The 57,671-nt window shown below is 42.6% G+C and carries 52 protein-coding genes and 1 tRNA gene (2 of these 53 cut by a window edge); 18 read left to right on the top strand and 35 right to left on the bottom strand.

Features of this window, described 5'->3' with window-relative positions; genetic code table 11:
• Positions 1–1,041, bottom strand: the 5' portion of a protein-coding gene (locus JSY38_RS01130; RefSeq protein WP_114413045.1) for a DUF2786 domain-containing protein. 588 nt of this gene lie to the left of the window's left edge; only the first 1,041 of its 1,629 coding nucleotides appear in the window; the start codon lies at positions 1,039–1,041; its stop codon lies beyond the left edge, outside the window.
• Positions 1,042–1,097: 56 nt separating this feature from the next.
• The gene (locus tag JSY38_RS01135) at positions 1,098–1,541 is read right to left on the bottom strand and encodes an HIT domain-containing protein (RefSeq protein WP_114413046.1); all 444 of its coding nucleotides are present in this window, start codon (positions 1,539–1,541) and stop codon (positions 1,098–1,100) included.
• Between the two features lie 85 nt (positions 1,542–1,626).
• Here JSY38_RS01135 and JSY38_RS01140 point away from each other — a divergent pair, with 85 nt between their 5' ends.
• The 4 genes from JSY38_RS01140 to wrbA all read left to right on the top strand — a co-directional run bounded on the left by JSY38_RS01140 (position 1,627) and on the right by wrbA (position 5,323).
• The gene (locus tag JSY38_RS01140; protein WP_205114825.1) at positions 1,627–2,496 is read left to right on the top strand and encodes an SMP-30/gluconolactonase/LRE family protein; all 870 of its coding nucleotides are present in this window, start codon (positions 1,627–1,629) and stop codon (positions 2,494–2,496) included.
• A 54-nt stretch (positions 2,497–2,550) separates the two neighbouring features.
• Positions 2,551–4,275 carry a proline--tRNA ligase gene (locus JSY38_RS01145; RefSeq protein WP_205114827.1) on the top strand — a complete coding sequence of 575 codons (1,725 nt, stop codon included), beginning with the start codon at positions 2,551–2,553 and terminating at the stop codon, positions 4,273–4,275.
• A gap of 72 nt (positions 4,276–4,347) precedes the next feature.
• Positions 4,348–4,692: an arsenate reductase (glutaredoxin) gene (gene arsC / locus JSY38_RS01150; RefSeq protein ID WP_205114829.1), complete on the top strand. Its 345-nt coding sequence runs from the start codon at positions 4,348–4,350 to the stop codon at positions 4,690–4,692.
• Positions 4,693–4,720: 28 nt separating this feature from the next.
• Positions 4,721–5,323, top strand: coding sequence for an NAD(P)H:quinone oxidoreductase (wrbA, locus tag JSY38_RS01155; protein WP_205114831.1), 603 nt, complete (start codon positions 4,721–4,723; stop codon positions 5,321–5,323).
• Between the two features lie 74 nt (positions 5,324–5,397).
• Here wrbA and cysB read toward each other — a convergent pair whose 3' ends face one another.
• Entirely contained in the window at positions 5,398–6,372 is a 975-nt protein-coding gene (gene cysB / locus JSY38_RS01160) for an HTH-type transcriptional regulator CysB (RefSeq protein ID WP_205116620.1), read from the bottom strand.
• Positions 6,373–6,480: 108 nt separating this feature from the next.
• On the opposite strand from cysB, the gene JSY38_RS01165 reads away from it, so the two are divergent.
• Entirely contained in the window at positions 6,481–7,242 is a 762-nt protein-coding gene (locus JSY38_RS01165) for a sulfite exporter TauE/SafE family protein (protein ID WP_205114833.1), read from the top strand.
• A 96-nt stretch (positions 7,243–7,338) separates the two neighbouring features.
• Positions 7,339–8,415: a 3-deoxy-7-phosphoheptulonate synthase gene (locus tag JSY38_RS01170; protein ID WP_205114835.1), complete on the top strand. Its 1,077-nt coding sequence runs from the start codon at positions 7,339–7,341 to the stop codon at positions 8,413–8,415.
• 84 nt (positions 8,416–8,499) lie between these two features.
• On the opposite strand, the gene nfuA is transcribed toward JSY38_RS01170, so the two are convergent.
• On the bottom strand, positions 8,500–9,081 hold the full coding sequence (gene nfuA, locus JSY38_RS01175; RefSeq protein ID WP_114413054.1) for a Fe-S biogenesis protein NfuA: 582 nt from the start codon (positions 9,079–9,081) through the stop codon (positions 8,500–8,502).
• Positions 9,082–9,341: 260 nt separating this feature from the next.
• On the opposite strand from nfuA, the gene JSY38_RS01180 reads away from it, so the two are divergent.
• The 5 genes from JSY38_RS01180 (at position 9,342) to fusA (ending at position 15,713) form a co-directional block, all read left to right on the top strand.
• Positions 9,342–11,003: a nitrite/sulfite reductase gene (locus JSY38_RS01180; RefSeq protein ID WP_205114837.1), complete on the top strand. Its 1,662-nt coding sequence runs from the start codon at positions 9,342–9,344 to the stop codon at positions 11,001–11,003.
• Complete coding sequence (locus JSY38_RS01185; RefSeq protein WP_205114839.1) at positions 10,987–11,463, top strand: DUF934 domain-containing protein; 477 nt, start codon at positions 10,987–10,989, stop codon at positions 11,461–11,463. Before JSY38_RS01180 ends, JSY38_RS01185 begins: the two co-directional genes overlap by 17 nt.
• Positions 11,464–11,586: 123 nt before the next feature.
• Entirely contained in the window at positions 11,587–12,252 is a 666-nt protein-coding gene (locus JSY38_RS01190) for a TIGR04211 family SH3 domain-containing protein (protein ID WP_205114841.1), read from the top strand.
• Positions 12,253–12,268: 16 nt separating this feature from the next.
• Positions 12,269–13,438 (top strand): cation:proton antiporter domain-containing protein, encoded by a 1,170-nt coding sequence (locus JSY38_RS01195; RefSeq protein WP_114413058.1) that lies wholly within the window; start codon positions 12,269–12,271, stop codon positions 13,436–13,438.
• A 184-nt stretch (positions 13,439–13,622) separates the two neighbouring features.
• Complete coding sequence (gene fusA, locus JSY38_RS01200; protein WP_205114842.1) at positions 13,623–15,713, top strand: elongation factor G; 2,091 nt, start codon at positions 13,623–13,625, stop codon at positions 15,711–15,713.
• A gap of 131 nt (positions 15,714–15,844) precedes the next feature.
• Here fusA and JSY38_RS01205 read toward each other — a convergent pair whose 3' ends face one another.
• From JSY38_RS01205 to JSY38_RS01240, 8 genes are all read right to left on the bottom strand, one after another.
• Entirely contained in the window at positions 15,845–16,897 is a 1,053-nt protein-coding gene (locus JSY38_RS01205) for an aldo/keto reductase (protein ID WP_114413060.1), read from the bottom strand.
• Between the two features lie 154 nt (positions 16,898–17,051).
• A complete protein-coding gene (locus tag JSY38_RS01210; RefSeq protein ID WP_205114844.1) occupies positions 17,052–18,233 on the bottom strand; it encodes a cytochrome-c peroxidase in 1,182 nt (393 codons plus the stop codon).
• Between the two features lie 192 nt (positions 18,234–18,425).
• Positions 18,426–18,683, bottom strand: coding sequence for a cell division topological specificity factor MinE (gene minE, locus JSY38_RS01215; protein ID WP_205114846.1), 258 nt, complete (start codon positions 18,681–18,683; stop codon positions 18,426–18,428).
• 1 nt (position 18,684) lies between these two features.
• A complete protein-coding gene (gene minD, locus JSY38_RS01220) occupies positions 18,685–19,494 on the bottom strand; it encodes a septum site-determining protein MinD (protein WP_114413086.1) in 810 nt (269 codons plus the stop codon).
• A gap of 59 nt (positions 19,495–19,553) precedes the next feature.
• Complete coding sequence (gene minC, locus JSY38_RS01225; protein ID WP_114413062.1) at positions 19,554–20,279, bottom strand: septum site-determining protein MinC; 726 nt, start codon at positions 20,277–20,279, stop codon at positions 19,554–19,556.
• A 304-nt stretch (positions 20,280–20,583) separates the two neighbouring features.
• Entirely contained in the window at positions 20,584–24,312 is a 3,729-nt protein-coding gene (locus JSY38_RS01230; RefSeq protein ID WP_205114848.1) for an AAA family ATPase, read from the bottom strand.
• The gene (gene sbcD / locus JSY38_RS01235) at positions 24,309–25,586 is read right to left on the bottom strand and encodes an exonuclease subunit SbcD (RefSeq protein ID WP_205114849.1); all 1,278 of its coding nucleotides are present in this window, start codon (positions 25,584–25,586) and stop codon (positions 24,309–24,311) included. Before sbcD ends, JSY38_RS01230 begins: the two co-directional genes overlap by 4 nt.
• A 49-nt stretch (positions 25,587–25,635) precedes the next feature.
• Complete coding sequence (locus JSY38_RS01240) at positions 25,636–26,493, bottom strand: 2Fe-2S iron-sulfur cluster-binding protein (RefSeq protein WP_205114851.1); 858 nt, start codon at positions 26,491–26,493, stop codon at positions 25,636–25,638.
• A 405-nt stretch (positions 26,494–26,898) separates the two neighbouring features.
• Here JSY38_RS01240 and JSY38_RS01245 point away from each other — a divergent pair, with 405 nt between their 5' ends.
• On the top strand, positions 26,899–27,075 hold the full coding sequence (locus tag JSY38_RS01245; protein ID WP_205114853.1) for a DUF1328 family protein: 177 nt from the start codon (positions 26,899–26,901) through the stop codon (positions 27,073–27,075).
• A 134-nt stretch (positions 27,076–27,209) separates the two neighbouring features.
• On the opposite strand, the gene JSY38_RS01250 is transcribed toward JSY38_RS01245, so the two are convergent.
• From JSY38_RS01250 to gorA, 9 genes are all read right to left on the bottom strand, one after another.
• Positions 27,210–27,785 (bottom strand): YdeI/OmpD-associated family protein, encoded by a 576-nt coding sequence (locus JSY38_RS01250; protein ID WP_205114855.1) that lies wholly within the window; start codon positions 27,783–27,785, stop codon positions 27,210–27,212.
• A 139-nt stretch (positions 27,786–27,924) separates the two neighbouring features.
• Positions 27,925–28,293, bottom strand: a complete 369-nt coding sequence (locus JSY38_RS01255; RefSeq protein ID WP_205114856.1) for a hypothetical protein — start codon at positions 28,291–28,293, stop codon at positions 27,925–27,927.
• Between the two features lie 106 nt (positions 28,294–28,399).
• The gene (locus JSY38_RS01260) at positions 28,400–28,786 is read right to left on the bottom strand and encodes a tautomerase family protein (protein ID WP_205114857.1); all 387 of its coding nucleotides are present in this window, start codon (positions 28,784–28,786) and stop codon (positions 28,400–28,402) included.
• A gap of 108 nt (positions 28,787–28,894) precedes the next feature.
• Complete coding sequence (locus tag JSY38_RS01265) at positions 28,895–29,341, bottom strand: hypothetical protein (protein WP_205114858.1); 447 nt, start codon at positions 29,339–29,341, stop codon at positions 28,895–28,897.
• A gap of 94 nt (positions 29,342–29,435) precedes the next feature.
• Complete coding sequence (locus JSY38_RS01270; protein ID WP_205114859.1) at positions 29,436–30,287, bottom strand: hypothetical protein; 852 nt, start codon at positions 30,285–30,287, stop codon at positions 29,436–29,438.
• Positions 30,288–30,666: 379 nt separating this feature from the next.
• The gene (locus JSY38_RS01275) at positions 30,667–30,945 is read right to left on the bottom strand and encodes a hypothetical protein (RefSeq protein ID WP_205114860.1); all 279 of its coding nucleotides are present in this window, start codon (positions 30,943–30,945) and stop codon (positions 30,667–30,669) included.
• Positions 30,946–31,617: 672 nt separating this feature from the next.
• The gene (locus JSY38_RS01280; RefSeq protein ID WP_205114861.1) at positions 31,618–31,938 is read right to left on the bottom strand and encodes a cupin domain-containing protein; all 321 of its coding nucleotides are present in this window, start codon (positions 31,936–31,938) and stop codon (positions 31,618–31,620) included.
• Positions 31,939–32,344: 406 nt separating this feature from the next.
• Positions 32,345–33,832 (bottom strand): aminoacyl-histidine dipeptidase, encoded by a 1,488-nt coding sequence (locus tag JSY38_RS01285; RefSeq protein ID WP_205114862.1) that lies wholly within the window; start codon positions 33,830–33,832, stop codon positions 32,345–32,347.
• A gap of 194 nt (positions 33,833–34,026) precedes the next feature.
• On the bottom strand, positions 34,027–35,400 hold the full coding sequence (gene gorA, locus JSY38_RS01290) for a glutathione-disulfide reductase (protein ID WP_205114864.1): 1,374 nt from the start codon (positions 35,398–35,400) through the stop codon (positions 34,027–34,029).
• A gap of 226 nt (positions 35,401–35,626) precedes the next feature.
• On the opposite strand from gorA, the gene JSY38_RS01295 reads away from it, so the two are divergent.
• The 3 genes from JSY38_RS01295 (at position 35,627) to JSY38_RS01305 (ending at position 37,722) form a co-directional block, all read left to right on the top strand.
• Positions 35,627–36,277 (top strand): hypothetical protein, encoded by a 651-nt coding sequence (locus JSY38_RS01295; RefSeq protein ID WP_205114866.1) that lies wholly within the window; start codon positions 35,627–35,629, stop codon positions 36,275–36,277.
• Positions 36,278–36,417: 140 nt separating this feature from the next.
• On the top strand, positions 36,418–37,233 hold the full coding sequence (gene xthA, locus JSY38_RS01300) for an exodeoxyribonuclease III (protein WP_114413087.1): 816 nt from the start codon (positions 36,418–36,420) through the stop codon (positions 37,231–37,233).
• A gap of 174 nt (positions 37,234–37,407) precedes the next feature.
• Positions 37,408–37,722 (top strand): ArsR/SmtB family transcription factor, encoded by a 315-nt coding sequence (locus tag JSY38_RS01305; protein WP_205114868.1) that lies wholly within the window; start codon positions 37,408–37,410, stop codon positions 37,720–37,722.
• 23 nt (positions 37,723–37,745) lie between these two features.
• Here JSY38_RS01305 and JSY38_RS01310 read toward each other — a convergent pair whose 3' ends face one another.
• From JSY38_RS01310 to JSY38_RS01330, 5 genes are all read right to left on the bottom strand, one after another.
• The gene (locus JSY38_RS01310; protein ID WP_239544087.1) at positions 37,746–38,435 is read right to left on the bottom strand and encodes an alpha/beta fold hydrolase; all 690 of its coding nucleotides are present in this window, start codon (positions 38,433–38,435) and stop codon (positions 37,746–37,748) included.
• 26 nt (positions 38,436–38,461) lie between these two features.
• Positions 38,462–39,301, bottom strand: coding sequence for a DNA ligase (locus JSY38_RS01315; RefSeq protein ID WP_205114870.1), 840 nt, complete (start codon positions 39,299–39,301; stop codon positions 38,462–38,464).
• A 155-nt stretch (positions 39,302–39,456) separates the two neighbouring features.
• Positions 39,457–41,385: a molecular chaperone HtpG gene (gene htpG / locus JSY38_RS01320; protein WP_114413076.1), complete on the bottom strand. Its 1,929-nt coding sequence runs from the start codon at positions 41,383–41,385 to the stop codon at positions 39,457–39,459.
• A gap of 213 nt (positions 41,386–41,598) precedes the next feature.
• Positions 41,599–42,303, bottom strand: coding sequence for an O-methyltransferase (locus JSY38_RS01325; protein WP_205114872.1), 705 nt, complete (start codon positions 42,301–42,303; stop codon positions 41,599–41,601).
• The gene (locus JSY38_RS01330; protein WP_114413078.1) at positions 42,293–43,024 is read right to left on the bottom strand and encodes a DUF599 domain-containing protein; all 732 of its coding nucleotides are present in this window, start codon (positions 43,022–43,024) and stop codon (positions 42,293–42,295) included. The genes JSY38_RS01325 and JSY38_RS01330 overlap by 11 nt, the downstream gene beginning before the upstream one ends.
• A 182-nt stretch (positions 43,025–43,206) precedes the next feature.
• Here JSY38_RS01330 and JSY38_RS01335 point away from each other — a divergent pair.
• A tRNA-Leu gene (locus JSY38_RS01335) sits at positions 43,207–43,291 on the top strand.
• A 146-nt stretch (positions 43,292–43,437) separates the two neighbouring features.
• Here the strand turns inward: JSY38_RS01335 and pyrC are convergent.
• From pyrC to sbcB, 5 genes are all read right to left on the bottom strand, one after another.
• The gene (pyrC, locus tag JSY38_RS01340; RefSeq protein WP_205114874.1) at positions 43,438–44,469 is read right to left on the bottom strand and encodes a dihydroorotase; all 1,032 of its coding nucleotides are present in this window, start codon (positions 44,467–44,469) and stop codon (positions 43,438–43,440) included.
• Positions 44,470–44,476: 7 nt separating this feature from the next.
• Entirely contained in the window at positions 44,477–46,147 is a 1,671-nt protein-coding gene (locus JSY38_RS01345) for an LTA synthase family protein (protein ID WP_205114876.1), read from the bottom strand.
• A gap of 382 nt (positions 46,148–46,529) precedes the next feature.
• Positions 46,530–48,389: a DEAD/DEAH box helicase gene (locus JSY38_RS01350; RefSeq protein ID WP_114413081.1), complete on the bottom strand. Its 1,860-nt coding sequence runs from the start codon at positions 48,387–48,389 to the stop codon at positions 46,530–46,532.
• A 163-nt stretch (positions 48,390–48,552) separates the two neighbouring features.
• Positions 48,553–49,587 carry an AI-2E family transporter gene (locus tag JSY38_RS01355; protein ID WP_114413082.1) on the bottom strand — a complete coding sequence of 345 codons (1,035 nt, stop codon included), beginning with the start codon at positions 49,585–49,587 and terminating at the stop codon, positions 48,553–48,555.
• 9 nt (positions 49,588–49,596) lie between these two features.
• A complete protein-coding gene (gene sbcB, locus JSY38_RS01360; protein WP_205114878.1) occupies positions 49,597–51,051 on the bottom strand; it encodes an exodeoxyribonuclease I in 1,455 nt (484 codons plus the stop codon).
• 79 nt (positions 51,052–51,130) lie between these two features.
• On the opposite strand from sbcB, the gene JSY38_RS01365 reads away from it, so the two are divergent.
• The gene (locus JSY38_RS01365; protein WP_205114880.1) at positions 51,131–51,640 is read left to right on the top strand and encodes a YchJ family protein; all 510 of its coding nucleotides are present in this window, start codon (positions 51,131–51,133) and stop codon (positions 51,638–51,640) included.
• 1 nt (position 51,641) lies between these two features.
• On the opposite strand, the gene JSY38_RS01370 is transcribed toward JSY38_RS01365, so the two are convergent.
• The 4 genes from JSY38_RS01370 to JSY38_RS01385 all read right to left on the bottom strand — a co-directional run bounded on the left by JSY38_RS01370 (position 51,642) and on the right by JSY38_RS01385 (position 56,771).
• Entirely contained in the window at positions 51,642–52,688 is a 1,047-nt protein-coding gene (locus tag JSY38_RS01370; protein WP_114413090.1) for an HD domain-containing phosphohydrolase, read from the bottom strand.
• 9 nt (positions 52,689–52,697) lie between these two features.
• Entirely contained in the window at positions 52,698–55,103 is a 2,406-nt protein-coding gene (locus tag JSY38_RS01375; RefSeq protein ID WP_205114881.1) for an ATP-binding protein, read from the bottom strand.
• 8 nt (positions 55,104–55,111) lie between these two features.
• A complete protein-coding gene (locus tag JSY38_RS01380) occupies positions 55,112–55,624 on the bottom strand; it encodes a putative pterin-binding protein (RefSeq protein ID WP_114412851.1) in 513 nt (170 codons plus the stop codon).
• A 247-nt stretch (positions 55,625–55,871) separates the two neighbouring features.
• A complete protein-coding gene (locus JSY38_RS01385) occupies positions 55,872–56,771 on the bottom strand; it encodes an aldo/keto reductase (protein ID WP_205114884.1) in 900 nt (299 codons plus the stop codon).
• A gap of 293 nt (positions 56,772–57,064) precedes the next feature.
• Here JSY38_RS01385 and aroA point away from each other — a divergent pair, with 293 nt between their 5' ends.
• Positions 57,065–57,671, top strand: the 5' portion of a protein-coding gene (aroA, locus tag JSY38_RS01390) for a 3-phosphoshikimate 1-carboxyvinyltransferase (RefSeq protein WP_114412854.1). The gene runs 671 nt beyond the window's last position; 607 of the gene's 1,278 nt are visible here — the first part of the coding sequence; its start codon is at positions 57,065–57,067; its stop codon lies off the right edge, out of view.

Below are 57,671 nucleotides of genomic sequence, written 5' to 3' on the forward strand. Positions count from 1 at the left end.
TCTATAATCTTCCTTACGCTGCAAGTGTTGTTTAAAAGACTCTTTATGCTTAATCAAAGTATCACTGATTGCATCATAGCCCTGCACCGCTTCTTGCTCATCTCGTAGTCGAGCCAATCGAACTTTAGTGCAACGCTCTTCCCATGACTCATAGGATCTTGCTCTCGCCTGAAACGCGCGTTCGATTGCCTCCTCAAAACTTTGCTCTATTCGAGCGCGTTCAGCACGTTCCTGTATTTCAGTTTGCTCTTGTTCATAGCGCTCTTTCTTTTTGATCTGCAAGCTTTCTTCTGCCAACAAAAGCTGCTTATCAAGCATCTCTATTTGAGCTTGAGTTTGCGCCTCATCGAAATCCGCTAATTTCTCATAGACTTTTGACCAGTATGCATCTTCTGCGAATGGCACAGCTGGATCACTGGTTGCGTATTGATTTTTAAGCGTTTCGGTAAATTCACTACTACTCGGGCGAAAAGCATTAGTTGCATTAATTACGTTATCTGTAGATGTATAGGCAAACGACTCTTCACTGCGAGCTACTTCGACATCATCCAAAACTTCATCTACAACCATATCGTTCTCATCAATCGAATTACAATCCAACTCATCATTATGTTCAGCAACACAATCGTCAAGGTCAGGCTCAGCCTCTGAAGGTTGCTGCCCACTAAAAGAAGAGTTTTCAGTTCCTTGAAAGGCGGTGAACTCTAAATCATCCAGAATAGTACGGGCGGATTCATAAGCCCTACTTGGATCATTAGTTTTTTCACTAAATCGACGCTGATAAACCGAACTTTCAGATGATGTTTTTGCAGTAGGCTCTTTAACGTATCTGGGAGCTGCACCACCCCAACTAACTCGGTAAAGCATAGAACGGTCACACAATTGCAAAATAGGTAGCTCTCGCTGAGCAATCTCGTATTGCCTAATTAAAGATTCTGCATGACGCAAAGCCACAGTAGATTCACTTGAATTAGTAGACGTCGCTAAATTAAGTAACTTAACAACCTTTTGTATGACCTTCTTCCTTTTTCGTATGCTCATAAAACACGCTTTCCAAAGTTAGCTTATCACTCAATAATTATGAATTTTTTGCTCGTTTAATAGTAAAGCTCGGCTCCATCACTCGGTAACGTCAATTCATCGCTCAGTAATGATTGAACCTTCTGCAAGATTTCAGCCAATTCTGCTTGAGCGTATGGCACAGCCTTGTTTTTCCCCCAAATAGGGTCAGGCCAACAAGGATCGGTCTTATAGCGGACAATGTGATGGACGTGCAATTGCGGCACCTGATTGCCAAGCGCGGCAACATTTAGCTTGGTTGCTGAGAAGGCATCGTGCAAAACCTCAGCCAACACACAGCTTTCCAATAGTAATTGCTGACGATCCTCTTCGACCAACTGATAAATTTCACTAATATCATTTCTCTGAGGAACAAGAATAAACCAAGGGAACTGAGCGTCATTAATAATACGAAGCTGACACAAGGAAAAGTGCCCTACAAGAATAGAATCACGACCTAACACGGGATTTAACTCAAACATCTTTACATCTCCCTATTTACAAAAATGGCTTTAATAAGCACTATAGCACCCTATTTTTTAAAACTCTCAGAGACTTGGAGCCCGCATGACTGATATGCAATGTGCCGTGGACGTACAAGCAAAATTAGCCGAATGTCCTCGTTGGGACGAACGCACTCAAACGCTCTATTTTGTCGATATAGATTCTTTCATACTATACGCTTACAACACAGAATCAAAGAGCCTTACACACCGTAAATTTAATGAAGAGATTGGCTGCTTTTCGCTATCCGACAGCGGCGGCTTCATCGCCGCATTTCGTTCTGGTGTATATACATTTGAAGATTTACACGCAGACTTAAAACCTTATTGGCTTGCTAATTACGACCAAAAAACAACTCGTTTTAATGATGGTCGCTGCGATGCAAAAGGCCGTTTCTTAGCTGGCACCATGTACTCTCCAAAAGATGCGTTTAACGGTGCACTACATCAATTTAGTAACGGTCAAGAAAAGCTTATCGATCAAGCGGCCTGGACCTCTAACGGCTTAGCATTTTCACCTGACAGTACCATCATGTATTATTCGGACACGCCTAACCATGTGGTCTATCAATTTGATTACGATTTAAAAACAGGCTCAGCCACCAATAAACGCGTATTCATTGAATTCCCCCATGGCAACGGCCGCCCAGATGGCGCCGCTGTAGACAGCGAAGGGAATTACTGGTCAGCCCTTTACCAAGGGCAGCGTATCGTCAAAATCAACCCTGCAGGTGAAATTTTAGAAGAGTACCCGGTTCCAGCAACCTACCCAACCATGGTAGCTTTTGGTGGACCAGAAATGAAAACTCTCTTTATAAGTACTTGCCGTGGCGCACAAACAGACGAAGAACTTATAAAATTTCCTCAAGCAGGAGGAATATTTTCAATTGAAACTAATGTAAAAGGCCAAACCGAACCCAGGTTCGCCGGATAAGGCTTTTTTTGTAATTTAACTTTAATCATTCAACTTTAAAGTACCCATATTATTATGCGCGCAAGCAACTATTTATTTTCTACCCTACGCGACACCCCGACTGACGCAGTAGTCACAAGCCATCAACTAATGGTCCGCGCTGGCATGATTCGCCAGATATCAAAGGGGCTATACACCTGGTTACCGACAGGTCTAAAGGTGTTCCGCAAAGTCGAGAACATTGTTCGCGATGAAATGGAAAAAGCAGGTTCTCTTGAAGTAATAATGCCAGGTGTCCAGCCAGCTGAATTATGGCAAGAAACAGGCCGCTGGCAAAAATACGGCCCTGAGCTGCTTCGCCTTCAAGATCGCCATGGTCGTGACTACTGCCTTGGCCCAACTCACGAAGAAGTCATCACGGATCTTGCGCGCAACGAACTAACCAGCTACAAACAGCTACCAATGAACTTCTTCCAAATTCAAACAAAATTCCGCGACGAAGTACGTCCTCGCTTTGGCGTAATGCGCTCACGCGAATTTTGTATGAAAGACGCCTACTCATTTCACGTTGGCGCTGAATCACTGCAAGAAACATATGACATCATGCATAAAGCCTACTGCAACGTATTTGACCGTATTGGCCTTGATTATCGTCCAGTTCGAGCAGATACCGGTAGTATTGGCGGCGCGTATTCACATGAATTCCACGTATTAGCGGATTCAGGTGAAGATGACATTGCATTCAGCGATTCATCTGACTTTGCAGCCAACATCGAGCTTGCTGAAGCAGTATGCTTAAAAGAAAAAGCCGACGCTCCAACACAAGACATCGTTGAAGTATTCACGCCAGACTGCAAAACCATAGTAAAAGTGGCTGAATTCTTAAAACTAGACGTAACCAGCACAGTTAAAACTATGCTGATAAAAGCTGTAGATGAGAATGAACAACCAAGCATCGTAGCCCTTGTGTTACGCGGTGATCACAACATCAATGAAATCAAAGTAGAAAAACTAGCAGGTATAGTCACTCCTTTTGAGTTCGCAGATGAAGCCGACATTGTTGCGAAAACAGGCTGCGCACCTGGCTCTATCGGACCAAAGGGTCTGGCAGAAAAAGGCATTCGCGTTATTGCCGACTGCTCTGCTGCAGTGATGTCTGACTTCTGCGCTGGTGCAAACAAAGATGACTACCACTTTACCGGCTTAAACTGGGAGCGTGATTGTGCCGCATTTGAAGTGGCAGATATACGTAACGTGGTTGAAGGCGACCCGTCTCCAGACGGACAAGGCACAATCGTCATTAAGCGCGGTATCGAAGTAGGTCATATTTTCCAACTTGGCCAACAATATGCTGAAGCACTTAAAGCCACAGTTTTAGATGAGAACGGTAAAGCTCAGGTCATGCACATGGGCTGTTACGGCATTGGTGTTTCTCGTATTGTTGCTGCTGCGATTGAGCAAAACTTCGACGACAAAGGCATCTTATGGCCGGAAAGCATTGCGCCTTTCGACGTCGCTATCGTTGCAATGAACTACGACAAATCAGAAGCGGTAAGAACCGAATGTGATCGACTATACACCGAACTTAAAGCAAAAGGCTTAGACGTATTACTAGATGACCGCAAAGAACGCCCAGGCGTTAAATTTGCCGATTGTGAATTACTAGGCATTCCTCACCGCTTAGTTGTTGGCGATAAAGGGCTAGAAAAAGGCACGCTGGAATACAAATACCGCAAAGCAGGCGAAAACGAAGACATCGCCATTGCTGATGCTGTCGGTTTCATCTTAGACAAGAAATAACCCCGCCAAGCCTAACGGAAGCCTTCACTTCCGTTAGGCTTTTTTATGCAAATCGTAAACAGGAGTGCGTACATGACCACCATCTACCACAACCCTCGCTGCTCGAAATCCCGACAGACTCTACAACTTCTAGAAGAAAACAACATTCAACCTGATGTTCGCTTATATTTACAAGATGTGCCTAGCATTGAAGAAATTAAAACACTGCTCAGTCAACTCTCTATTACACCACTTGAGCTTATGCGCACCAAAGAAGCCATCTACAAAGAACTTGGCTTAAGCAAAGAATCTACTGACGAAGAACGCTTACAAGCCATGCACTCAAACCCAAGTTTAATTGAGCGCCCTATTGTCATTCATAAAAACAAAGCCAAAATTGGTCGCCCTCCAGAAGATGTCTTGGCCTTATTTGAATAAATAAGCATAACTTAACAGGAATCACCCAATGCCCCAGCCTCCTTACGTACTTGTTCTATTTTACAGCCGACATGGCTCCGTCGCAGAAATGGCAAAATACATTGCGCGCGGCATCAATAAAGCAGGAAGCGTAGAAGCAAAGATACGCCAAGTACCGGATGTGTCTGATACAACAAAGATTGCCACCCCCCCATTACCAGATGATGGCGCGCCATATTGCACATTAGAGGAACTGGCGGATTGTTCTGGACTTGCAATCGGTTCACCATCCTATTTTGGCAGCATGGCAGCACCACTCAAACATTTTATCGACCAAACTTCGACACTTTGGTTAACAGGTCAACTGATCGATAAACCTGCGTGTGGTTTCACTAGCGCAAGCACCATGCACGGCGGCCAAGAACAATGCTTGCACAGTATGATGACGCCATTATTGCATCATGGAATGGTTTGGCTCGGCTTACCATACAAAAACAAAGAACTCATCAGCACCGCAGCTGGCGGAACACCTTATGGCGCAAGCCACTTAGCAAACAGCACAAGCGAAACATCACTTACCAATGATGAAAAAGCACTTTGTGAAGCGCAAGGAAAACGCATTGCAGAAATGGCAGCGAAACTAAAAAAATAATCGCATGGAGCAGTCTAAAAGCAAAAACCGCGACATACACCAATATGTTGCGGTTTTTAATAGATATCAAAACGTTAGTACCTAGGAAGCTCTATATCCTTAAATAACAATTCAACATCCTGTCGATTTCCCGCCTCCATTGCCGCCATCACAACGTCTTTTGTAAGGTGCGGTGCAAATGACTCAATAAATTTATACATATAACCGCGAATAAAAGTATTGCTGCGAATACCTATTTTTGTACAGCTATCCGCAAACAAATGCGACGCATCCAATGCAACCAAATCTGCGTCTTGTAATTCATCATGAGCCATTGAAGCCACAATACCCACACCTAATCCCAAGCGTACATAGGTTTTAATAACATCTGAATCCGCCGCTGTAAAAACAACGTTAGGCTCAAGTTCAGCGTCTTGAAATGCCTGATCCAACTGCGATCGACCTGTAAAGCCAAATACATAAGTCACGATAGGGTACTCAGCTAACGCCTGCAATGTCAGCTTATTGACCTTAGCCAAAGGGTGATCTTTTGGCACCACAACCGACCGATTCCATGTATAACAAGGTAACATCACCAAATTACCGAATAGCTCCAACGCTTCCGTTGCAATAGCAAAGTCTACAACTCCATCATTCGCCATTTCAGCAATCTGCATCGGTGTACCCTGATGCATATGCAAAGTAACGTCTGGGTAGCCATCAATAAACTGATTTATTACTTTAGGCAACGCATATCGAGCTTGCGTATGAGTAGTCGCAATATCAAGCGAGCCTTTACGCTCATCACTAAACTCCTTGGCTACGCGCTTAATATTTAAGGTTTGATTGAGCACCTCTCCTGCCAATGCTATAATTTTTTCCCCAGCAGGTGTCACATGCGTTAAATGCTTGCCACTTCTTGCAAATACCTCCACACCCAACTCATCTTCTAAAAGACGAATCTGCTTACTGACGCCAGGTTGTGACGTATATAAACTTTGTGCCGTCGCAGAAACATTTAAGTCATGACGCGCCACTTCCCATATATACCTAAGCTGCTGTAACTTCATCATCGCCCTTATTCGAAAAAGAGTTAAAAACATAATAAAATATTACTTTATAGAATAGTAAAAAAGATCTAGTGTTGCCAGCTTAAATCAACTTTATATGGCGTTCTAATGGATTTTATTTGGTACATTTGTGCTGGTGCAGCGGTTGGCTTAGCTGTTGGTATAACGGGTGTTGGCGGTGGATCACTGATGACGCCTCTTTTATTGATGTTTGGCTTCCCTCCTCATATCGCCATTGGCACAGACTTAATGTACGCAGGCATAGCGAAAAGCACCGGTGTGGTAATGCATGCTAAACGAGGCCATGTAAATTGGAAGATAGTGTTTGCCATGGCAGCGGGAAGCATTCCTGCCTCCTTTATAACCGTATGGGCACTATCTCGTTTTGACAAACCAGACCATTACCAAGAAATCCTTACCAGCACACTTGGAATCATGCTTGTCCTAACGGCAGCGGTCATTGTATTCAGAGCAAAGCTCACCAGTAAGCTAAATTTTAACTTATCCGAGAAGCAGAGCACGAAAGTCGTTTTTTTCTGCGGCTTCGTTCTAGGCATCCTAGTCACCCTAACGTCCGTAGGTGCTGGTGCCTTAGGCACCGCTATTATGATGGTGTTGTTCCCAGCGATGAGAGCAAAAAATATAGTAGGAACGGACCTTGCTCATGCAGTACCGCTCACCCTTGTTGCTGGCATTGGTCACATTTTCTTAGGAAATGTCGACTACACCTTGCTTGCAGCTCTATTAATCGGCTCCATCCCTACCATTTATATTGGCACCCGTATCGCAAGCCATGTCCCTAATCACGTATTACAACCCGTTTTAGCAACCGCCTTATTGTCTTTTGGCGTGAAATATCTTTTCTTTTAAAAAATTAAAAAATGCAGGTTTAGCGGTTCATTCAAAGCGAAAAACACGATATTGTAAACAGCTATAACTAAAAGCAAAAAAGCAGGAAACCCCGCAATGAGTAACAAGCGTCTTGAAGACTTAAATATTGCCTCTTTTACCTCTTTGGTAACACCGAGCCAATTAAAAAAAGAGCTGCCAGTAAACGAAAATATTAGCAGCCATGTAGCGGAATCCCGCGACACAATTAAAAATATCATGGATGGCAAAGATCATCGCCTAGCGATCGTAATAGGCCCTTGCTCTATTCACGACCCACAAGCTGCATTAGATTATGCTGCTCGCTTAAAAGTGCTAGCTGAAAAACTAGATGACACTCTATATATCATTATGCGCGCTTATTTTGAAAAACCGCGCACTACTGTTGGCTGGAAAGGCTTAATCAACGATCCAAATTTAGACGGCACCTTTGATATCAACAAAGGCCTACGTATTGGCCGCAAGTTGCTAATTGACCTTGCCGAGCATGGCCTGCCACTTGCCACTGAAGCGCTTGATCCAATTTCGCCACAGTATATCCAAGACCTTATAAGCTGGTCTGCGATTGGCGCACGTACAACCGAGTCACAAACTCACCGTGAAATGGCATCTGGCTTATCAGGCCCTGTGGGCTTTAAAAACGGTACAGATGGCGGATTAACTGTAGCTATCAACGCCATGCAATCTGTATCCCACCCTCATTCATTCTTAGGTATTAATGAAGAAGGTCAAGTGACTGTAGTGAACACCAAAGGTAACGATTATGGTCACGTTGTTCTCCGTGGAGGTGGTGGCAAACCAAACTATGAAGCAGAGTTTGTCGCTGAAGCTGAGCAAGAACTCACTAAAGCCAAACTAAAAATGAACATAATGGTAGACACATCTCACGAAAACTCTAGCAAGAAGCCAGAGCGTCAAGTCACTGTGGCAGAAAGCGCCACACAACAAATTCTTGACGGCAACCAGTCTATCATGGGCCTAATGATCGAGAGTAACATCGGCTGGGGAAATCAAAAAGTGCCAGCTAATTTGAGCGATTTAGAATACGGTGTATCTATCACTGATGCGTGCATTGATTGGGAAACGACAGAAAAGGCACTAACCGACATGGCGAATGCTTTACGTGATGTTTTACCACAACGCCAACGTGGGTAAACATACTGGATAGAAAACCATCCAACAAAAAAGGGAGTCGCTATATAGCAACTCCCTTTTTCTTATAACACCAATAAGACAAACTTACATGAAAGCGTTATCTGTCACACTATGGTCAGTCGAATCTTTCACTGCCGTCAAAGCTGGCACTTTCTCTATCAAGGTCTTTTCGACGCCTTCTTTAAGCGTCAAATCAACCGCACTGCACCCCTGACAACCACCGCCAAATTTCAATACAGCAATTGTTCCATCGACAACCTCAAGCAAACTTACTTCGCCGCCATGGGCTGCTAGGCCTGGATTAATATCCGAATAAAGCACGTAATTGATTTGATCTTCAATTGGGCTGTCTGCCGTTACTTTTGGCATTTTCGCATTAGGCGCTTTAATCGTTAATTGACCACCCATTTTTTCAGTAGCGTAATCAACAAAAGCTTCATCTAAAAAGTTTACCGAATTCGTTTCGATATACACTTTTAACTTGGGTAAGTTTAAAATCTCATCCGTCTCATTTACTTCATCTGGACGACAGTAAGCAAGGCAAGTTTCAGCATAAGGCGTACCTGGTTGCTGAATAAAAATTCGCACCGCAATACCTTCAACTCCTTGTTTTTCTAGCAAAGAAGAAAGATATTCTTGGGCACCATCCGTAATTGTAATATTCATAATAACCCTTTCTAAATCTATACAACGATCAATACTCGCCATATTACAGCAGATGACACACAAAGCCAAAGACCAAGTAAAAAAGTAGGGTATTTTTCCTTTATATTCCGCTGAACTCTAATACCTCTTTCAACTCAACTAATTCTAATAAGCCTTATTAGGAAAACCGCTAAAGATATAGATAAATATTCATTTTTAGAATAAAGGATCTTTGCTAATATGAGAGATACTAAAATTTATTAACCATGGTTCACTTCACTATGTATCAATACGACGCCATTGACCAACAGCTTGTTGAGGAACGCGTAGCGCAATTTCGCGACCAGACACGCCGCTATTTGAATAACGAGCTAAGCGAACAAGAGTTCCTACCTTTACGCTTACAAAACGGCCTTTATGTACAGCGCTATGCACCTATGCTACGAATTGCTATCCCATACGGAATGCTTTCTAGTGCTCAATTACGTAAATTGGCTGATATTAGCTGCCGCTATGACAAATCATATGGGCATTTCAGTACTCGTCAGAATTTACAGTTAAATTGGCCTAAGATAGAGGATGTGCCAGATATTTTGGCAGAACTAGCAGAAGTTCAAATGCACGCGGTTCAGACAAGTGGCAACTGTATTCGTAACACAACAACGGATCAATATGCCGGTGTAATTTCTGACGAGACAGTTGATCCGCGCCCATACTGCGAACTGATTCGCCAATGGTCAACCTTCCACCCAGAGTTTGCTTTTTTACCACGCAAATTTAAGATTGCGGTAAATGCCACCGAATCATCTGACCGCGCAGCGACACAAGTACACGACATCGGTTTGCACATCAAAAAGAACGAAGCGGGCGAAATTGGCTTTAAAGTAATCGTTGGCGGTGGCTTAGGCCGTACCCCAATGGTTGGCGTTACCATTAGTGAATTCACTCCACGCGCAGATCTATTAACATATTTAGACGCCATTATCCGCGTCTATAACCAACAAGGTCGCCGAGACAATAAATACAAAGCTCGCATCAAGATACTAGTTAAAGCGCTAGGGATTGAAGAGTTTCGTAAACGTGTTGATACTGAGTGGGCTCATTTGAAAGGCAAAGAAAGCACAGTACCAATGAGCGAATTCGATCGACTTGCTGGCTTCTTCTCTGCACCTGCTTACGACAATCTAACTAACCACCCAGAAGCTCTCACAAGCAAGCTAGCTAGCAGTGCAGGCTTCGCACGCTGGTTTGAACGCAACACCTTCGAACACAAGCAAGCAGGCTACCGAATCGTCACACTAACGCTGAAAAAAGCGGGCCAAGCTCCAGGTGATGCTACAGCCGAGCAAATGCAAAAAGCAGCAGACCTTGCAGACAAGTTCAGTTTCGGTGAATTACGCGTAAGCCATGAACAAAACCTAGTGCTTGCTGATGTTCGCCAAGAGCAACTTGTCGATCTCTGGGAAGCCGCCAAACAAGCTGGCTTCGCCACACCAACTCTTGGTTTGCTAACTGACATGATATGCTGCCCAGGTGGTGACTTCTGTGCACTAGCCAACGCCAAGTCCATTCCGATTGCAGCCCAGATCCAAGAAACATTTAATGATCTTGATTACCTTTATGACCTTGGGAACATCGATTTAAACATTTCCGGTTGTATGAATGCTTGTGGTCACCACCATGTTGGCAACCTAGGTATTCTGGGTGTAGACAAGAAAGGTGAAGAGTTCTATCAAATTTCCATTGGTGGAGCTTCTGGCCACGATGCAAGTATTGGTAAAATACTCGGCCCATCATTCGCTCAAGAAGAAATTAGTAGCGTTATTCAAAAGCTCATGAATGTTTATGTTGCAAACCGTTCTGAAGAAGAGCGCTTTATCGACACCTATCGCCGCGTTGGCATCACACCATTTAAAGAGGCCGCTTATGCCAAAGCTAATTAAGAACGGCGAAATAGTCGACAACACATACTACTGGCTACAAGACGCAGAACAAGCCGCCACCGCAAACAGCATTGTTCCTGCACAAAAGTGGCTGGCAGATAAAGATTCTATTGGAGACATTGCTGGCATTTGGCTAGAGGCTGGCGATGGAGTTGAATTCTTACAGGATGTCGACCTAAAGCAATTCCAAGTAATAGGAATCAACTTTCCAGCATTTACTGACGGTAGAGGCTTTAGTTACGCTCGCCTACTAAAAGAAAGACTGAATTACCAAGGCGAAATCAGAGCCCTTGGTAATTTCATTCCAGACCAACTAGGCTTTCTTATTAGAGTCGGATTTAATAGCTTTCAGTTCAATGAAGAAGTTGACCTAGAGAAAGCATTAGCGCTTCATAAGCCTTTTAGTATTGCTTATCAAGGCGATGTTTCAGAGCCTAGACCGCTGTTCTTGCGTCGCTAGACAAAACATTTTCAATAAAATCACGATAAAAGGCCATTACGATGGCCTTTTCTATTGCGCAATCCCCCGCTCATCATTATCGTATAAACAAGATAAAGTAATTGATTGTTAAAGGAACTTAACGTGTCTAAGAAACGCATCATGAGCCTAATTGTTGGTTCACTACTCTCTGCCACTGTGCACTCTGCCACGGTATACATTTCTGACATTCAATTTGTTGCTATCCGAGAAGGTTTAGACAACAGCACAAGAGCGGTTGAAAGAGGGCTAAAAAGTGGTACACCACTAGAAACTCTTGAACAAAGCGATGGCTACACAAAAGTTCGCACGCCATCCGGAAATGAAGGCTGGGTTGCCGATTATTTTTTAAGCGAAGATATGGTCAGCAGAGATCAGCTCGACAACCTTCAAACTAGACTCAATAGAAGCAATGAAACCCGCACAGAAATAGCGAACGCCTTAAAAGCTAGCCAACAAAAAATCCAAAATCTTAACAACACCAACGCAACGCTGCAAAATGAAAACCAAGAATTGAAACAACAACTTGAAGATACAGAAACTCTTTCGAAGAAAGCGCAAGCTATCGTCGCTCAAAATCAAGATGTAAGTTATCAAATTGAAAGCCTTAAGCAACAAACCGACATTGCTGTTGCCAAAGCAGAAAGGCTCCAAGATACGACTGAACAAAAGTGGTTCATGATTGGCGGAGCAACGCTTTTTGGAGGCTTACTACTAGGCATCTTGGCGCCTATGCTGAGACGCAAAAAAACTGGTACAGGTTCCTGGTAATAACGGAGCCAAACTCATGGAATCATCGATAGTACACTCCTTCTTTTTAATATTTGCTGGAGCCGCTATCGTTGCTTCCATTGCCTTGTATACAAGGCAACCAATGATTATCGCTTATATAGCACTTGGCATTTTACTTGGTCCTTCGGCACTCTCCTTAATCAATGAACCCAAACTAATGGATGAAATGAGCCACATCGGCATCATTTTCTTACTTTTCCTACTTGGCCTAGACATGCAGCCAAGCCACCTAATAAATATGCTCAAAAAAGCATCATGGATTGCCCTACTCAGCTCCATCGCTTTTGCCATACTGGGGTTTAGTGTTTCCATTCTCTATGGTTATAGCCAAATTGAAAGTTTCATTATTGGCATTGCCATGATGTTTTCAAGCACCATTGTTTGTATAAAGCTCCTCCCCACAACAGCCTTGCACCACAAACATACTGGTGAGCTCGTTGTTGGCTTATTGCTACTACAAGACATGATCGCCATCGCTGTTTTGCTTGTGCTTTACAGCACCGCTAGCGCAGACGACAGTACAATAATGCAATACTTAAAACCTTTGATCGCCCTGCCACTTCTTGTGACTGGCGCATTCTTATTTGTGAAATACATTTTATTGAAGTTAATATCACGCTTTGACCGCTTCCATGAATATATATTTTTAGTGTCTATTGGTTGGTGTCTATCTATGGCAGTTCTTGCCGAAACAGCAGGGCTTTCTGCAGAAATGGGGGCTTTTATTGCAGGTGTCGCCTTGGCCACTAGCCCAATTTCCCAATACATCGCCACTCACTTAAAACCGTTAAGGGATTTTTTCTTAATTCTTTTTTTCTTTTCTATTGGTGCAAGTTTCAACCTTGACCTGCTTGGGCTAGTCATTCTGCCAGCCTTAATTCTCGCCATTAGCTCTATGCTCATTAAACCTGTCGTCTTTCGCTACCTATTAAAAGGCATCAAAGAAGATGCCAGCACATCATGGGAAGTCGGCTTTCGATTAGGCCAAGTAAGTGAATTTTCACTACTCATTGCCTATTTAGCGGCAAACATAGGACTAATTGGACAAGAAGCATCACACGTCATTCAAGCTACAGCAATTTTAAGCTTTGCCATGTCAACTTATATAGTGATACTCAACTTCCCAAACCCAATCGCCATTTCGGATAAATTACGCCGCGATTAGTGTTTTAACTGCAATTTCAAACACCCCCAAGCCACCTTAAGCCACATTTATAAAATGCTTTTCTATTGCCTCTTTCTTTAGTCACATAAAATATAATAGAATAGCGCGAAATACTTGGCTACATATGTAAAAAGTCTTGTATACTAACGCGCAAATTTCGTCCTCACTTATTTAGAGTAATGTAATGGCTGACTTATCAAAATACAGAAACATCGGTATTTTTGCTCACGTTGACGCGGGCAAAACTACTACTACAGAACGTATTCTTAAACTTACCGGTATGATCCACAAGCTTGGTGAAGTTCACGAAGGTGAATCTACAACAGACTTCATGGAACAAGAAGCTGAGCGCGGTATTACCATCCAGTCTGCGGCTGTAACTTGTTTCTGGAAAGATCACCGTTTTAACGTTATCGACACACCTGGACACGTTGACTTCACAGTAGAAGTATATCGTTCCCTTAAAGTTCTTGACGGTGGCATTGGTGTATTCTGTGGTTCTGGTGGTGTTGAACCACAATCAGAAACTAACTGGCGCTATGCGAACGAATCTGAAGTTGCACGTTTGATCTTCGTAAACAAGCTAGACCGTCTAGGTGCAAGCTTCTACCGCGTAACAGAGCAAGTAGAAAAGGTACTTGGTGCGACTCCTCTTATCATGGTTCTTCCAATTGGTACTGAAGATGAGTTCTCTGGTGTTGTTGATCTACTTTCTCGCAAAGCGTACATCTGGGATGATTCTGGTCAACCAGAAAACTACAGCATTGAAGATGTTCCAGCTGACATGGTTGATCAAGTTGAAGAATATCGTGAAAAGCTAATCGAAACAGCGGTTGAACAAGATGACGACCTAATGATGGCGTACATGGACGGCGAAGAGCCATCTATTGACGACCTAAAAGTTTGTATCCGTAAAGGTACTCGTGACCTTGCGTTCTTCCCAACATACTGTGGTTCTGCTTTCAAAAACAAAGGCATGCAACTTCTTCTTGACGCTGTTGTTGATTACCTACCAAGCCCAACTGACGTAATCCCTCAGGATCTTACTGATGAAGAAGGTAATCCAAATGGCGAAAAAGCAATCGTAGACGCTAAAGAGCCATTAAAAGCACTTGCATTCAAAATCATGGATGACCGTTTCGGCGCTCTTACTTTCGTACGTATCTACTCAGGCGTACTTAACAAAGGCGATACTATTCTTAACAGCTTCACGGGCAAAACTGAACGTGTAGGCCGAATGGTTGAAATGCAAGCTGACGATCGTAAAGAAATCAGCACAGCACAAGCTGGTGATATCTTAGCAATCGTTGGTATGAAAAACGTACAAACTGGTCACACTCTATGTGATCCTAAGCACCCTTGTACTCTTGAAGCAATGGTCTTCCCTGAGCCAGTTATCTCTATCTCTGTTACACCAAAAGATAAAGGTGGCAACGAGAAAATGGGTATCGCAATCGGTAAAATGGTTGCAGAAGATCCAACATTCCGCGTTGAAACTGACCAAGATTCTGGCGAAACCATTCTTAAAGGCATGGGTGAGCTTCACCTAGATATCAAAGTAGATATCTTGAAGCGTACTTACGGCGTTGATCTTATTGTTGGTCAACCACAGGTTGCTTACCGTGAAACTATCACTAAGCCTGTAGAAGACACTTACACGCACAAGAAACAGTCTGGTGGTTCTGGTCAATTCGGTAAAATCGATTACCGCATCAAACCAGGTGAAGTGGGTTCTGGCTTCACATTCAGCTCTTCTGTTGTCGGTGGTAACGTACCAAAAGAGTTCTTCCCAGCAGTTGAAAAAGGCTTTAAGTCTATGATGGAAGAAGGCGTTCTAGCTGGTTTCCCTGTACTAGACGTTGAAATTGAGTTGTTTGACGGTGGTTTCCACGCAGTTGACTCCTCTGCAATTGCCTTCGAAATCGCAGCTAAAGGCGCTTTCCGTCAGTCAATTCCAAAAGCCGGCCCTCAATTGATCGAGCCAATCATGAAAGTTGACGTGTTCACTCCAGATGACCACGTAGGTGATGTTATCGGTGATTTGAACCGTCGTCGCGGCATGATCAAAGACCAAGAGAAAGGTTTGACTGGTGTTCGCATCAAAGCAGACGTACCTCTTTCTGAAATGTTCGGTTACATCAGTACTCTACGTACGATGACATCTGGTCGTGGTCAGTTCTCTATGGAGTTCTCTCACTACCTACCATGTCCTTCTAACGTTGCTGAAACAGTAATTGCAGCGATTAAAGAGAAGAAAGAAAAAGAAAAGAACTAATTACTAGTTTTTTCTAATATCTATAAAAACCCGATGTACAAAGTACATCGGGTTTTTTATTGCCTAAAAAATAAATTTATAGACACAAAAAAACGCCCTATAGGCGCTTTTTTTAAAACAGGAACCACTAACTAAAACGGTACTGGATATTCTTTATAGACAGCCATAATGTCCTTTAACGCCTCTTCAGACAGAGTCATATCAAAGGCTGCCATATCTTCTTTAAGTTGATCCATAGATGTTGCACCAATGATTGTTGAGCTAACTCCATCCACTTGGTCACACCAAGCCAAGGCGAGCTGTGCAGGAGTGAAACCATGTTTCTTAGCGACTTCCATATAAGCAGATACAGCTTTTTCAACCAAATCTGTATCACGGAAAATACCGTTACGCTGAGCATACGTCCAACGACTTCCTGCAGGGCGAGCACCACCAAGATATTTACCTGTTAAAGCGCCGGCAGCCAAGGCTGACCAAGGTAAATACGCAACATCTTCATGCACACAATTTTCAACCAAATAAGGCCAGTCTTTTGTGTGCAACAAGCTAAATTCGTTTTGGATAGAGGCCACTCGAGGCAAACCATGTTTATCACTTAGACGAATAAACTCATTAATGCCCCAAGTCGTATCATCAGACAGACCGAAGTGGCGAATTTTACCCGCTTTAATGCAAGCATCTAGGCCTTGAAGAATATCTAGAATTTGTGCTGACTGATCGTCACGATCAACATCGGTAAAGCTAATTACACCAGGAAAATGCTTTGCGAAATGCGGTGTTGTACGGTTAGGCCAATGAAGCTGATAAAGATCAATATAATCCGTTTGCAAACGCGCTAGAGAGGCATCGACAGCCTCAATGACGGTTTTTCCAGAAATATTACTACCATCACGAACATACTTAAGACCAGGCCCAGCAATTTTGGTAGCAAGAATAAATTCTTCACGGCGCTCAGGGTGACGAGACAACCAATCGCCAATGATGGCCTCTGTTTTACCATAAGACTCTGCTGTCGGCGGAACAGAATACATCTCGGCAGTATCAATAAAATTCACACCATTTGCTAATGCATACTCAATTTGCGCGTCAGCATCAGATTGATTGTTTTGAGTACCCCAAGTCATAGTACCCAAACATACACGTGAAACTTCTAAGCCAGTTCGGCCAAGTGGAACATACTTCATTAGATCTACCCTTAAAATTCAAGCAACACATACTAAATATGAAAATATTTACGAAAGGATCAATGTAATAAAATTTTGACCAACAGGCCAGTTTTATCAATAAAAACAATAAGGAGTTCAAGCTAAAAACTATAAGGATTAGGACTATAACCCGCTATTGGTCAGTAAGCAGAGACTCATAACGCTGATCAGTTAGGGTTTTCAGAAAAGCCACAATGGCATCAACTCTCCGATCAGATAACGCTGGTCCTTTTTCCAAATTCACTAAATCAATATTTTCTGACACTTCAGGCTTCGCCCAAAGCGCCCCTGTTTCAGGGTTAACCTTACGCGTAGGATTGTTATATTTATCATAAAAAAGCACCACGGTACGCAGATCAGTAAACACACCGTTATGCATATACGGCCCTGTCACAGCAACATTTCGTAAAGAAGGCACTTTAAACTTGCCGGATTGTTTATCATCATCGATAGCTGGATTATCTAATAATCCTAGATCCTTCCTAGCATTTTGATACAAGACATCAGGATTAGCAGGAACACCAATGTTACGGTATTCATAGTTGGTGAAGGTTTCCTGAGGATTAAGCTGTGATGTATTCACCTGATGGCATGCATTACAATTCGTAAACTGCTGAGAGAAAAATAGTGTTTTACCAAGCTCTTCCTGAGGCGTGAGTTTCACCTCACCACGCAAAGCGCGATCGTATCTAGAATCAAATGGCATAAACATGGCAGTCATTTCAAAGGACGCAATTGAATCGGTAATGGCTTTATACCCCTTAATAGGGTCATCTAAAACACCTTGCCCATAAACAGCATTAAACAACTCTTCATAGCGTTCGTTTTCTTTTACTCGATCTACTACAGCAGCGCCATCTGGCAATGCCATTTCCAAAGGGTTTAAAAATGGTCCTTCTGCTTGCTCAGACAATCCAGAAGCACGACCATCTAAAAATTGACCACCACGATACTCACCATTAGACATACGATGGAAAGAAGGCGCAAAAGCAGCATAGGCTGCAGTCGGCGTATTGCGACTACCCATGGATAAGCGATCACTGCCTAGAGAAACGGCACCTAGGAGTGCATCCGGTCTTTTATCTACAAAGCCGTTTGCTATATCGTGGCAAGTTCCACAAGACTGATTACGCTCTTTAGACAGGTTAGTATCAAAAAAAAGCTGTGCACCTAACATTGCCTTAGGGTCTGTCATCGCAATCGGAAGCTCAGCAGTGGAATGTGTAGGCTTAGCTTGAGAAACGACCTGTTTAGGCTCGCTACAGGCACAAAGCAGAACTGAAATAGCCACCACACCAAGGGAAAAACGCAGCATCAACTTTACTCTTATGGAAAAATTTAATCAGAAACAAGCAAGTAGCGTAAATAATACACCCATGAAAACGTGAGTAAAACAATGCTGTTTAAACAGATAAAATTAAACATAAAAAAGCGCCAAACAAGACCTACATCAATGACCTTGCTTGGCGCTTTATAAATTACTAAAGCTAAGAACTATAATTTTACGCTAATTTTGTTCTGGCAAAGTGACATTTAACTCCAAAACAGAACAGTCGTCCGTATTATCCAGCTGAATCTGCACATCTTCACTGCCTACATTCACATACTTACGAATTACATCAATAATTTCTTGCTGCATCTGTGGCAAATAATCCGGCTGATGACGCTTACTGCGTTCATGAGCAACAATAATCTGTAAACGATCCTTTGCTACTGACGCCGAGCTAGGAGCACTTTTACTTTTAAAATAATCAAAAATTCCCACTCTAACCCCCTAACAAACGCTTGATGAAGCCTTTCTTCTGAATCTCTAAGAAGCGCAATGGACGCTCTTCCCCCATCAAACGATCAACCGCATCCATATAAGCTAAACCAGCTTCAGACTCCGTATCCAAAATGACAGGCGTACCTTGGTTAGACGCCTTCAATACGGCTTCCGATTCAGGAATAACACCTAGCAATGGAATCGCCAAGATATCTTCAACATCAGACACACTTAACATTTCACCCGATGCAACGCGCCCTGGGTGGTAACGAGTTAAAAGTAGATGTTCCTCGATTGGCGCTTTTCCATCCTCAGCTCGCTTAGACTTACTTTGTAGAATCCCCAAGATACGATCTGAATCTCGCACAGAAGATACTTCAGGGTTTGTTACTACAATGGCTGCGTCAGCAAAGTACAGTGCCATTTGAGCACCCTTTTCAATGCCCGCTGGAGAGTCACAAATAATATAGTCAAACTCTTTGGAGAGCTCCTCAAGGACCTCCTGTACGCCTTCAATGGTCAACGCATCTTTATCGCGTGTCTGGGAAGCCGGCAAAATAAACAAGTTCTTCGTACGTTTGTCTTTAATCAAGGTCTGAGACAGAGTCGCTTCCTTGTTTATGACATTCACAAAGTCATAAACAACACGTCGTTCACAACCCATAATCAAGTCTAAATTACGCAAACCTACATCGAAATCGATAATGACCGTCTTATGACCCTTCAACGCAATACCAGTCCCAATAGCGGCACTGGATGTTGTCTTACCGACACCGCCCTTGCCTGAGGTGACTACTATAATTTTTGCCAATTCCATATCCCCCAATAAATTCACCTGAATTTATCCAAATAATTAAATGAATAATAATCTTAAAGCGGTACGATTTCTAAACTATCGTCAACTAATAACACTTGCGCACTGTCTTTCCAAACGATATTTTGCAACGCATCACTCAACATAAAATTACCAGCTATGGAAACCAGTTCAGCCTCCATGCTTTTACAAAAGATTCGCGCCTCTACATCGCCTTTTACACCTGCTAACGCTCGCCCTCTTAAGGCGCCATAAACATGAATATTGCCATCGGCCAACACTTCTGCCCCCGCACTGACTTGTGCCAACACGATCAAATCACCCTCAGCGTAAACCTGCTGACCGGAACGAATAGGCTTAGTAATGACCTTAGTTGATTGAGGCACAAGACGTTCTTCTACAACGGTTTTCACCACCACATCAGGGCTTGATTCTTCTTTAACAGTGGGCGCAATATTAATTGGGCGCGTTTTACTGGCAGGCAACAATGGAATAGTGACAGAGGCGCTCCAAACAGGCAGGTTATCCGGATCACACCGCCAACCAATCACCCCAAGACCCAACGCACTCACAGACTGAATTAAAGCTTCAAATTCACCCACAGTCACGCCTCGCTTCATTTTCGATATATCGACAATGATTGGCGCTTGATTAAAAAAATGCGGGACTTGATCAATTTTTTCCTTTAGATGAAACACAATACCATCTAAAGAAAATGTCTGAATTTCCAACAAAACCGTCGTAACGACACTTCCTTTAAGCCGGAAGCCTGAGTCTGTCATGCAAACTGTCCTTTTTTAATACCTTTAATGACCATAAATACATTCTAACCACACTGAAATCTCATCATCAGCATTGAAAGTTCATTCTATCAAGCTAAAAGATTAAAGAAAGTCAGTGCAACACTCTCTTTACACTAAGGAAAACACTTAACTGCTCCCTTATAGTGCTAAGGATAACGCAAAATGCTCAATAATGAACGAAAGATTAACCATTTGATTTAGTTAATATTTTACAACTTACTTACATACTTGTTCCCATTAATCTGGGGAAAACTTTTGCACCATAACAACCCAAGAAAAAAACTTACTCCTCAACCGCATGAACCGCAAATTCAGCTCCAAGACGACTGACGCCTAAACCACTTTGTTTTGTGAGTTTGATTTGTACCGGAATACGCTCTTTTAGAGCGCTAATATGGCTGATGATACCAATGGTCTTACCGGAAGAATGCAAATTATCCAAGGCATCAAGAGCAGACTCCAGTGTCTCACTATCCAAGGTGCCAAAGCCTTCATCCAAGAACAAAGAATCAATACTGGTTTTATGGGAAACCAAATCAGATAATGCCAATGCCAATGCCAAACTTACTAAGAAAGATTCACCGCCAGACAGCGTCTTAGTATCTCGCGAGGCATTTGCTTGCCAAGTATCCACCACAAGCAAAGACAAAGCATCTTCGTTACGCATTAATTGATAACGACGATGCAAAATCTCCAAATGCTGATTAGCCAAATAGACTAAATGATCCAAAGTTAAACTTTGCGCAAAGCGACGGAACTTGGCACCATCTGCCGAACCAATCAGATGATTCAAACGCTCCAGATGTATGAAAGCCTCTCGACGCGCCTCTAGTGCCTCCTTAGATTTCGCCACTTGTTCCCTTCGCTGTGTTTCTTCTTGAATCTGTTGACTAATAACGCCCCATTGACGATGTAGAGTTTGGCGCTCTGCATCGAGCTGAGTGTATTTTTCTTCTAGTGCCTCAAGGGAAATAGCGTCAAACTCCGCATTACCAGATTCTTTGCCTTCAAGAGCAACAAACTCAGACTTTCTTTCAATATGCTTAGCCAAAGATTCTTCCGATTGGTTAAGCAAAGTTTGCAGCTTAGCAACAGCTTCCTGAAGATGCTTAAGAGTCGTTTGGCGCTGCGTCATTTCTTCTGTGGATAAGCTTGCTTGCAGCCAAGCAGCTTCATCCTCAAAACCTTTCTCGGCTAGGGACTTTTGCCAATGTGCAAGCGCTGCATCATATTCTTCTGCCAAAACTAGACGAGTCTTATTAAGTGCTTCAAGCGACGCCTTGCTGGACGCCAAAGCTTGAGCAAGCTGCTGCCGCTCCGCTTCAATTTTCTCCAGCTCTTGATAAGCATGATCAGCCAAAGATTGCGCTTCTTGACGAAGTTCGCCAACACTCTTATCACCTAACAAGCTATACAGCTGTTTAGTAATATCAGCTAAGCTCGCATCTAACTCATTCACTTTGGCTTGCGCATCATCGCGTAGTTGCTGACTCTCTTTTAACGTATTTTCTAAATTTTTACTTTCATAACCAAGCTGCTCACGCTGCTGCAACAAAGCATCGTAACCGGCTTTGCTGTCGCGCCATTGCTTCATCGCCTCTTGTAACTGGGTCAACGCATCAACCAAAGACAAATCAAAATAGCTGTCCGGCACACTCGCTTGCTGCATATCATGGCGTAAATTTGCAGTGATTTTTTCTTGCTCATCCTTCTTACTAGCGAGATTCTTTTGATGAGCCTCTAAGGTTTGCCACAATAATTGACATTGATTCAGATCTTTCGAAACCTGCTGCTGACTTGTTTGGTGCTGAACAACTAGGTTCTGCAACTCGGCCTCTAAAGCCAAACGAGACTGATGCAAGGCTTCAAGTTTAGGTGCTATGTCTTGCAGCGCAAGCCAATCTTGCTCAACATGTTGAACAAGAGCAGAGACTTGTTCTTTATCAGACAAGTTAAAACCTTGACCCTGATTCAACGACGTCAGCCATTCTTTCAGATCATTTTCGGTTGTCAGTAAGCCATCGATCAATTGCTGACGTCGCGTTTGACCAGATGTTAATTCACGCTGCATGGATTCCAAGTCTGCCGCCAACTGCATACCCTGGCCTTTCAGACTGTCTAATTCTTTGCCCAATAGAAGAAACTCTTCTTGGCTACCAGAATCTGCTTGGTACAAAGCATTAGCAAGATTGTGCTCTGCTGAACCACACAACGGACAATCATCATGTTCACCTAACTCATTACGCAAATGGGTTAACGCCACAATATGACGCTCCGCCTCGGCAAGTTTTTCAATCGATTTTTGATGACGAAGCTTGTTTTTGTAGGTTTGCCTTTGTTGCTCTAGCTGGCTTTGCTGTTGCTGAATACGGCTTGCCATTGTATTCAGATTCTCGTCCAGCTCGGACAATTGCAACTGTTGATCTTGATATTGATGAAACTGTTTCCAGAGTGATTGCGCATTATACTGAGCACGTTCAGTTTGATGATAACCTTTCTGCCAATCGGCATATTCACGCTGCGATGATAACGCCATGTAATCATGAACCGTGCTCTGCAATGCTTGCTGACGCTCTTCTATGCTGGCTTGTTCATGCTCTAACTTAGCTTGATTGCTTCCATGAGCAGAGCGAGCAGCATCATAACTTTTGGAACCTTGATCGATACTGATCTCAAGTTCAGCAATAGCTTGGGTATTTGCCTCTATGATTTGTGCCTGATGCTGCCAACTGGCCAACTGATTTTCAATTTTTTCTGGCGATGTCCAGCGGCTTAAAATGGCTTTGCTTTCGTCACAGGCTTTATCAATACCCGTTAGCTTCTCAGTCACGTCTTTTAGTTGCGCCTGCTGATTATCGACTTTTTCTGTCGCTTGTTTAAGTCGAGCAAGGCTATCCTGATGCTGAGCCTTCACACTCTCTTGACGGGAAAAGATCGGCTGAATTTCATCATTGATCTTGTTATTCAAGGCCTCCAAATCTGCTCGCGTACGGGCTAACTTTTCTTTCGCTTGCTCAACGGAATCAGTCAATACCTGGCTTTGCTTAAGCTGTGCTTGTTGCATTTCAGAGTATTGACTAACATCCGCCTGGTTCTGATCCAAACGTGATTTTAAACCTTGCTGTTTGTCATAATCTGGCTGTAAAACCTGCGCCGTGAGTGCTTGCTCAAGCTGTCGTTGCTGAGGTGCAAAATCCGCTAACGCCTGCATTGCATCATCGAATTGTTGCTGATATTCAGCCACTTGCTCTTGCAGTTTCTTCTCAGTACGTCTCCACTCCAATACCGCTTGATGTTGCTTTAACGCGTCTGCATTGGCTTTTTCATTTGACTCAAAACTCGACTCGGTCTGCTTTAGCTCAGCAAAAGCGTCATCTGATAATAACTGAGTCTGCTCATTAAACTTCTCAAGCGACGCTATGGTTTGCTTCTCAAGCTTGTGTTTATCAAACACCCACTTCGACACATCACCGTAAATTTCTGTACCGGTTAGCTCTTCTAATAACTCAGCCCTGTCATTGGCTGACGCATTCAAAAACGCCGAAAAGCCACCTTGAGCCAGCAACATAGACTTGGTAAAACGCGAAAAATCCAAACCAGTGATGTCGGCTATCTTATCGATTTTTTCATTTATCTTGGTGGTAATGATGGTGCCGTCACGCTCGCAAAGCTCACACGTCATCGGCTGCAACTTACCATCGCTCTGACCTCGAGCTCGCCGCTGCCCCCAGAAAGCGCGATAACCTTTGCCTTTTATTTCAAACTCGACTTCCGCCAAACATTCCGACGTATGACGCGTCATCACATCGTTCTGACTTGGTGATACTTTCAGGCGCGGTGTTTCGTGATACAAAGCCAAACAAATCGCATCCAACAAGGTCGACTTACCCGCGCCCGTCGGCCCGACAATGGCAAACACACCAGCGTCGTCAAATGGCGCTTTGGTAAAATCAATTTCCCATTCGCCCTTTAGGGAATTCAAATTCTTCAGGCGCAGTTTGCAAATTTTCATGATTGCTTCACCTCGCCTTCTTGTTGATGCTCTTCCAGCTCCACCAAGCAAGTATTAAAAAGCTCGATCAGAGTTTTAGACTCGTCTTCATCCAGTTCTAAATTGGATTTAAGACTCTGCTCAAACACATCACCAACCGTTAATTCCGACAAGGTTTTGCGCGCTTCAAAGCCTTCGTTCTTTTTCTCTACCGCACTGCGGCGCATCACTCGTAGTAACTCAATCGGTTTGCCGTCAATGACTTCTAACAAGCGCTTATGCACATCACTTAAATACTCGTCGGCAATCACCGTCACTTCTAACCAAAGCATTTTTTCTTCAGTCAATTCTAACGCTGAAATCTGTTTAATCACCTCTTTCAAGCTGCCCTTCAAACTCGCCATAGGCTGAAAATTAGGAATCGTGATTAATTGCACAGGATCCGTTGGCTCAGCAAACAAGTCGTCCACAAAGGTATCTTCACCTAGCAAAGAGGTATCGAAGATCACCACGGTTTTGTCACGTCCCAACTCATCAAAGCTCAACGGAATCGGCGAGCCGCTGTAACGGAACCGACCGCTTTTACTGATCGGTTGAGCACGATGAATATGCCCAAGGGCAAGATAATCAAACGCCGGAAACACAGATGTCGGCAAGGCTTCCAATGTTCCTACATAAAGATCACGCACCGACTCGCTTACTTGCCCACCCACTGCGGTTAAATGCCCAGTACCAATAATCGGCACCGGTGCTTTCAGTGCTTTGTTTTTTTCACACGAGGCTTCGAACACTTGCTGGTAAAAATCACCAATCATTTGCAGCAAACCGAGCTTCTTATCTTGTTCAGATTGCCCAGCGACGCTTTGCATTACGTCTTTCGGGCGTAAATACGGCACAGCACATACCCAGGCGGCAATATCACCCGTTTTGTCTTTTAGCGGAATAACATGAGAATCGATATCTTCTAGGTTAGCTTGGCTCGACACTTGAGTATCGAGATAGGTCAACAAGCTCTTGGATTCGTTTAGCATACTGACCGAATCGTGATTTCCCGCGACGATCACCAACTGGCATTGACGAGCCTTCATGTCTAATACTAACTGATGATACATTTCCCGCGCATAGCTTGGCGGCGAGCCTGTATCAAACACATCACCCGCAATAATCACCGCATCGATGGATTCACTGTCCACCAGCGCCAATAACCAATAGATAAAGGCTTTGTGCTCTTCACGGCGGGATTTTCCCATAAAATGCTGACCGAGATGCCAGTCAGAAGTGTGTAGAATTTTCATTTATTGAATCCGTTGAATATAAAAATAAGCATAAAAATAAAAGGCCAAGTCACCGAACAAAATGCAACTGATTCGGATGGATTCTTAATGGACGCAATAACATCGCCCAATCTTTCGCCGACACGTTTTGACCGTGATAAATAAGTTGTAGAGGAGTGTTTCCCGAATTCGCCAGCGCCTCTTGAAGAAAAGCTATAAGCGCATCATCTGCCAAACTAAGCGTCAGGTCATTATTATCAAACAGAGTAAAATGCCCAAGAAAACTGGGCGTTAAATCCAACAAAGACTCACGCCAATATTCTTCAAACATGGCGTTATCAGGAGAAGAAATCACCACCACTGTGGCGTCTGCAATGTCCATCTCGTACAACAGACGCCCTTTCCTAACCCCCGTGGATAATTGAACCTCTACCTTGTCACCAGCAATCAGACCTAACGCTTGTAACCAATCTTCATCGGAAAGTTGGTTTTTCTGCAGCACGATTTTCAAAGGCGCACCGGCAGGATTCAGCGCCATGCATTCGTAAAAATGGGCTTGCTCTTTAGATAACTCTTGGCTGGGCAAAGACACCGAAACACGATCACCGAAGGATTCATCACTTGGCCCTAACAGAGTCAGCTCAATAGAAGTATCATAAAGATAAACATGGCTTAGAACGGAAAAAGAAGAAGACTCAGCGGGCGTTTGCCTAGTTAACAACATAGATGAAGCAATCTTGGTTTGACATGAAAGAATCGACTCGCAATTACTCGCATCATAAAGACGACACGCACCACAAGCGCCAGCGCGACAACCGTAACGAACATCCGCCCCCAGAGAAAGTAACGACGACAATAAGTTATCCCCCAAAACCGCCTCAAACTGCTCATCATCCAATTCTATCGTCAGCGCCTGTGAATCCATCATCCAACCTCCTCTTCGATTGGGCTATTATGACATAATCTGCCTCACTACCTCTCTTGCGTAACACTCAACCACTAAAAAAATTCCATTTTAATCACTAACAAAACGGGCCCATTAGTATCTGGGTTTTATAATACTCATCCTTAACAACCAAAAGGCGGTTCTTCCCGCACCATGAAACCAAAGCTTCAGCATTTTATGTAACACCCTGCTTCCTTAAAACCAATCACTTAACTCAATTATGTTAGCAAAGTATCAACATTGTGACTTATCAAACCCAATCCTGACCAGTTGGTTGACTTCATAGCTCTAAGCTTGTTATGTTTTTTACAGTTGATTATGAGTTATGAGATTTGAAAATATCGTCAACTTTCGATAAGTATCATTTACTAAGACAAGGAGAACAACATGTTAGGCTGGACAGTTTTATTGTTAATCATCGCCCTTATTGCAGGTGTTCTAGGCTTTACTGGCATTGCTGGCGCCGCGGCGGGAATTGCAAAAATCATCTTCTTTATCTTCATAGTACTACTGGTGATTTCTCTTGTATCCAGAGCCATCAGAGGCAAAGGCCCTAAGCTTTAACATTGGCTCGCAGACACTTATTTTTATTCAATTTATGGAAAAGGGGCATGCGCCCTTTTTCTATTACTTACCTCACCTGTTACCAATTAGAAGAGTTTGAGCGCCTCACTAAGATTTTTTGAGTCTCGTAGAGACTAAATCGGTTTTTCTTCTCGGATAAGCATTTCTAAGAACTTTTCAAATCGCCGCTGCCTAGTTTCAGGTTTCTTCGCACTCGTTAGACCGTAAGCAATAACATCACGACTCGATTTATTAAGCGTATCAAAAAAGAGTTTTACCCTCGGCTGACCTTCCAGTGCCGCTAAAAAGTCTGCAGGTACTTCCATTTTACTCACTACATAGGCGTTTTCCCAACGACCGTCAGCTTTCGCTGCTCGCACATGCACAAATCCAGGCTCCTTCATTCGGCCTTCGCTTATCAAACGCTCTACATGCTCCGTGTTTCTTTTAGACCAAATACTTCGTGCTGATCGTGGTGTTATTCGTTGAAGATAGGATTGATCATCAAGTGATTTTTTCACACCATCAATCCAGCCCCAACACAAAACCTCCACCACAACATCATTCCAAGAAACACTTTGAATCCCAGAGTTTTTCTTAAATATCTTTACCCACAACTCACTTTCAATAGCGTGATTCACTCTAAGCCACTCATCGAGATCGCCCGGTGTTTCAAATGAAATGATTTTTAAGGGATTTGGTTCAGGCATCACAATAGACTCAGTTAGGAATAACGCCGCGCACTGCGGTAAATTTTAAGCATAACGGAAAATTTGTCCGACAGTAGCGATTCGCTCGGCATTTTCCTTGTTGGACTATTTCGGGCAACGAGTACATCTGCATTAGTGCTCATCCGAAGATATGCAATCCATTTTGCAACCTTCCGATGATCGCGACTAAACCAGCTCCCATTACTACACCCGTAAGAAGTACTCCGAAAATAAGACACACGTAGAGTATTGTCCAAGCACGGGAAGATTTTGATTTCACAAGTCCTCCGGAAATTTTGTCGGAACACAGGTAAATTTGACTCAAACTTCTTTCCACCCCAAAAGCAATACCACCGATCACACAAAAAAGCAGTGCGACCGCGAAAGTTATGACCCGAGACTCTGCATTAGCAAAGCCATCCCACAAAAGAATAGCGCCATTAGTCCAAGCTAATCCAGTACAAGCCCATGAGGCAAGTTGAAGGATAATTGTCAGCATGTGGGTCATTGATTACTCATTCCTGTGATTTTTGTGCCGAACGTCAACAGCTTTCCTGTGTCTGGCGGCCGCAGGGAACGAATTTAATGGTCTTGGAACGAATTTAATGGTCTTGTTACACATTGACTTTGTATTTAAGATCATTGGCCTCATCACCCGTAATACCTCTGAACCCCCACTGATAGGGTTGCTGTTCCTTGATTGTGATTTCGACATCAACCGACTCGACTCCGAGCTGACTTTCAATTTCTATAAATAGAGCCTTTATAAGATCCTTATGAGTTTCCGGCTTACGCCCTGCCATCATATTTATTTCGATCACAGTGTAAGCATCACTTCTACCTCCCGGATAATAGAAGTCATCGCGCTCTAAAGGTACGAACCGATGGGCACGTTTATCCTCCGGCATACCAAGAACTGATTGCATGCAACCGTGAATAACATCCGACAACTTTGACTTTATTGGATTTAGTTTTTCTTTTATTCCATATACAACAATCATGATAATTCCTTTAAGGCGTGTAACGCTCGGCTCTACGGCTGGTAAAAGTGGAGGCGAAGCCGGAGCTTTTATCAGTCCGACAGCAGCCGCTTGTTAAGCGCTCCGTGGTCACTTGACAATACTCAACGTAATCATACGCAGCTTACTTTTTATAAATTCATAATGTGCGGAAAATCCACCACTTTTCGACTTTATCCATCGCTGATAAAGCACATGATCAGGATCATCGCTCGGACTTGTAATATACTCAATTCCTTTTTCTTCAAATGATTCTTTCGCTTCCACGAATGACGATAAAACATCAACGTCTACTTCGTTGTCGTGTATGTAGAGAAAACCATCTCTCTCTTGCATATAAAGAAATATGACATCCAAAGTTTGTTCTTTATTAAAGCGAAATTGGAATCCTTGTTCATAGAATGACGCCCAGTAGACATCCTCCGTTCCCTCATGAAGCCGATCAAAGTCATAGATCACGTCTACATCATAGTGCTCTAAAAGCTCTATCACTTGATCAGACTTTAGCTTATTACCAAGCAGCTTTGTAAATTGCACGATTCTTCCTTTTGACGCTTAACGCCTAGCTCAATTGCGGAGTAAGTTGGCGGGCTTTTTGGAGCAAAAAGCGTGACAGCTGAGTCCATTACAGCTATTTGTTAGCATTTTTGTATGCCCCACACTCATCTGCAAAAATACATGTAGGATTTTCTTCTAAATCAAACCATTTTTTCGCATCACATATACCACCATGAAAATCTATGGCTTCACTTGGAGAGACATGCCGTGTATACATTCGGCCTCCGAAAATACCGCAAAATTGAAGAGTCGGCTCATCATTAAGCTGTGTATATAAATAAGCAAAGACTCTACCTACAAACTGATTAACCTCTGAGAATGTTTGTTCAACTTTCTCGAAAATATCTTCAATAATAAGAGCCTTTCCCTTTATATTGATTCCATTATGCATATATCGGATTTTACCTGTATCTCTGTCTCTATGGCAGCTTCCTGTATCATGATGCGTCAATTCATCTCTAATCATTCTAAAGCCGTCATACCATGACGCCTCAGTAACAGCTATGACTAATTGCTCAGGGAAATCATCATCTACCTTTCCATTTCTGACATTCTGAAAATATTTTCTTGTTGAGTTTGGAATACCCTGGTGTTTCGAATAAATTTCCGTGATGACTTTTCTAGTGCAGTCAACAGAAGAATATAATTCCAAAATAACACTTTCTATTACTGCAGATAATTCTTTAGAGTTAATAGCGTGGGAATAACCATGCTGGTTCAATTCTTCTTCATCGGCATCTAGGTTTGGGATCAGTTTTGTAGCCAAATCTCTTAGAGTTACAGCTTTATGAAAATGATTTATCGCTCCCGAAACAGATCGCTTTCCTGTTTCACTAAGAGAAAATGTACCGCTATAAAACTTACTGAACTTTTCTAAAGTTCCCCACTGCTCAGGGGCATACATTCTAACTGTACCGGATTTCATTTATGACTCCCTGAATGCTAACGCCAAGTTCACCGGCGCAGGTAAGTTGGCGACTTTTTTGGAACAAAAAAGGTGACAGCTTACCGGAGTCCGCGTGCAACTTTTTGTTATGTAATTAATGCACTTAGGTCGATAGGTGTCCTGCAACGGCCCCGACTCCTGTAGCCCATAAACTTTCAACCACTGAGCTTAAAAAAATACGAGAACGAGCTTTTAATGTTTTAACCATAGACACCTCCTTAGTGCTGTCTTGATCCGAAGGAATCAATCTAATACTTACGTAACGCAACAAAAACAACAGAAAGACTACAGAGCCAACAACCGCCATAGGGATTTCAACCCCTCCACCTATTACCCCTATCGGCCTAAATGCACTAACTTAGTTACTAGCCTTATAAAAAGACCGGCTTCCAACCTTTTTATATAACAGCTTATCTTTGTCTTGCAGGTGGCGTGCAATTGTTGCAAACAACCACCCAGTTTTATTATCAATATCATTGCCCTGAGGGTATGCTGACTTCTTTAAATCCAGTTGATCTTTAATAAAAGTAGCAGGAACCCAGCCTTCACTAAAACCTGACTCAGAAGACTTTATAAATTCATGAACCTCGTCTGACATTTCATCAAACAACTGGTGTACTTTTTGTTTAGATGACACACACTCTCCTTTTTACATAACATTTTAATAATGCGCATGCGCGTTTACACAGATTTAAAACCTTCTTAATATCACTATAAAAAATTGATTCTAATAGCATAAATATAGATATCAACAAAAGCTAAATCAGGAAAAACGAGCATGCGTGTTATTTCAGCGGTCGATAATATTACTCATTGATACTAAAAGACTTTCTGACTCCCCGCCAGTACAAACGAGCAATACAGTGATTATTTTTTAGGCAAACCGTGCCAACAATCAGTTATTTTGAAAATAAACTCTATATCCGCTCAGACTCTATAAATTTGTCGTGGTTTGTTTGGGGGGTTAGGTGGCTAAAATTAAAAGCCTTGGAATGAAAGCTAAATTCTGCGTCGGGCTAAAGCCGCGACCTACCATAGAAAATGAAAGTTTCGCTTTGAACAGCGTATTACGTTGCGCTTATGTGTCCTACACTAGGGTTAGCTAAGAAGAAGTCAGTACGACATGACGACTCTGATTAACGAGAATAAGAGTGACATTCACCTGAGGTAGGCGGTAGTTTCGAAGGGAATGTCACTCGATTCGAGTTGTGTGTGCAGGGTCATATTCCAAACAGGCGCAAGCAAAACCTTTGGCAAACGCCATGGCAATGACGTTGCCATTATTAATATGATTGAACAAGAAAGCAGTTTATAGAAAGTCTTTTCGTACTGGAGTGAAGTTGTCCAGCAAGACGCCCGGCTCTAAACAGCGACAGCCATGCATAACATTTGGCTCTTTATAAAGCGTGTCCCCGGGGCCTACAGTTTTGGTTTCATCGCCTATGGTGAACTCAAACTTACCAGACAGTACGTAGGTTAACTGTTCATGTGGGTGATTATGCAGTGGTCCGATGGCATCTTTTTCAAAATGCACTTCTACTGCCATGATGTTATCTGAATAGGCCATGATTTTGCGTGAAACGCCCGCACCAAGATCTTCCAGAGGGACTTCATTATTGTAAACAAACATAGGATAACTCTTTGCATTATTGTTTTAGACTTCTCTACTATAGCAGCGATAAAACATTATTCAATATTTTTTGAAAAGCTGTTTCATTTATATTTATAGACGTAAAAAAAGCAAATAACGAAATCGTTCCTGCTTTTTAGATATATTAAATAGCATTACTTCACATAACCTAGTTTTTCAGGTGCTGCTACTTTGAGCTGATAAATGGAAGGATTTGGATACCTCAGGGCCAAAACCCTTTGTAAAAGCGCTTTTAATGTCAGCAGTCTATTTGGTAATAAAAAGAGTCGACCCAGAAGCGCATAGGGATTCTGATTAACGAGGATGAGAGTGACATTCACCTGAGGTAGGCGATAGTTTCGAAGAGAATGTCACTCGGTCTAAGTTGTGCGCGTAGCCCAAAGTTTTAGCGCTTTGGAACAGATTCCAATAGAGCCACAAGTAGTCGCCAAAAATCCCCAACGGAGTCTATCTCCATGCGCTCAGTTGGTGAATGGGCAGCACGGATATTCGGGCCAAAGGAGACCATTTCCATGCCTGGGTATTTTGCGCCGATAATGCCGCATTCTAGTCCGGCGTGGATGACTTTCACATTGGCTTCGTGCCCCATAACTTCTGTGTGAACCGTTAAGAAATGCTTGAGCAAGCCTGCTTTGAGCAAGCCTGCTTTTGGATCTGGACGCCAGCCTGGATAACCGTTTTCTAATTTTACCTCAGCTTGAATCAATGAAAACGCAGATTTTGCCACATAAGCAAGGTGCTCTACGGCGGAATCCACAAGGGAACGCACTAACAAACAAGCATCAAAGGCTTTTTTGCCATCTGCCGTGTTGCGCAGGTTGATCACGCCAAAGTTGCAGGAGGTTTCTGTTACACCGTCTAGGTCCGCACTCATGCGATGGACGCCATGAGGTGCACAGTACATAGCGTTTAACAAGGCGTCTTTGTCCGTTCCTTTCAGTTCCGAATCTCGTTCAGCGGTTTCTAATGTCACAGTAAGATTCGTTTCCGTAGCGCTAAATTCTGTTTTAGTGGCTTGTTCGAATTCTTCGATAAAAGCAAATAACGTCGCTTGGTCTTTGTCGTTTACGTTGATAATTGCTTCAGCGTCACGAGAAATCGCATTGCGAAGTGTGCCGCCCGTAAAGGCGCTTAATCCAAAGTCACAACGTTCTTTTAGTAGATTCAACAAACGCACAATCAGCACGTTGGCGCTGGCGCGGCCTTTATGAATATCCAGGCCTGAATGCCCACCGCGCAAACCTGAGACGGTAATTTTGAAAGCTTTTTTACTACTTTCTACAACAATAGCGGAATATTCTTTTTCAACATTAATGTCCATGCCACCAGCACAGCCGATGTAGACATCACCGCGGTCTTCAGAATCCAAGTTCAGTAGAATCTTGCCTTTTAGAATGCCCTCTTCTAACTGTAATGCGCCACGTAAGCTGGTTTCTTCTTCGATGGTAAACAAGGCTTCAATTGGCCCATGGGCTAAGTCAGTCGATTCCAATACAGCCATAGCGGCCGCGACACCTATGCCATTATCGGCTCCAAGTGTGGTTCCTGTTGCATGAACCCAGCCATCGATCACTTGCGTGACAATGGGGTCTTTGGCGAAGTCATGATCAATGTCGGCGTTCTTCTGCGCCACCATGTCTAGGTGACCTTGTAAGACGACGGTTTCTCTGTCTTCCATGCCTTTGGTAGCGGCTTTGCGAATTAATAGGTTCCCAACTGGGTCCACATAAGTTTCATGGCCTAAGTCAGTCGCCCATTTGATTAGGTATTCTCTTAGTTCGGCTTCGTGAAAAGAAGGTCGAGGTGTATTACATAATGTTTGGAAATGGCGCCAAATGGCTGTTGGTTGTAACGTCGTAAGTACTTCGTTCATCGTGATCTCTTGTCTTTTAAAATGCGTGTTACTAGTGCTAGCAACACTAAAGAAGACAACCTATCGTGGCAATCGAAATTAAGACTATGCCGATAGAGAAAACGTATGTGTAATAGACGCTTATAAAAAAGACGCCTGATAAAGTTTACCAAGGCGTCTCTTTTCATTTATTTACTCTGCAAGCAATGCTGAGTTTATTTTTTCTTAAGCGAACCCGCCGAGAAAGTAACAAATTCTTCAGCACTGGTTGGGTGAACACCCACAGTGTCATCAAAGTCCGCTTTGGTAGCGCCTGCTTTAATAGCGATGCCCAAGCCTTGGATAATCTCGCCAGAGTAATCGCCTACCATGTGGGCACCAATCACTTTGTCGTCGGCATTGTTCACTAATAACTTCATTAGGGAACGAGAAGTACCACCACTTAACGTGTGTTTCATTGGACGGAAGTCGGTTTGATAAACACGGAAGTCTAGGCCTCGTTTTTCTGCTTCTTGCTCGGTTAAACCAACAGTGCCAATCGCTGGCTGGCTGAAGACAGCCGTTGGAATGTTGTCGTAATCAAAATTGACTTCTTTGCCTTCAAACCAATAAGCGATAAGCGCCATGGCTTCTTTAATCGCTACTGGAGTTAGCTGAATATTGTCTGTCACATCCCCAAGGGCAAATACACTTTTCGCTGAGGTGGTGAAGTTATTATCAATGATCACGGCACCATTTTTGCCTGTTTTAATCCTCGCTTTATCAAGTGCTAAAGATTCAACATTCGGCACACGACCCGTTGCATATAGGATTAAACCGAACTCTTCTGTATGGCCGCCTTTAAAATGCACGGTACGGGCACCGTTCGGGTTGGCAACATCAGTAAGCTCAATACTTTCAACATCCGTATTCAAGCGCACATCGATACCAGACTTTGCGTATTCTTCGCTGGCAAACCCACGAACATCTTCATCAAAACCACGAAGTAGTTGATCACCGCGATAAGCAAGGCTGGTTTCAACACCCAATCCATTCAAGATACCAGCAAATTCAACCGCAATGTAACCACCGCCCACAACAAGAGCTTTTTTAGGTAGCTCTTCTAAGAAGAACATTTCGTTAGAGCTAACCACTAAATCACTGCCTTGGAACTCAGGAATAAACGGCTTAGCACCAACGGCGATCAAAATTCGCTCTGCGGTGTAAGTTTTGCCATCCACCATGACGGTGTGCTCATCAACAAAGCTCGCATAACCCGTGATAAGTTCAACACCAGCATTACCAAGCAAATTTCCATAAATGCCGTTTAGACGCTGAATTTCTTTGGTTTTGTTATCACGTAGAACAGACCAGTTAAACTCTACACCTTTATGAGACCAACCAAAGCCAGCCGCTTCTTCAAAGCCATGACCGTATTCAGAACCATAAACAAATAATTTCTTTGGTACACAACCAATGTTAACGCAGGTTCCGCCTAGCGCACTGCCTTCGGCAACCGCAACTTTATAGCCTTTGGATGCCGCAACACGGCTAGCACGCACACCACCAGAACCGGCGCCAATAACAAATAAATCGTACTGATAAGACATTCTTAGTCTCCAAAATCATTCATGATGTAATATGAGGGCAGTTTAACAGCCCTACCCTCTGAGAAGAAGGCAGAACCAAAAATAGCGATGCTGTAGATATTCATTTCTCTTTAGATACACATAATGAACATAAAAAATGTATCGTTAAAGGCGACTACGGTACCATTAAACAAACGATAACCTTACCAACAAATCTCAGCAAAAGATCATACTACAAGGAAGTTACATGCCCGATTTCATTACCCTAGTTTACATCGCCATCATGGCGTTTTACTTTTTTCAAAAAGACGATGGGAAGTCATTCTTCATTATAATGGCGTTACCATTTATCCCGCTCTTTAGTGACGATTATTGGCTTTGGCTACAATTAAGTGCGGCGTTAAGTGTCGTGCTCTTAATTATTGAGGGGTACAAGGCAGGTCCGACCGCTGGCGGTGCTGTGGTTGCTTTTTTCTTTTTCTCTATCGGTGCCTTTGGCGTTAGTATCGCCATTAAAACAGCATGGACATTCTTTTCGAACTTCAGCTTTTCGACTTTTCATTTAAATAATCCACTGAGTTATGAATGGCCAACTTATGTGATTGTTTTATACGGTCTCGCAGTTGTTCTTTCTCTCCTGACTATTTTTCGCAGCAACAAAGAAAGTTTAGAGTTAACACGCATCCATATTTCTGCCTTTGCCTTTGCTGCTTTGCCACACTTTTGCAGTTCATTCCTCTATGGCATGGCACTAAGTTTAGGCCTATTTGCAATATTGTTTTTACTCGCCGTAATCAGAAAAATAAACCCTGAGCAACGTTTCCTATTTGCCTACACCACGTTAGGCATCATTCCCGGAAGCTTTCTACTAAAGGGTATCATAGTCGCCTTTTTTTAAATTATCGATGTCGTCCTCATCGGATTATCAGCTCAGGCTTTATAAGAGACAAGACAATCTATAGCAATGGATAGGTAAATCCCTTTATGACTCCTACGCAACTGGGTATCATTAAGAAAATTCGCTATGGAATCATTCACATGAAATTTGTCTCTTTTAATATCAATGGCTTGCGTGCTCGTCCACATCAAATCGAAGCTTTAGTAGAGAAACACGCGCCAGATGTCATTGGCTTGCAAGAAATTAAGGTCCACGACGACGCTTTCCCTCACGAAATTCCTAAGTCTGTTGGCTATCACGCTTACTATTACGGACAGAAATCTCACTACGGCGTTGCTATTTTTAGTAAACAAGAAGCCACTAGCGTTGAGTACGGTTTTCCAGGTGATGATGAAGAGGCACAACGTCGCATGATCATTGCTACTTTTGATACGCCGCAAGGCCCAGTGAAAGTATTGAACGGCTATTTTCCTCAAGGTGAAAGTCGTGACCATGAAACTAAGTTTCCCGCAAAACGGAAATTTTATGCGGACCTAATGGAATACCTTGCCGCGCATTCTCCTGATGAAAAGATCATCGTTATGGGCGATATCAATATTTCCCCAACGGATCTGGACATCGGCATTGGCGAGCCAAATGCAAAACGCTGGTTAAGAACTGGTAAATGCAGCTTTTTACCCGAAGAGAGAGAGTGGTTTAAAATATTGGCAGACTGGGGTTTGACAGATACCTACCGCCAGCTTAACCCTACCAAGAATGATCGTTTCAGCTGGTTTGACTATCGTTCGAAGGGATTTGAAGACACACCTAAGCGTGGCCTAAGAATTGATGTGATTATGGCTTCGAATGGTCTCGCCCCTTACTTAACCGATTCCGATGTGGATTACGATTTACGTGCACTTGAAAAGCCATCGGATCATGCTCCAATTTGGACTAATTTCGACTTAGACAAATAAGCCAATTAGTCGCGGTCATTGTATGAATAACGTACAAAACAATATAATGACCGCCCTACTTGATAAGAGCCACTATCAAACAGCAGTACTACCCTATTTATCCACAGAGAATGTGGATGAATTTACTCTTTATCGCACTAAGTCGGATGCGAAAATACTAACGAGAGCACGATCATGAGCAATGAATCCCTCACCATGGAAAATATGGCAAAGCAGTCCGCCCAGGCCGCTACGTTTCTGAAGGCACTCAGCAATGAAAATCGCCTAATGATCTTGTGCCACATTCTTGATCAAGAACTTTCCGTCACAGCACTAAACAAACACCTTCCATTAAGCCAGTCTGCATTGTCTCAGCATCTTGCAGTGTTAAGAAAAGATGGCTTAGTTAGCACTCGACGTGAGTCACAGACCATTTTCTATAGCATTGGAGACAACAGAGTCAAAGAGATGATTCTGACCTTACATCAACTCTTTTGCCCAACACTCTAACTCAATATTAGAGTGTGGTTGAGCTACGCACCTTCATAAAATCCCGTTATTAAACTCGCCAGCCATTCTGGTTGCTCTAATGGCAACATGTGACCACACGCTACCATTCTGACATCAAATCGAGACACGCTTGTCATCCTGTCTATCGTCTCTTTTGAAATTAACCCATCATGTTGCCCTAGGGCGAAACACAGAGGAAAATGCACAGTTTCAAGCACTGACAATACATCAGGGCGATCTAAACTACTTTTAAGTTGCTGCATTAGCACCTCTTCGCCCAGTGTTTTGTCCATGTCTTGAATTAAGCTGATCAAAATGTCATTGGTTTTATTATTCTCTCCCAGCATAGCAACCGCTTTTTTTCGCGGAATACCACGATACCCTTGGGCAGCGACCCAATTTAAGGCCACTTCACGCTGCTTCCGCTCGCTGTCTAATAGAGCTGTTGCCGTATTAGACAAAACCATTAGACGATTAATACGCTCTGGGTATTTAACCGAAAACCGACTCGCAAGGTATCCCCCCATAGAAAAGCCTAACAGGTCTATTGGCTTATCAGGCAAGGATTTCGCCAAGGCGTCCACAATAGACTCAAGGCTTTCTTCCATTGGGATAGCAATATGATGCAAAGTAATAGAGCGACCTAAAGCCTGTTGTGTGAAGCCCCAGAGCCGATGATCACATATGGTGCCTGGTAAACAATAAATTTCCATTACCGTCTCAACTTAGAATCAGTCAATTAAAAATGGGTATCACGAATTCGCATATAGCTGGCAAACCTTGGAACCCCGCGTTCGGTAAAACCATGATATTTGTAAGTAATAATCTCTCCAACTTTTGGCGGATTTTCTCGTTCCGCATCCGTAAAGCCTGTACCTATTTTAAAGCGCAACCCTGAAGGCATTTTCACGACTAAAGAACCCATCACATCTTGGTATTTACCCGATCCTTTTAATATTTCCACCACTTCTGCCTCGGCATCCATATGAGGTTTTAGCTTCAAGAGATTATCAGTACGCCCAGATTCAAAACGTGCAAGCTTGCGCTGCAACATCAAGCCTTCTGCCCCTTTGTCCGTATAAGACGACAATAATTTATTCAACTCGTCGGTCGTGTTTACAGAAAATTGCTCAACAGGTAAAACATGAGGAAGATTAAGGTCAGTAACGATGGCTGTATAGCGCTGGTAACGCTCATAAAAGGTGAATAAACGCGCTTTATCAGGTGCATCAAATACCATGTAATAGATATTACGCCACTCACTGTCTATTGGAACCTGCTTACTCACAGTGGACATGATGTAAGCAAAATCATTGCGCTTTGACCACAGTTCGCCATCTAACCAAACTGGTGGCAATTTTTCGGTAAACCATAAAGGCGCATTGATAACGTTGCCTTGGCGAGTTAATAACTCGCTTCCTGTCCAGATACCACGAATCCCGTCGTATTTTTCACTGACTAAGTAATCTTGTATTTGAGTGTCATCCGAGTACACCTTCGCCAATTGAACATCAGGCTCAGCTAGGACAAACAGGGGAAGTAACAATACACAGACTAACCATTTTTTAAATATAAACATGACTCACTCCATTGATAATAAAAGCGCTATTCCTTAGCACTCATTAACGCTATACGATTTTATTTCTATACGCAAATCCACTTTTAAAACCCGTAAAAAAAGCCCATATTTGCAAGCAAATATGGGCTTAGACTATAACAGTTTAGGTATAGATTTTACTTGCTTAGCTGCACGATCAGTTTGTTCATACGGCTAACAAAAGTCGCTGGATCTTCCAACTGACCGCCTTCAGATAGAGTCGCTTGTTCAAATAACAACCACGCCATATCTGCAAAACGATCTTCATCCGTTTCAGCATCCATTTTCGCCACAATTGGATGATCTGGGTTCACCTCAAGGCTAGGTTTAGACTCTGGCAACTGCTGACCTGCCTGCTCAAGCAAACGGCGCATTTGCAGACCCATATCGTATTCACCAACAACCAGACAGGCAGGCGAGTTAGTCAAACGATCTGTGCTGTTAACTGCTGTGACTTTAGATTCAAGAACGGACTTCATGCGCTCAAGAAGCGGCTTAATTTGCTCTGCCTTTTCTTCTTTTTCTTTTTTCTCTTCTTCGTTTTCAGAGTCTGCTAGGTCTAGCTTACCTTTAGTGACATCTTGGAATTGCTTACCTTCAAACTCTTGCAAAGAAGACATCATCCATTCATCAATACGATCACTCAACAACAAGACTTCAAAACCTTTCTTGCGCAAGATTTCTAAGTGTGGGCTGTTTTTTGCCGTGTTATGGCTCTCAGCATAGATGTAATAGATTTTATCTTGACCTTCGCTCATGCGCTCGATGTAGTCAGCCAAAGACACAGTCTGCTCAGCGGCGTCCGTGTTTGTAGAGCTGAAGCGTAACAAGCCGGCAATTTTGTCTTTATTGCCCATGTCATCTGCTGGACCTTCTTTGATAACGTTACCAAACTCGTCCCAGAATTTTTGGTAATCTTCTGGTTCGTTCTTCGCCATCTTGCCTAGCATGTCTAGCACACGTTTCGTCAATGCTGAACGCATAGAATCAACCGCATGGTCGTTTTGCAAAATTTCACGAGACACGTTCAAAGACAAATCATTTGAGTCCACTACACCTTTCACAAAACGCATGTAAGGAGGTAGGAATGCTTCTGCTTCATCCATGATAAATACACGCTGAACGTATAATTTTAGGCCGCGTTGCATATCACGATTCCAAAGGTCGTAAGGCGCTTTGGATGGAATGTACAACAAGCTTGAGTATTCCAACTTACCTTCTACTTTGTTGTGAGACCACTTCAAAGGTTCTTGGTAATCGTGAGAAATGTGCTTGTAAAATTCTTGGTATTCTTCATCAGTTACTTCGTTACGAGGGCGAGTCCAAAGCGCTTTTGCAGAGTTAACTGCTTCATATTCTGGCGCTTTATTTTCTTCCACTGGCTTAGGGTTGCCCTCTTCATCCATTTCTGGATAAACCGGCTTTTCCATTTCAACAGGGATAGAAATATGGTCGGAATACTTAGTAACTAAATGGCGAAGACGATGGTTATCAGCAAATTCAGCCTCATCTGCTTTAAGATGCAAAATAATGCGCGTACCGCGTGAATCTTTATCAATGTTCTCGATAGTAAATTCGCCAGAACCATCCGATCCCCAACGAACCGCTTCGTCTTGCGCAGCACCTGCACGGCGCGTTTCCACAGTTACTTTATCTGCAACAATGAACGCAGAATAAAAGCCTACACCAAATTGACCAATTAATTGGCTGTCTTTTTTCTGGTCGCCGCTCAATTGCTCTAGAAAAGAAGACGTACCGGATTTTGCAATCGTACCTAGGTTAGCAATCGCTTCGTCACGGGACATACCTACACCGTTATCATCGATAACAACCGTATTCGTTTCTTTATCAAATTCAATACGAACACGTAAGTTTGGGTCTTCTGCTAGAAGGTCTGCGTTAGCGACAGACTCAAAGCGAAGCTTATCTACCGCATCGGATGCGTTCGAAATAAGCTCTCGTAGAAAGATCTCTTTGTTGGAGTACAAAGAGTGGATCATCAAATGAAGTAGTTGTTTAACTTCCGTTTGAAACCCCAACGTTTCTTTTTGAGTATCAGTTGCCATGTTGTAACTTGCTCCTATTTGAATGAACCTTCGGACAAAACCAAAGGCGTATTTCGTTTCACTTGTGCCTCATAGATAAAGCCTCTTGGAGCAATTTCAAGAGGCTAACTCACTAAAAGAAGTAAAAAAGTCACAATAAGTTTATGGATATAAACAAGCTAAAGGTATTCAGGAAGAAATAACGAAGACGCCTGATCAATTTACGATCAGGCTTTAGATACTTTTTCGAACCAAGGTCAAACCATCACCAATAGGAATGAGCGATAGCTCAACTTCCGTATCTTCATGAATGGTTTTATTCAACTCACGAACTATTCTGGTGTCTTTATCGGTAAAGGCTTGATCCGCAACATTCCCCCACCACAAGGTATTATCAATCAACAAACAACCACCTGGACGCAATAATTTCTTGGCTAACTGATAATAAGCTAAGAGGTTTTGCTTATCTGCATCGATAAAGATGAAGTCGAACGTTTCGCGCTCAGTTTGTGATAAAGCTTCCATGACTGACAAAGCTTTATCACAAAAAGTCGTTACACGATCCATCACGCCCGCTTGATCTAAATAACGAGTCGCAATATCTAGCCACATCTGCTTTTTTTCGATCGCAATAAGCCTTGATTCTTTTGGCATCGCCATCGCCATAGACAAGGTGCTGTAGCCCGTAAAAACACCAATTTCGAGGAGCTTTTTTGGTGCCTGCAATTTGACCAACAAGGCCAATAACTGGCCTACTTCTGGCGACAACTGCATACGCGCCATATGATACTGAGCCGTCTCACGGCGCAAAGCTCTTAATAAATCATCTTCACGTACGGATACATCAACTAAGTACTGGTACAGCCTGTCATCAACATTAACGGTACGATTAACAGGCTTATCATCTTCAGGTAAAGGTTTGGGAAAATTAGGAAGCATGGGATTTCATAACGAGTCCGCGGCTCAATGTTTTAAAAGTTTTAGAACGGAATTCGCGGCGATACAGTACCGCCACCACCATAACACTCGCCGCCATACAGAAATATGGACCAAGGAACCAACCACAAAACGCCATTGCAAAATAAAACGCACGAAGCCCGTAATTGAATTGATTGGCTGCTAGACTACAAATTTGAGCCATGTGCATTGCGTATAATTCACGCTCACTGTCTTCTATACCGCGCTCTGTCGCAAGTGGCGCGCTGCCAACTAGAACAGAACAAAAATTATATTGCCTTACAGACCATGTGAAAGTGAAAAATGCATAGGAGAAGATGGCCACCAGAATGATAATTTTCAACTCCCACTCTTGCTGACTCATCGGCGCCAGAAGGTAAAAATCCGATAAAATACCAATCGCTTTTTCAGAATAATTAAAGGCAGTAAATAAGCCAGCAATAATCAATAGGCTACTGGAAGCAAAGAACAAGCTGCTTCGCTCTAAATTCGCCATCACTGACGCGTCGGCAATTCGGTTATCTCTTCTTAGAAGCCTAGACATCCAAGCTAAACGAAATTGGTGAAGCACACTCACTAAGCAAGAGCGACGCTTGGAATTATATTGGGCATAAAAAGCGTACCCCCACCAACAAGCAAAAAAGACAAAAAACGTGGCAAGATCAAGGGGGTTTAATAGCAAATAGACGGAATGACTTTCCATATTTAAACTCTGCAAGTATAACGATTTAGGGTAACAATATTAGATCACTTTTCACTTTATATGTCCTCGTTTCTGTTTATAAAAAACAGCAAGCGCCATTAAGAGAATAATTATAAACACTTCATCGAAAACACTTGCATCGACTGAAAATATAGGTAATATTTCGCCCGTCGACACGACATGCGGATGTGGTGGAATTGGTAGACACGCTGGATTTAGGTTCCAGTGCTTCACGGCGTGAGAGTTCGAGTCTCTCCATCCGCACCATTTATTTTTTTACCCCTCGTGCAATCAAAGCCAAACTTCGCTTTTAATTTTTTCACACTACCAACCTAACCATAACTCTAAAACACAATTAAAAAACCGAACCCATTGCTGAATTCGGCTTTCTCTAGATAAAGTTTAATCTCTAATTATTTCAATTTCCAAGAGACTTGCTTGCCAGCAAAGAAAGGCACTATTGGCTCGCCGTTTGGTAAAGTGATAATGTTTGGCACTTCCCAAGATTCACGAACCAAAGTCACTGTTTCTGTATTACGCGGCAAACCATAGAAGTCAGCCCCGTAGATACTCGCAAAGCCTTCTAACTTATCAAGAGCATCTAGCTCATCGAATACTTGCGTATAAAGCTCAAGCGCAGACCAAGCACTGTAACAACCTGCACAGCCACAATCAGATTCTTTGCGATGCTTCGCGTGAGGTGCTGAATCCGTTCCTAGGAAAAACTTAGGTGAACCAGATTTAACGACAGCTCGAAGTGCCTCTTGGTGGGTACTACGCTTAAGCACAGGCAAACAATAGTTATGTGGGCGAACACCACCATCCAGCATATCATTTCGGTTTAGCAACAAATGCTGAGGCGTGATCGTTGCTGCCACACCATCACGAGCCGCCAATACGAAATCAACCGCGTCTTTCGTTGTAATGTGCTCGAATACCACTTTAAGATTTGGCACGCGCTCTACAATATTAACCATATGTTGATCGATAAATTCTTTTTCACGGTCAAAGATATCAACATGCTTTTGAGTTACCTCACCGTGAATAAGCAATAACATATCATTGTCAGCCAAAGCCTCAAACACAGGGTAAAGTGATTCCAACGAGCTCACGCCAGAATCCGAATTAGTCGTCGCGCCTGCAGGGTACATTTTAGCCGCCAAAACACCCGCTTTTTTGGCCTCTTGAATATCTTGAACACTCGTTTTATCTGTTAGATAAATCGTCATAATTGGAGTAAAAGAGCTACCTTCAGGGCGTGCCGCTAAAATGCGTGCCTTATAGCTCATTGCTAAATCTGCCGTGGTGACTGGCGGAACCAAATTAGGCATCACCACCGCACGCTCAAAACAACGTGCTGTTGCTGGAACAGTTTCAAGCAACATCTCTTGATCACGAAAGTGTAAATGCCAATCATCTGGCTTGATAATAGTAATTTCGTTCATTGTTTACCTACTGTGTGTTTTCAGATGAAAAACTGTATAAAGAATTATCAATCAATCCATTAGTATAAATTTGTACGTACGCTTTCAATCGACGCTCTAATTGCCCAAGATCAGCCTGAACCACTTGGCCTGCTGGTTTCATGAAAGTAGCAGGCAAATCACCCACCTCAACAGGCAGATTTTCTTCCATCGACAATTTGACATACTTACCTTGCGATAATAACCAATAAGAATCTTCTTCTTTTATAACGGCATCCGCTTGGCTGTTTTGAGTCAGTAAAGAACGCCCAAAAGGCAATACTTTATCCTGCTCAGGAAGGTTCAAATAATCTATTATTGTGGCTGGAATATCTATTTGTTGAGCAACTTCACTAATAACACCCTGCTCAATATTATCGTCTGGCTGATATAAAATAATAGGGATTTGATGTCGCCCTAAGGAAGACGCAAATCGAGGATCAAAGTTATCCGACGTATGATCAGCGGTGAGAACAAATAAAGTGTTTTTGTACCAATCTTTTTTGGCTGCCGACTCAAAAAACTTGCGCAAAGCCATATCAGAATAGCGAACAACTCTATGCATAGGAATATCACCCTCAGGAATACTGTCTTGGTATTGCTCAGGTAAGTTATAAGGAGGATGAGAGCTAATAGTAAAAATCCCAGACATAAAAGGCTTAGGCAACTTGTCTAGCTCATCCACAGCAAACTGCAAAAATGGCTCATCATATATCCCCCACTGCCCATCAAAATGAGATGGGTCTGGGTATTGATTTCGGCCAAAATAGTGATCAAAGCCAAAACGGTATGTTGTATTATCAAAATACATACTGCCATTTTTTGCTCCATGAAAAAAAGCAGTACTATAGCCATACGACTTCACTATCTCACCTAGCCCATAGGCCGTGTTAGATTGATAGGGTGATCTCATGTAGGCTTCAGACATTAACGACGGTATACCAGCCAGTATAGAAGGTACCGCTTCTATTGAGCGCCTTCCATTAGCAATACCATTAGGAAAAAAGCGTCCTTTTTCTGCAAGCTCTTGAATAAATGGTGCATAAGATTTTATCCCATACGGCGGCCCCAAATACTCAAGCCCAAAACTTTCTAGTATTAAAATAACGACATTTTGCTTATTTATCTCACTAATATCTTTATTTCTTGTTGCTCCTGCCGCCTTCCCATTCTCAAGTACTTCTCTGATGTCATCTTCAGACTGGAAATAATGAACTCTTTCTAAATCCTCAGCATCCTCTTTTAATATGCTGAAAGGCGTATTTAACACCAAACCACCCAGACTACTAGAAGGATAGCTGTAAGCATTTAGAGCGCGAATAGGCTTAGACTGAAAGCCTCCTCGACCAGCAACTATAAAGATCAAGACCAACAAAAAACAGAGACAAAAAACCAACAGCCAATGCATATAAACAGCCTTTAATTTTCTTGCTATTTTTCGAAAAGCCGCGATATAGAACCAAAGAATAAAAATACTACCGACAAGGTACCACCAATAGACAAAAATCAACTCAGGTAGCTGAGAAACGACATCATTTGCCATAGAAAAAACTTCTGGACCACTACGACGACCAGTATAAGGGAAATAAACAGTATCGATGAAGTTAACAACAATTGCAGATACGTTGACCACAAATAAGTAGCCACATATCAACTTCATATTCGCACCTAATAAAATGCGGAACCATATTGATATGAATAACAGCAGTAGAAGAGGAGCATTTAATAAAGCAATGGCAGCTAAATCAAACCGTAAACCATGTAATAGAGCAAGAGAGATATCACCGACTGGTTCACTAATAAAATAGCCTGAGTTAACAGCTAAGAAATAACATCTTGTGACGATGTATCCTATGAGGACAAAAAGCAAACCCATACCAAAAAAGAGAAATGGCGTTATATTAATTTTCTTTCTATCCAAATGAGGTGCTCTTTCCATATCAAACCTTATTAAAGCCTTATCAAAATTGGAGCTGTATAATACAAAAAAACCGAATCTATCACTAGATTCGGTTTTTTTTAATCACATCTAAAACAATTGATTAACCGTCTTTACGTGGCGTTCTAGGACGGCGCTCTGCACGATTATTATCACGATCACGACCACCGGCTGGACGACGACGCTCACCACCATTAGATGGGCGACGATCACTGCCACCAGCAGGACGCTTGCGAGTAGAAGGAGATGCTGCACGCTTATTCAGCTCGTCTGCATTTTCTAATTTCGCAATGTCTGTACGCTGACCACAAATACGTGTTTTGCTCAACTTACCCAAAACATCAGCGTTTAGGTTGGTTGGCAAATCAACGGTAGAGAAATCTTCATAAATTTCAATGTGGCCGATGTAGCGGCTTTCAATATCCGCTTCGTTAGCAATGGCACCTACGATGTTACCTGGTTTAACACCAGCGTTGTAACCGACTTGAACAACGAAACGTGTCATTGAAGTACTAGGATCATCTTTCAATGGCATAGCTTCAGCAGTAACCGGACGAACCTTACGCTCGCGAGGTGCACGATCACCACGATTATTTTCACGGTCATCACGACGTTCACGGCGCTCTTGGCGAACTTCCATTTCAGACAATAGCAATGGCGTTTTGCCTTGAGCCATATGCGCTAAAGCAGCAGCCATTTTCAATGGATCAACTTCGTTTTCTTTCTGGTAGCTTTGAACAAGCTCCAAGAAGAAATCAAGATTTTCGTTATCCATCGCATCTGTAATTCTTTGCTTGAAGCGATTAACACGATGCGCATTAATATCTGAAGCAGTTGGTAATGTCATGCTTTCGATTGGCTGACGAGTTGCACGTTCAATAGCTTGCAACATACGACGCTCACGGTGAGCAACGAATAAAATTGCAGTACCAGAACGACCAGCACGACCAGTACGACCGATACGGTGAACATAAGATTCAGTGTCGTATGGAATGTCATAGTTAACAACGTGACTTACACGCTCTACGTCCAAACCACGTGCTACAACGTCAGTCGCTACAAGAATGTCAATTTGACCTTTCTTAATACGATCAACTGTACGTTCACGCAAATTCTGGCTAATGTCACCATTTAAGGCTTCACAAGCGTGACCACGAGCCGTTAGCTTTTCAGCCAATTCAACCGTTGCCGCTTTAGTACGAACAAAGATGATCATGCCATCGTGTTCATTCATCTCAAGAATACGAGTCAAAGCATCTAGCTTATGTAGACCGCTTACTGGCCAGTATTTTTGAGTAATTGTCATTGCCGTAGAAGTTTTGGTAACAATTTTAACTTCTTTAGGATTGTTCAAATGGCGGTTAGCTACCTGACGAATCACTGCAGGCATAGTTGCAGAGAACAAAGCAATTTGACGAGTTGATGGTGTTTGCTCAAGAATCCATTCGACATCGTCAATGAAGCCCATGCGTAACATTTCATCTGCTTCATCAAGAACCAAGGCTTTAAGGCCATCTAGTTTTAATGTTTTACGACGAATGTGGTCCATAACTCGACCAGGCGTACCAACAACAACTTGAACACCACGTTTTAGCTGGCGAAGTTGAGTGTCGTATGACATGCCACCGTAAATTGGCAGAACATGAAAATCTGGAAGATTACGAGCGTAACTTTGAAATGCTTCAGAAACCTGAATAGCAAGTTCACGAGTTGGAGCCAAGACAAGTAATTGTGTCGTTTTATCTGTAACGTCAATGCGAGACAACAACGGAAGCGCGAACGCTGCTGTCTTACCAGTACCCGTCTGCGCTTGCCCCAAAAGGTCTCGACCTTCTAATAGATATGGAATACTTTGCGCTTGGATAGCAGATGGTTGCTCGTAACCTAAGTCAGCAACCGCTTTAAGAACAGGGGCGATTAGACCCAACGAATCAAATGTAGGCTGAGTATCAGCGTCAGACATGTAAATTAGTACCTTTTTTTGGTGAGGATAAGGCCTGTAACCATTTACATGCCTTAAAGAAATTCTCGGAGGAAAAACTGATCGCGAAGTATATACAAAAAAAGCAAAATACGCTAGTAAAATTACAAAATAGATTCTATTTCACAGCAAGCTTCGATTGCTTTTAAAGCTTAGATTTACTCGTTTCTGAGTCTATTAGAGTTACCAGCCAACGCATTTTTGGGTTGGCCTCGAAAGCCAACTTCATAATAATAGTCAATGGAATAGAAAGCAGCATCCCCACTGGACCAAAAACCCACCCCCACAGCAGCAAGGATAAAAACACAACTAAGGTCGACAACCCTAGGCCTCGCCCCATATAGCGTGGCTCAATCATATTACCTACGATCAAATTCACCAATAAAAAAGACCCTGCTACTAAACCAGCAGATAAGCTGCCAAGTTGAACAAAAGCAAGCAGTACAGCTGGAACAGCAGCAATAATGGAGCCAATATTAGGAACAAAATTTAGAAGGAAAGCGCAGACACCCCACAAAATTGGAAAATCTACACCCAACACCCACATAAGTAAGGTAATCAAAACGCCAGTAAACATACTCACTAAGGTTTTTATTACCAAGTAACGATTAACTGATTTGATGAATGAGTCAAACTTATCTAAGGATTTAGAAGCATCACTAAATGCCAAGGTCAGCTTCTTAGGTAATTCAACAGCCTCAAAGAGAATAAAGATCACAATCATCACTACCAAGACAAAATTAGTCAGCGCACTTCCAAGTCCTCTTAAAGCATTCGCTACCATCTGCATCAAAGCCGAAGGGTCAATATAACCTTTAACTTGATCATAGGAGACATTTAAGCCAAAGCTATTTAGAACCTGAATGACACTCGTTGCCTCTTCTGCAAAACGCTTTTTATAATTTGGCAACTGATTAGAAAAGTCGTCCAAAGACGCACCAACGAGAACAGCAAGTGAACTAATGCCCACCAATATAACCAAAACCACTAGCATAATAGAAAGCCAAGTTGGCACGCCACGACGTCGCAAACTAGACATAGCTGGCGCACAAATAATGGCAATAAATACTGACAGCATAAAGGGCACAACAATTTGAGATGCCGCTTTGAGGGCGGCTATGATAATCACAAAGGCAGCAAAACCAACCAGCCAATGGATTCCTTTATTCTGTTCATTCATATCTATTCCTTATAGAGGTATTGGGTAAATGCTTTGAGCGTAATCCGCTAGGTCTTGAAGCATTATCTGTTTCGATTGAGACAAATCTGGCAGTTGAGCAATGTGGTTCAAGCGATCGAAATACTGCTCCATATTAATAGAACCACCACCATCTTTTTCAAGCAAGCGAACTTGTCGATACTCTTCCCATTCGAACTGTTGCTGTTCTGTTAGTTGATCGGGGTAATTCCTTCCAATATAACGCATTAACATTTCAGGTAAACGGCGATCATCAAACGATATTGCCAGCCCTGATAACTGATCAGCCGGAGTAGAACGAATTTTCTCCATTCTGACTTTATCTTCTCGTGAAAAAAAGCCTCCAGAATACAACATAACATCTGGGTCTTTATGTATTGGTCGATCTTCCTGAACAAAGACATCACTCAGCTTAGCTGCTAGACCAGCTTGCCCTTTTATGATGGCAAGATTATGACGACAAATCGCACCATCCAAGGCGAGGCGCTTAACCACATCGGCATCTTTCAAAAAAGTCGCTGGAGCCACGGCAGGAGACTTGTTGTAATGAATAACTTTAAGGGGAAGCCTCTCAACGTCACCTAACTCCTCTTGTCGTGTAAATACGCGATGACGAATCTCTTCTACACTCAAGTCAATCAGAGGCTGAGCATCGGCCATCAGATCAAATACGATCACACCGTTCTTATTAGTAGGATGCGGAGCAATAGGCACAACAAAAGAGGAATAATGTTTTGCTTGACCGAACATGCCAGAAATATGTAAAAAAGGCTTTAATCGCGCAACATCGATAAATTGTTGCAACTCATGCTTTTGACGCATTTTTAAATAATAATTGAATAATTTGGGTTGCTTTTGACGAATCAGCTTAGCGATTTCAATCGTCCCATAGACATCTGATAAGGCGTCATGAGCTTGCTCATGCGCAATATCATTAGCCTTGGTTAATGCTTCAAGTTTCATAGAAACTTGACCATCCTCGCCTTTTGGCCAAACAATGCCGTCTGGGCGCATCGCATACGTCATACGGACCAAATCAATAATGTCCCAGCGAGAACAATTGTTCTGCCACTCTCTCGCATAAGGGTCAATGAAATTACGATAAAAGCCATAACGAACCACTTCGTCATCAAAACGAATGGTATTGTATCCCAGAGCGCAAGTACCAGGTTGCGAAAGCTCAGCTTCTACTGCTTGCATAAATTCAGCTTCACATAAGCCTTCTCTATTCGCATCTTGAGGGCTGATTCCAGTCAGCAAACACGCTTCTGGCTGAGGAAGCACATCTTCCGCCAGGCGACAGTAAAACATGATAGGCTCGCCAATGGGGTTAAAATCAAGATCCGTTCTAATACCCGCAAATTGCATGGGGCGATCTCGCGCTGGGTCCGTTCCGGTTGTCTCAAAATCAAACCAAAAAAATGAAGTGGGGCCCGATGAAGTCACAAATAATTCCTGTAAGCCGTTAAATAAAAAGGTATTATACGCACCTTGGAGTGTATTTGGCGATGAGAGGAGTATATCTATGCCAGTCCCAGTAATTTGTCCATGCGGAACAGGAAGCCCCTATGAGATGTGTTGTGGCATGTATCACAACAATCCTGGCACCGCCCCTACTGCAGAAGCACTAATGCGTTCACGTTATACCGCTTTTGCTATCGGTGACTTTGAATACATTGCTGCCACACAAAAATTAAAAGACGAGCCAGATCAAAACACGGCTGACATCCAAGACAGTAATGAAGATACAAAATGGATAAAGCTAGAAATCAACGCCACAGAAGATGGCTTAGAGAAAGACAAGACAGGCGTTGTTGCCTTCTCTGCACACTTCAAAGAAGGCAAACACATTGGCCGCTTAAGCGAGCGCTCTATGTTTAAAAAAGTGAAAGGACAATGGTTTTATATCTCCGGCGAGCACGACGTTGAGAAAAACACCCCATTGGTTAACTCTGACGCGATGAAAATAGGCAGAAACGACCCATGCCTATGTGGGTCCGGTAAAAAATTCAAGAAATGCTGCGCTGTGGCTTAATCTAGTCGACAGCGTCCCATTTTTCTTTAATGTCTCTCAACTCATCTTCAATCGATAGGAAAGTGCGTACTAACTCTGGATCAAAGTGAGTACCTGACACTTGCTGGATATGTTCAAATGACTCCTCTATCGTCCAACTCTTTTTGTAAGGGCGCGCCATTGTAAGTGCATCGAATACATCGGCTAATGCAACAATTCGAGCAGATTGAGGAATCTCCCCACCCTTTAGCTTTGACGGATAGCCTTGGCCATCCCACCTTTCGTGGTGACCTAATGCCACCTCAGCTGCCAGTTTAAATAATGGCGCCTCCCCTCTTCTTAATATCTCATACCCAATAACTGTATGCTGACGCATTATCACCCATTCATCATCCGTTAACTTATTTGGCGATTTCAAAATACTATGGGGGATACCAACCTTACCTGTATCATGCATAGGGGCTGCCAGCTTTAACAATTCAACCTGTGATTCCTCCCAACCCATTGCCCTAGCCAATGCAGCACAATAATCTGCCATTCGCCACATATGCACACCAGTATCGGTATCATTAAGCTCACTTACAGCACCTAGCATACCAACAGTAGATTCCAGCGCCTCACCGAGCTCTCTTGTTCTATCATCGATAATTTGCTTTTTACGTAGATTTTCTTCCGCCAATTTTAAATGAGTTGACACTCTAGCGAGTGTTGTCAACGGCGTTATTGGCTTAGTAATAAAGTCTACGCATCCAACATCAAACCCCTTCTGCTCATGCTGAGGATCGGTCACCGCTGTTAAAAAAATAACGGGGATATCTGCTGTTTTAGGATTGGCTTTAATTTTTGCACATACCTCAAAACCGTTCATATCTGGCATCATAATATCCAGCAATATGAGGTCAGGCATAGTGCGAGCAATAATATCTAGTGCTAATGCACCGCTTTTTGCTATTTGCACTTGATAGTGCTCTGTTAAAATCTCTTTTAGCAAATCAATATTTCTCGGAACATCATCAACAATAAGAATGCGCTCATTTTCACCCAACACCTTGTCGTTGGTTTCTGCCATATCGATCACTTAATTTCCCTTACAATTTGCAAATAAATTTCTTTTAAAACTCTCGACTTTCGTCATTGCATCCTGATAATCATAAGATGCAATATCCTCAGTTGCAGACCTAAGAATGCTCAAATCAATCACACCTTCACACTCTTTAACAATATCATCCATGCTGTTTTCTGATTTCAAACTACCTTCCATTAGAAGCAACTCAAGATTTTCAAGCTTAGTGATAATGTCATTTAATTTATCTTCAGAAAGGCCTTTTAGAGCCTGCTCATTACCAAAGTGCAAGCGAGGGTCGATGGACGTCCAACTTTTTATTTTCTCAATCAAAAGATGAGGATCTAAAGGCTTAAATAGAAAGTCGTCTATGCCGAAGTCGACGTTAGTTCGCCCTTCCATCTCAAACGTATCAGCGGTTAAAACAACAACTGGAGGCTTGCTATTTTTTAGGTGTCGTGAAATCTCTTTACTCGATTGGTAGCCATCCATAACAGGCATTCGAATATCCATTAGAATTAAGTCATAGGGATACTCTTGAGCTTTTTTAAAAGCTATTTCACCATTTTCTACCCAGTCAACTTTCGCGCCTACTTTATTTAAAACAGCAATCACAATGTTAGCGTTAATTTTATTGTCTTCTGCTAACAGTATTGTTTTACCACTTAATAAATCATGCTTATGCTGTGGCTTTTTATGATCAACTGTATGGGTGTCTTTCGACATCAAAAAGGCTGATTTATTTTTAACATTAGAAGGGGTTAACAGCCCTGTTACTAAAGCACCTTGTATAGATTCACTCTCCCCTGAAATAAAAACGGCTTTTTCTTTCAGAGCAGAGACAACATCAAAGGCTAAAGCATCTTGATTCTTGAACCAATGAACATCTATACCTAGGATAGATCGATGAGCAAGAGCTCCAGTAAAATCAACAGTAAAATGATCAATATTTAGGCTAGCAAATAATGCCTGTATGCGTGAGTCTTGATCTATCACCGCAATGCTTTGAGCAACAGTAGGTTCAGCGGCAGGATCAGGAGTATAGGGTAGCCGAACAGTAAAGGTGCTGCCACGCCCTAAGGTGCTTTCGAAAGATATACTTCCTCCCAGCAGTTCAACCAATTTATCAGTAATGCTTAAGCCAAGCCCAGTTCCACCATACAAACGCGTCGTTGTACTGTCCGCTTGCTGAAAAACATCAAATACATTAACACCTTCAGGGATACCTACCCCTGTGTCCTTTATTTCAAAGACAAGATCATGAGCAGAGTTTTGATATAAATTAACCTTAACAAAACCGGACTTAGTAAACTTGATCGCATTACCAACAATGTTGATTAAAATTTGCTGTAATCGAGTTTTATCACCTATTAACTGATCAGCAATCGAAAAATCACGACTGACGATAAAATCGATACCTTTGGAGTTAGCTGAAACCTCACTGCTGTAATAAACGTAATCTAATACATCATCTAAGCTGTAGGTTTTTTCTTCTAAAACTACTTTTCCAGACTCAATTTTAGAAAAATCAAGAATGCTGTTAATAATGGAAAGTAAGCTGTCTGCAGACTTCTGAATCTTATTAACTTTTTCATGCTGTTTTTTACTTAGTTCATCATCAAGTAATAAGTAACTAAAGCCAATTATCGCATTCATCGGAGTGCGTATTTCATGACTCATTGTTGCTAAGAAATCAGTTTTGACCTTTAGCGCCTTTTTCGCAGACTGAACAGCCAGCTCTAAATCACGGGTGAGCTTTCGCGATTTTTCATAAGATTTTTTCGTGATTTTCAACTGTTTAAACAGCATTGCTATAATGAACACCATTGTAAAGGTCAACAATGCGATTAACGAGCCAAGCTCAATAAAAAGACCCAATGCATCCTTTCGCTGCTGTACTTTTTCAACAGAACGAGAAGCCAATGTTTTATGAACAATGCTCTCCGTCTCCTTTAGCATTTCATCACTTTTTATCAGGATGTCAGCGACTATCGTAGCGTTCCCTTCGTTAAAAAGGAGTCGCTCAATTTCCAGCATTTTTTCTTGTAAAAAAAGCAAAAGGCTTTCATATTCAGGTAAACGCTTAAATAGCACATGAAGTTCGCCAGCCTCTAATACATGGATACGACTATAAAGTATGTCAAAACGTAATTTGGCTTCTTCAAGGCGCTCTTCAGTAAATTCATCTTCCAATAACTTCAATGTACTTTTAAGCTTCAGCGACTCTCTGTCTAGTTGATATGCCGCCCAAAGTGCATCTTCTTCGACCGCAGACATGATCACTTTTTGCCGATCAACCAACTCAAAGAAAATCATGACAGAGGCACCCATAAAAATGCATGCTGCCATTACTAATAAAAGTATAGGTGAGGTTTTGTTAACCCCAAATCTGCGGAGCACAGTAGAAATATATCGATGCATGCTGGTTTTTACTCAATACGTATGGATTTGATTTGCCAAACAGACCGATTGTGAATTACTTCATTGTTCAAACTAGGATAATCACTAAAAGGATAAAGGAGAAACAGCGGTCCTTTATTTCTTACCGACATAGGCACACCGTTCAGATCCATAGCTAAAATAACATTGTATTCCTCACCATCTTGACTCGGAACAACCGAGCTAAAATCATTCAACGCAGTTACTGATAAGGCCCCATCCTGAGCTCCCACCGCAGCCATTAAAGAACGTAATAAAGGGCCTCGATATGAATCAACACCTTCACTCCAAGGGGTATCTGTTTTTAATTCGATTACATCTAAACTCATCAACATTTCACGATCGAACTCCGCCGTACTATCCGCAGTATTGGTGTTCTTTATACTGCCGCTGACAGTCAGAATAACTTTACCTGACGGCTTAGGTAATTCATGAGCTTGAATATTAGACAATGGAAGTGCGGTGGCTACAGAGATCAAGCCTAAGACAAAATACTGCTTCATTCAGTACACCTATATAAATGAATATTTTCCAAGGAGTATAAAGAATAAATATGAGATTTCCGTCAACGCCTTACGAAACAACACACTTTCTACACCGACAAGAACAAAAGAAAAATAATGAAACACATTTATATAAAAAAAACGCTTTGCGAAGCAGCTATCTTACGTAGCCACTCCGAAAGCGTCGTTAGACAAGCGCCCAGCTAGAAAGCGTAAGCGATGATAGAAAAAGTGATAACAATAAAGGCTATGGAACCGGCTGGCCCTTTGAAGCAATCCAAACTCTAAACCAGTCATCATCACTAAGGTGCGTTGACATAGCTTCTACCGCGACAGCTAAACGATCGATCTTACCAGACCCCATTACAGGACAAATCCCAGCCGGATGACGCAATAACCACGCAATCACGACTTGATCAACCGAACAATTGTTGTCTTGCGCTAACTTACTTAACACAGCTTGTACGCGCTTAGCTTGCTCGCTAGTTCCAGAAAACAACTCGCCACCAGCAAAAGGCGACCATGCCATGGGCGTTACCGCATGCTGTTGCACATGATCCAGTGTGCCATCTTCAAAGTGCTGCAACGCAAGTGGTGACAATTCCACCTGATTGATGATCAAAGGCGCATCAAGGCGAGACTGCAACAAATCAAATTGACGAGTAGTAAAATTGGACACGCCAAAGTGCTTAACTTTACCGAGTGTAAATAACAAATCAAACGCCTGTGCGACCTCATCCGCATCCATCAAAGGACTCGGTCGGTGCAACAACAAAGTATCGATGTATTCACACTGCAAATTTGCCAAAGATTGATCGACACTTGCCAATATGTGTTCAGCGCGATAATCATATCGATGAACCTGAATATCAGGACGATTGTCAGACGGCAACAAAATCCCACACTTAGTGATGATTTCCATCTTATCTCGCAAAGCGGGTTTAAGCTTTAGTGCCTCGCCAAACAAAGCTTCACACTGATAACCACCATAAATATCCGCATGATCAAACGTCGTCACGCCAAGGTCTAAACATGCCTCAATAAAACCTAGTGTTTCTGAGGACGTCATATTCCACTCTTCTAGTCGCCAAAAACCTTGTGCGATACGTGACCCGTCAAAACCAAGGGGGTGATATTGGTGTCTCATGGATATTTTCCTCAACGTCATTATTTTATTTATCAGCATTCTAAAGAGACTTTGCTATAAAAAACAGCAAACTGAGTGAATCGGCACAACTGACAGGAAACATCATCGAAGGTATACTATGCAACATTCAAGACTGACCTCTGCTGAAAGAGCGACGCGACCACCTTTATTACGGACAAATTATCACGAGTTAATTGCGGGCAATATCGGACACTTATAATTTACACGCAGCGACACATCAGTAAGCACAAGAGCGAAACAATAAACACAACACTACTGTGATGGACTTAATAATGAATTCAATTACGCTAGGCCCTCTTTCCAAAGCAAATGGAGAGATTCAGATCCCAGGTTCCAAAAGCCTTTCAAACCGCATTTTATTGCTAGCAACGCTAGCAAAAGGCACCACGAAAATCACCAACCTACTAGACAGCGACGACATTCGCCGCATGCTAGAAAGCCTAACTAAATTAGGCGTCAACTATTCTCTAGAAAACAACGGCACAACCTGTGTACTAGAAGGCCTTGCTGGGCCGATTCAAGCTGATTTCGGAGACCTATTTCTGGGTAACGCCGGCACAGCCATGCGCCCTTTAGCCGCGGCACTTTGTCTAGGCAAAGGCGAGTTCTACCTACATGGTGAACCACGTATGCATGAACGCCCAATTGGTGACCTAGTTGATGCCTTAACAGCTCTCGGTGTTGATATCGCTTACGAAGGCGAGAAGAACTATCCGCCTTTACGAATTAAAGCGAACGGCCTATCTGGCGGTGAAGTGTCTATTAAAGGAAACATCTCAAGCCAATTCCTAACCGCTATTCTAATGAGCGCGCCATTGGCGAAAGGTGACTTAACCATCAAAGTAGATGGTGAACTAGTTTCCAAGCCATACATAGATA

It is taken from the genome of Marinomonas foliarum (assembly GCF_016906065.1).
Lineage (GTDB): Bacteria > Pseudomonadota > Gammaproteobacteria > Pseudomonadales > Marinomonadaceae > Marinomonas > Marinomonas foliarum.

Excerpts from the sequence above, each read along its gene's own strand:
- JSY38_RS01240 (WP_205114851.1), bottom strand. The coding sequence starts at position 26,493 with ATGATGGATTCACAGGCGCTGACGATAGAATTGGATGATGAGCAGTTT.
- JSY38_RS01255 (WP_205114856.1), bottom strand. The coding sequence starts at position 28,293 with ATGACCCACATGCTGACAATTATCCTTCAACTTGCCTCATGGGCTTGT.
- JSY38_RS01365 (WP_205114880.1), top strand. The coding sequence starts at position 51,131 with ATGCCAGTCCCAGTAATTTGTCCATGCGGAACAGGAAGCCCCTATGAG.
- JSY38_RS01260 (WP_205114857.1), bottom strand. The coding sequence starts at position 28,786 with ATGATTGTTGTATATGGAATAAAAGAAAAACTAAATCCAATAAAGTCA.
- JSY38_RS01280 (WP_205114861.1), bottom strand. The coding sequence starts at position 31,938 with ATGTTTGTTTACAATAATGAAGTCCCTCTGGAAGATCTTGGTGCGGGC.
- JSY38_RS01385 (WP_205114884.1), bottom strand. The coding sequence starts at position 56,771 with ATGAGACACCAATATCACCCCCTTGGTTTTGACGGGTCACGTATCGCA.
- JSY38_RS01140 (WP_205114825.1), top strand. The coding sequence starts at position 1,627 with ATGACTGATATGCAATGTGCCGTGGACGTACAAGCAAAATTAGCCGAA.
- nfuA (WP_114413054.1), bottom strand. The coding sequence starts at position 9,081 with ATGAATATTACAATTACGGATGGTGCCCAAGAATATCTTTCTTCTTTG.
- JSY38_RS01345 (WP_205114876.1), bottom strand. The coding sequence starts at position 46,147 with ATGAAGTTGATATGTGGCTACTTATTTGTGGTCAACGTATCTGCAATT.
- JSY38_RS01330 (WP_114413078.1), bottom strand. The coding sequence starts at position 43,024 with ATGGAAAGTCATTCCGTCTATTTGCTATTAAACCCCCTTGATCTTGCC.
- JSY38_RS01315 (WP_205114870.1), bottom strand. The coding sequence starts at position 39,301 with ATGTTTATATTTAAAAAATGGTTAGTCTGTGTATTGTTACTTCCCCTG.
- JSY38_RS01325 (WP_205114872.1), bottom strand. The coding sequence starts at position 42,303 with ATGCTTCCTAATTTTCCCAAACCTTTACCTGAAGATGATAAGCCTGTT.
- JSY38_RS01250 (WP_205114855.1), bottom strand. The coding sequence starts at position 27,785 with ATGCCTGAACCAAATCCCTTAAAAATCATTTCATTTGAAACACCGGGC.
- JSY38_RS01170 (WP_205114835.1), top strand. The coding sequence starts at position 7,339 with ATGAGTAACAAGCGTCTTGAAGACTTAAATATTGCCTCTTTTACCTCT.
- JSY38_RS01370 (WP_114413090.1), bottom strand. The coding sequence starts at position 52,688 with ATGGCAGAAACCAACGACAAGGTGTTGGGTGAAAATGAGCGCATTCTT.
- JSY38_RS01380 (WP_114412851.1), bottom strand. The coding sequence starts at position 55,624 with ATGAAGCAGTATTTTGTCTTAGGCTTGATCTCTGTAGCCACCGCACTT.
- JSY38_RS01180 (WP_205114837.1), top strand. The coding sequence starts at position 9,342 with ATGTATCAATACGACGCCATTGACCAACAGCTTGTTGAGGAACGCGTA.
- JSY38_RS01270 (WP_205114859.1), bottom strand. The coding sequence starts at position 30,287 with ATGAAATCCGGTACAGTTAGAATGTATGCCCCTGAGCAGTGGGGAACT.
- JSY38_RS01305 (WP_205114868.1), top strand. The coding sequence starts at position 37,408 with ATGAGCAATGAATCCCTCACCATGGAAAATATGGCAAAGCAGTCCGCC.
- JSY38_RS01135 (WP_114413046.1), bottom strand. The coding sequence starts at position 1,541 with ATGTTTGAGTTAAATCCCGTGTTAGGTCGTGATTCTATTCTTGTAGGG.
- cysB (WP_205116620.1), bottom strand. The coding sequence starts at position 6,372 with ATGAAGTTACAGCAGCTTAGGTATATATGGGAAGTGGCGCGTCATGAC.
- JSY38_RS01145 (WP_205114827.1), top strand. The coding sequence starts at position 2,551 with ATGCGCGCAAGCAACTATTTATTTTCTACCCTACGCGACACCCCGACT.
- fusA (WP_205114842.1), top strand. The coding sequence starts at position 13,623 with ATGGCTGACTTATCAAAATACAGAAACATCGGTATTTTTGCTCACGTT.
- JSY38_RS01355 (WP_114413082.1), bottom strand. The coding sequence starts at position 49,587 with ATGAATGAACAGAATAAAGGAATCCATTGGCTGGTTGGTTTTGCTGCC.
- JSY38_RS01195 (WP_114413058.1), top strand. The coding sequence starts at position 12,269 with ATGGAATCATCGATAGTACACTCCTTCTTTTTAATATTTGCTGGAGCC.
- arsC (WP_205114829.1), top strand. The coding sequence starts at position 4,348 with ATGACCACCATCTACCACAACCCTCGCTGCTCGAAATCCCGACAGACT.
- JSY38_RS01205 (WP_114413060.1), bottom strand. The coding sequence starts at position 16,897 with ATGAAGTATGTTCCACTTGGCCGAACTGGCTTAGAAGTTTCACGTGTA.
- JSY38_RS01285 (WP_205114862.1), bottom strand. The coding sequence starts at position 33,832 with ATGAACGAAGTACTTACGACGTTACAACCAACAGCCATTTGGCGCCAT.
- JSY38_RS01210 (WP_205114844.1), bottom strand. The coding sequence starts at position 18,233 with ATGCTGCGTTTTTCCCTTGGTGTGGTGGCTATTTCAGTTCTGCTTTGT.
- xthA (WP_114413087.1), top strand. The coding sequence starts at position 36,418 with ATGAAATTTGTCTCTTTTAATATCAATGGCTTGCGTGCTCGTCCACAT.
- pyrC (WP_205114874.1), bottom strand. The coding sequence starts at position 44,469 with ATGAACGAAATTACTATTATCAAGCCAGATGATTGGCATTTACACTTT.
- wrbA (WP_205114831.1), top strand. The coding sequence starts at position 4,721 with ATGCCCCAGCCTCCTTACGTACTTGTTCTATTTTACAGCCGACATGGC.
- JSY38_RS01350 (WP_114413081.1), bottom strand. The coding sequence starts at position 48,389 with ATGTCTGACGCTGATACTCAGCCTACATTTGATTCGTTGGGTCTAATC.
- JSY38_RS01375 (WP_205114881.1), bottom strand. The coding sequence starts at position 55,103 with ATGCATCGATATATTTCTACTGTGCTCCGCAGATTTGGGGTTAACAAA.
- JSY38_RS01245 (WP_205114853.1), top strand. The coding sequence starts at position 26,899 with ATGTTAGGCTGGACAGTTTTATTGTTAATCATCGCCCTTATTGCAGGT.
- gorA (WP_205114864.1), bottom strand. The coding sequence starts at position 35,400 with ATGTCTTATCAGTACGATTTATTTGTTATTGGCGCCGGTTCTGGTGGT.
- htpG (WP_114413076.1), bottom strand. The coding sequence starts at position 41,385 with ATGGCAACTGATACTCAAAAAGAAACGTTGGGGTTTCAAACGGAAGTT.
- JSY38_RS01310 (WP_239544087.1), bottom strand. The coding sequence starts at position 38,435 with ATGGAAATTTATTGTTTACCAGGCACCATATGTGATCATCGGCTCTGG.
- JSY38_RS01230 (WP_205114848.1), bottom strand. The coding sequence starts at position 24,312 with ATGAAAATTTGCAAACTGCGCCTGAAGAATTTGAATTCCCTAAAGGGC.
- JSY38_RS01295 (WP_205114866.1), top strand. The coding sequence starts at position 35,627 with ATGCCCGATTTCATTACCCTAGTTTACATCGCCATCATGGCGTTTTAC.
- minC (WP_114413062.1), bottom strand. The coding sequence starts at position 20,279 with ATGACAGACTCAGGCTTCCGGCTTAAAGGAAGTGTCGTTACGACGGTT.
- sbcD (WP_205114849.1), bottom strand. The coding sequence starts at position 25,586 with ATGAAAATTCTACACACTTCTGACTGGCATCTCGGTCAGCATTTTATG.
- JSY38_RS01165 (WP_205114833.1), top strand. The coding sequence starts at position 6,481 with ATGGATTTTATTTGGTACATTTGTGCTGGTGCAGCGGTTGGCTTAGCT.
- JSY38_RS01185 (WP_205114839.1), top strand. The coding sequence starts at position 10,987 with ATGCCAAAGCTAATTAAGAACGGCGAAATAGTCGACAACACATACTAC.